This is a genomic window from Lacibacter sediminis (genome assembly GCF_014168535.1).
Lineage (GTDB): Bacteria > Bacteroidota > Bacteroidia > Chitinophagales > Chitinophagaceae > Lacibacter > Lacibacter sediminis.
Window position 1 is genome coordinate 4,037,009 of record NZ_CP060007.1, and the last position, 57,671, is coordinate 4,094,679.

The following is a 57,671-nucleotide window of genomic DNA, read 5'->3' on the forward strand; positions in this document are numbered from 1 at the left end:
GAATTAGTGCTTAAAAGCAGATGGGTTGTTCCAACAAAAATGCTGCAAGCTGGATTTGTATTTAAGTATCCACACCTGAAGGATGCATTGGAACAGGTAATTGCATCTACTCCTAAAAAACAATACAAGCTTTGGTAAAACTGCAGCGCTTCAATTGATGTAACTTTACAACATGAGCAAAAAAACACTTGTACTCGGCGCCTCTGATAACAGTTCACGGTACAGCTATCTTGCCATACAACGTCTTCGCAATAAAGGCCACGAAGTAGTTGGTATTGGTAAGCATACAGGAACTGTTGATGATGTAACAATTGAAACAACAAAGCAACCTGTTGAAGAGCTCGATACTGTTACGCTCTACCTCAATCCTCTTCATCAAAAAGAATATTACGATTATATTCTTTCGCTCAAACCAAAACGCATCATCTTTAACCCGGGTGCTGAAAATGAAGAGCTGAAACAACTTGCGCTTCAAAATAATATTCAGCCAATGGAAGCCTGTACATTGGTGTTATTAAGTACCGGGCAATATTAAGCGGATTGTAGATTGACGATTGCGGTACCACTTACCAGTTGCCTATTATACATTGTCTGTTTTCTTCTTCGGTTATCCCCAGCTGTTAATAAACACATAACTCAACAATCTTGCAGCAGCCGGAAAGAATTTCGTAAATTAGGGAAACCCTTTTTTATGAAATGGAGAAAATTCAATGGCGAGCATATCCGCATTCCGATCAAGGAAGAGGTACGTGCCGCCATTATAAGAGAAACCGGCAAAGGCTTTCGCCTGAAAGTTTGTGTTGGTACCGACAGCCAGGTAAAAGGAATGGAAACAGAGTTTGCAACGGTCATTGTTTTTCTACGTGAAGGTCATGGCGGCTTCATGTTCATTCACAACGAAAAAACAAGACAGAAGTATTCCATTAAAGAACGTATGCTTGTTGAAGTTGCAAAGAGTATTGAAATTGCTTATGAGCTTTGCGACCTCTTTACAGAGTATGATGTGGATATGGAAGTACATGCCGACATCAACACCAACCCTCACTTCAAAAGCAATGAAGCATTGCGTGAAGCAATGGGTTATATCCTTGGTATGGGCTTTGCCTTTAAAGCCAAACCTGAAGCTTTCGCCAGCAGCAGCTGTGCCAATAAAATTGTGAACTGATCTTTTGCACAGGTTCATCTTTCAACTGTGTGAACCACGGTTAGGTCTTCGTCTCTCCAACCTTAGCTGTTAATTACCTCTCTAAGCTTGAAATATCCAATCGCATATAATAAGAAAACAGTAAAACCTACTTGCTGAATGCTGTTGGTGTTGCCATCCATGTGTCCGCATAATCAGAATCCTGATTGAAGAATTGTTTTGTTAGAGAACTAACAAACAGATACGCCAAGAATAAAAGTGAAAGTGAAATAAACACAATACCGCCAACAGATAAAATATCCCTTTTCATATTCTCATGTTTTAGAAATGAAAGAAAAATTTTGCGGCAGAGATAAATTAATCAATTGTAAGGTCGGCCTATTCTATTTAAAAAGCAACACTTGAGTTTTGCGTTTTCTGCTATTAGGCAATACATAATAATGCAGCAGCAACTACTCCTGCAGTTTCGGTTCTTAATCTCGTTTCACCTAACATAACCGGTTTAAATTCTGCAGCAATTGCCAGATTAATTTCCTCATTGGTGAAATCACCTTCAGGACCGATCAGTATTATACAATTTGACCCTTCGGCTTCGCTCAGGATTTTATTCAATGAATTCCTTTCTGTTTCTTCGCAATGAGCGATCAGTTTCAGTATTCCGTCAGACGAGGGCGTCAGGCGAAGTGCATTTTCAAATTTCATTGGCTCATGCAAAAGAGACAACCATCTTTGCTGGCTTTGTAACATTGCACTTACTACTATTCCTTTCATACGATCATAACGGAAATGTTGTCGTTCCGTGCGTTCGCACAGCAACGGAATAATTTCTGTAACACCGATCTCTGTTGCCTTTTCCAAAAACCATTCAAACCGACTTGCATTCTTAACCAAAGAAACTGCGATAGTTATTTTGCGAGCAGCTTGTGGCTGATAGCTTACAGCCTTTACCTGCACCACGCAATGTTTCTTATGTGCATCGCTGATTGCAGCAGTGAGCATACTTCCTTTCCCATCTGTTAAATTCAATTGCTCACCCACCTGCATACGCAATACCTGCACTACGTGTTTGGAAGTTTCTTCATTCAACGTAATGAGTTGCTGAGTTGCATCAAAAGTTTCAATATAAAAAAATGGTAGAGCCATAAAAAAATTTGTCCCGCTTTAAGCAAGCGGGACAAATCTAAAATCATACATCCGAAATCAGAAATCTAAAACGGCGTTTCCTCATCGAAGTTCATATCATTCATTTTACTGCCTTTCTGAACAAATACTTTCGGACCATCATCACTTGGTACCGGTTTCCAGTTTCCGCCACCGGGCATCATACCTGGTCCGCCAGGTAATGGCCCCTGTGAACCACCAAATCCGCCACCTCCCATATTATCACCAAAATCATCTTCCACAAATTTCTGGATATGAAGTAAAGCTCTCAGCTTGATCGTTTCCAACGAACCGTTCCTGTGCTTCGCAATACGAATATGTGTTTCACCACGATTGCTTTCACCAAATTCGTTCGATGTAATATCATAGTACTCGGGACGATACAGGAACATCACCATATCGGCATCCTGTTCAATGGCACCCGATTCACGGAGATCACTCAACTGTGGCATCTTGTTACCATCTTTACGTTTCTCTACTTCACGACTCAACTGCGAAAGTGCAATGATGGGAATGTTCAATTCCTTGGCGAGTTGTTTCAAGCCCCTTGAAATAGTACTGATCTCCTGTTCACGGTTGGTATTTTTATTACCGGCACTTCCACTCATCAACTGCAAGTAATCGATAATGATTAAACCTACGCCATGTTTGTTTACAAGTCGGCGGGCTTTGGCACGTAATTCAAAAATATTCAGAGCAGCACTGTCATCAATAAAGATGGGCGCTTTCGCTAAACGTTCAATACCTTTTTTGTACAACTGCTGCACTTCATGATCTTCCAGTTTACCACGGGAAATTTTTTCCAGCATGATCTCACTTTCGGCAGAAAGAATACGTTGCACCAACTGTGCAGCACCCATCTCAAGTGAGAAGAAAGCAACAGGTGTTGGTTTACTTGCACTCAATGCAGCATTCCGAAGGAGGTTCAACGCAAACGCTGTTTTACCCACGGCAGGTCGTGCAGCGAGGATCACCAGATCCGATGGTTGCCAACCGTAGATCACTTTATCCATGGTAGCAAAACCGGTTGGTACACCGGTAATGTCTTCCTGCTTATTCCGCATGTCTTCAATCCGCTGAATGGTTTTGATCAACACATTATCAAACGAATCAAAGTTTTTACGGAGATAGTTATTGGTTATTTCAAACAGTTTGCTTTCTGCATCATCCAGCAAATCGAATACGTCGGTACTTTCTTCGTATGCATCACCAATGGTTTCGCCACTGATGCGGATCAATTCACGCTGCAAAAATTTCTGCAGAATGATACGTGCATGCGCTTCAATGTTGGCAGTAGAAACAACGGTATTGGTTAATCGGGTTACATAGTAAGCACCGCCAACCATTTCCAGTTCTTCACGCATTTTTAATTCTTCCACCACTGTAAGCAGATCAATGGGCGAACTCTTAGCAGTAAGCCCCTGCATAGCACGGAAGATGCGTTGGTGTGCATCTACATAAAAACATTCCGGACGTAAGATTTCGCTGATAGCATCGAAAGCACTTTTTTCGAGCATTACGGCACCAAGTACAGCTTCTTCAAGTTCCTTCGCCTGCGGCGGAACTTTGCCATATACCATGGTGGTGAGGTCAAGCGGCGCCTTCCGCTTTGTTTTGCGGTCTTTATTGAGATTAGTAAGATCCATAGTTAAACAGGAAATACAATGGTTGAATTTGGGTTCTTTTCTTTCACAATCGTTTACCCAATTTTCATGTTAAGCAATTGTTACCGGAACAAGGGCGACGAATGTAAATGAGAAAATGATACAAGCAAAAACAAATCCTCGCCTTAATTTCTTCAACTGCAATTCACATTAAATTCACGGTTATCCACCGCTTTTGCTCATTCATTCACATAAATCAAGCCTGTTATCCTCAATTTAAAATATTTTTTCGCCCAAACCTAATGTATTTGCACACCCGCTGTGCAGAAAGATTTTACTGCTTTTTTTTGGCAGACTGATGCGGATTACAATATGGATTTTTACGGTTTTTCCTCCTTTTGCTTTACCTGAAAACCTTTACCCGCTTGCTTTTGGTATCATTAAGGAACGCTAAAAACTGATTATAACGCCGGTCTGCACTTGCGCCTGACTGTTACCTTTTTTAGCTATTGATTTTGCGTGATTCTTCATTGCAGAAAAATGGTTCGGGATATGATTTTTTGATGCTTGATTTCGCCCAAAACTCGTTTACTCCTCAAGCCTTCAATCAATTATCTTTGCAGCTTTCTGAATAAAAGTTGATTAAGTATGACGATCAGTTATAAATGGCTCCATGAATATTTGCCCGTAGCAGTAGAACCCGAGCGTTTGAGCCGCATCCTTACTTCCATTGGTTTAGAAGTGGAAAGTATGGAAGCATATGAAGAAGTGAAAGGTGGGCTGAAAGGCCTCGTGATTGGTGAAGTGCTCACTTGCGAAAAACATCCCGATGCTGATAAACTTTCGCTTACCACAGTGAATGTTGGTTCTGCAGAACCTTTGCAAATCGTTTGTGGTGCACCGAATGTTGCTGTTGGTCAAAAAGTGGTGGTGGCAACAGTTGGTACAACCATTTACCCGTTGACCGGCGAACCAATGACCATGAAAAAAGCAAAGATCCGTGGCGTTGAAAGCCAGGGAATGATCTGTGCCGAAGATGAAATTGGTTTAGGTGCAAGTCATGCAGGCATCATGATCCTGATAGAAGATGCAAGAGTGGGAAGTTTGGCATCGGATTATTTTCAATTATACACCGATTGGATTATTGAAATTGGTTTAACACCCAACCACATGGATGCCATGAGCCATATGGGTGTGGCAAGAGATGTAATTGCTTATCTCAACTTTCATGATAAAAAACAATACACGCTTAAAACGCCGTTCAGCAACGGATTTAAAGTTGATAATAAATCGTTACCAATCACTGTAAAAGTTGAGAACAAAGATGCATGTCAGCGTTATGCAGGTGTAAGCATCAGTAATATAACGGTGAAAGAAAGCCCAACCTGGTTGAAACAACGATTAAAAGCAATTGGTGTCCGTCCTATTAATAATATAGTCGACATCACGAATTACATTCTGCATGAAACCGGTCAGCCATTGCATGCATTTGATGCAGATGCTATCACGGGTAAAGAAGTGATCGTAAAAAATCTTCCTGAAGGAACTCCGTTTCTTACACTCGATGAAAAAGAGCGCAAGCTGAGTGTTGAAGACTTGATGATCTGCAATGCAGAAGAACCCATGTGTATTGCCGGTGTGTTCGGTGGCACAAAAAGTGGTGTGAAAGAAAGCACGAAGAATATCTTTTTAGAAAGTGCATGGTTCAACCCAATTACAACACGTAAAACATCTTTCCGTCATAACCTGCGCACTGATGCTGCTACACGTTTTGAAAAAGGCGTTGATATTAGCAACGCAGTGAACGTATTAAAACGTGCTGCTTTATTGATCAAAGAATTAGGTGGCGGTGAAATTGCAAGCGATGTGGTGGATGTTTATCCAACACCCAAACAAAAAACACAGATCGCTCTCAAGTTTCATTACCTGAAAAAGATCAGTGGTAAAAATTATCACCCGGATACGGTAAAGAAAATATTTGAATCACTCAATTTTGAATTGATCAAAGAATCAATTGATGAAATATGGGTAGCTGCTCCTTTCAGCAAACCTGATATGGAACTGCCTGCTGATCTTGCAGAAGAAGTAATGCGTATTGATGGATTGGATAACGTAGAGATACCAACAAGCATCACTATTTCTCCGTCAACCGAAGCAGATCAAACAAGTTTCGCATATAAAGAAAAGATCAGCAATATACTTGCCGGCCAGGGTTTCAATGAAATCTTCACCAACTCTATTGCCAACAGTGCATGGTACAGTGAAGAAGTATTGTCAACAACTGTAAAGATGTTGAACAACCTGAGTGCTGAATTGAATGTGATGCGTCCGTCAATGCTGGAAACAGGATTGCAATGCGTTTCCTTTAATCTCAACCGCAGGAATAACAATCTGCGCCTGTTTGAATTTGGAAAAACATATACCACTTCAGACGTTGGTAAATATTTTGAAACAGATCATTTAGCGATCTACACAACCGGTAGTACCGAAGCATCATGGAAACAAAAAGCTTCAGCAACGGATGTGTATTTTCTGAAATCGGTGGTCAACAGTATTCTCCAATACGCAGGCTTAACTGCTGAAACTGAAATTGCAGAAGCAGAAAAAGGGTTCAGTGGTTTGATCAACTACAAAGTGAAAAAGCAAGTAATTGCAAAAATTGGCATTGTTGATGCTGCACAATTAAAACAGTTCGATATCAAACAACCGGTTTATTTCGCCGATATTAACTGGAACATCTTAACACAGCTTGCTGCAAAAGCAAAACTGGAGTACAAAGAAATTCCACGTTTCCCGGCGGTTGAGCGTGACCTGGCCATTGTAATTGAAAAAGGCATCAGTTATGCTGAAGTGGAAAAAACGATCAACAATGCAAAAGTGGCTCGCTTGAAAGCTGTTTCATTATTCGATGTGTTTGAAAGTGAAAAGATAGGTGCAGATAAAAAATCGATGGCGCTCAACTTTATCTTCCAAGACGATGAAAAAACATTAGTGGACAAAGAAACGGAGAAGATGATGGATACGCTTATCCAGGCATTGGAAAAACAATTGTCGGCAGAGATCAGAAAATAATATCTTTCAGCAAACAATTCATTGTGACAGCTATTGATCAACATATTCAATCTCTCCAGCAAAAAATGCAGTTGCTCATTAAAAGGCATCAGCAGCTGGAAAAGGAGAATAAAAAGCTGAAAGATGAGTTGAGCAATTTAAAAGAAAAACAGTTCGATAGAAAACAGGAGACAGAAGTATTGGAAATGCAGAATGCGATCCTAAAAGCATCGCAGCAACAACTGGATGACAAAGAGAAGAAAGAACTTGAAAAAAAGCTCAATCTGTTTATTAAGGAGATCGATCGATGTATTGCTTTGCTTACGGAATAGAATTACACACGTTTAATGATGCGCATTTTCATTTCGTCATCACCTTGTTTTAATTCAATGGTGTAAACGCCATACGGCAAGTCATTCAATCCGCTCCAGATAAGTGAATGGTGAGCAGATACTTCTGATTCTAAACGACGGCATACATATCCACTCTCATCTTTCAATACTGCTCTTACGGCATGCTTATCCGGCGAAGAAAGTTCTAACGTAAGTGTATCAATGAACACTTGTGGTTTCACTTTTGCGAACATGTTTCTGAGGTTGGTTTAGAGATAATAAAACGGGAGGTATTTTCTCAGCCGGCAACGGATGGATAAGGAGGCTTTTTTAACGAGTGTCTAATATATAACAACCTTTTTATATTTTAGTATGATGGAATCATTAATTCCGATAAATATTGTTATTGGCGATCGCAGTTACAGGATCAAAGTAAGCCCCGAACATGAGGAGCATGTACGCAAAACTGTAAAGATCATCAATGAAAAGGTCCTCGAATATCGTACCAGTTTTGCCGGAAAGGATATGCAGGACTATATTTCAATGGTGCTCATTTGGTATGCAACAGATGTTACGTCAACTAATACAAAAGGTGCTGACACTACTGATGAATCTGCGGCTGCTGATGCGTTAAAGAAGCTGGAACTTCAGATCGACCAATTATTGCAGCAGGCGTAACAATCAAGGCAAAAAATCTCAGCTTGTTCATTTAGAACAATAATCAATAGCCTACCTATACATGTTAAAGCCTTGATTCTGTTAGTGGCGTCAAGGTTTCCTACCTCTTTTTTCTGTATTTTCGCCACTATTGTCCCGCTATGAACTTATACAACGCCATAGAAAGGAACGATTTGCAGAAAACAAACAACAAACCAGTCAACAACAATGGAACCAGCAATTTTATATGTCATAATAGGTGTGGTCGCACTCATAGCAGGTGTGATTTTGGGCAAGATCATCTTTGCAAAAAACACCCGTAAACAGTTAGAGGAAGCAGATTTACAGGCACAATCAATCATAAAAGAAGCAGGGCTGAGAGCAGAAACCATCCGTAAGGAAAAGGAACTGGAAGCGAAAGAAAAATTCGTACAGCTCAAATCGGATTATGATCGTGAAGTAACGGAACGCAACCGCAAGATCAACGAAAGTGAGAACCGTGCCCGCCAGAAAGAACAATCGATCAACCAGAAAGAAGCCAATCTCGACAAACAGATAAAGGAGAATGAGGCGATCAAGGAAAACCTCAACCGCCAGATCGAGGTAGTAAACCTGAAACGTACCGAACTGGAGAAACACCAGGAAGAGCATATCCGCCGTTTGGAAAAAATTGCCGGTTTAAGTGCCGAAGAAGCCAAGAACCAATTGATCGAAAGTCTGAAGCAGGAAGCACAAACACGTGCTTTGGTATTGCAACAGGAAATTATTGAAGATGCCAAATTAAAGGCTAATAAGGAAGCACGTAAGATCGTGATCCAGTCTATTCAGCGTACAGCTGCTGAACAAACAATTGAAAATACTGTAACCGTTTTCAACCTTGAAAGCGATGAAATAAAAGGCCAGATCATTGGTCGTGAAGGCCGTAACATCCGTGCTATTGAAGCAGCAACAGGTGTTGACCTGATCGTTGATGATACACCCGAAGCCATTCTTCTCTCCTCTTTCGATCCGCTTCGTCGTGAAGTAGCCCGTTTGAGCTTACAACGTTTGGTTGCCGATGGTCGTATTCACCCTGCACGTGTTGAAGAAGTGGTTGAAAAAACCCGTAAGCAACTGGAAGAGCAGGTAATGGAAATTGGCGAGCGTACTGTTATTGAGTTGGGTATTCACGGTATGCACAAAGAATTGATCAGGATGGTGGGACGTATGCGTTTCCGTTCATCTTATGGTCAAAACCTGTTGATGCACAGCCGTGAAACAGCCAACCTCTGCTCAATCATGGCTGCTGAATTAGGCATGAATCCGAAATTGGCAAAACGTGCCGGCCTCTTGCACGATATTGGTAAAGTGCCGGATGAAGAAACTGAATTGAGCCACGCATTGCTTGGTGCCAAGCTTGCTGAAAAATATGGTGAGAACCCGGCAGTAGTAAATGCCATTGGTGCCCACCACGATGAAATGGAAATGCAGTATGTGATCTCGCCAATCGTTCAGGCTTGCGATGCCATCAGTGGTGCAAGACCTGGTGCCCGTCGTGAGATCATGCAACAATACCTCCAGCGTATCAAGGATCTGGAGAACCTGGCAATGGGTTATCCCGGTGTTGAAAAAGCCTATGCCATCCAGGCTGGTCGTGAATTGAGGGTAATTGTGGAAGCTGAGAAAGTAACCGATGCAGAATCAGATAAATTGAGCTTTGAAATGGCACAGAAGATACAAACCGAAATGGTTTATCCCGGCCAGATCAAGGTGACTGTTATTCGTGAAAAAAGAGCTGTAAACGTAGCGAGGTAGTTAGAGAGTAATTGGGAATTAGGGATTAGGAAAGAGTGAATCAACTTTTTTTCCAAATTCCTGCCAACAAATTGCCGATTCCTCCAAAAACCCCCTACCTTTGCCGTCCTAAAAATTAAGAGTTATGAACGCCGCTGTTGCATTTGTACATGAGCAATTGACTGCTAAGAAAGAACAACCAAAGTTCAAAGCAGGTGATAACGTTACTGTGAATTATAAGATCGTTGAGGGTGGTAAAGAGCGTATCCAGGGTTTCCGTGGAGATGTGATCAAACGCCAGGGACAAGGCGCAACTGCAACATTTACAGTGCGTAAGATCTCTGATGGTGTTGGTGTTGAACGTACTTTCCCGGTTAACTCACCAAACGTTGATTCAATTGAACTCAACAAAGTAGGTAAAGTAAGCCGTGCAAAACTCTTCTACCTCCGTGAAAGAAGCGGTAAAAGTGCCCGTATTAAGGAAAAGCGCATGAGATAATCGGCGTTTTGAACATATTTAACAAAGGGGGAAAGAAAACTTTCCCCTTTTATGTTTTAAATAACCGGATTTCATTCTTATATTTAAGCCCCGAATCGTTCAGATTCTCCTAATCCCATACCTTTTGAAGTAATCGTTACTCTATTTATTAACTAAATAAGTCGTCTCGATCATGAAAAAGGTATTAGTAGCCCTCGCTGTAATTACAATGTTTTTAATGTCATGTAACCGTGGTATCACTCCTTACCAGGCTGCAAATGGCAAAGCAGGTAAATGCGGCAGGAATTTTATCCGTTAATCTCTACTGAAATTAAACGCATTGAAACCTTCCGTTACCGGAAGGTTTTTTATTTTTCTTTTCAAGGCGGCGTTACAAATAACTGTAACTTTGTGTTCCTTTAAAATTTATATCATGAATTTTCAACCCATACTTCTCGGCGTTCTCGGTACCCAGGAAATTATCATTATTGCCATTATCATTTTGTTGTTGTTCGGCGGTCGTAAGATCCCTGAGCTGATGAAAGGTTTGGGTAAAGGTATCCGTGAATTCAACGATGCCAAGAACACTGTTCGTAAAGAAATCGAGGAGAGCTCTACTCCTACTGATGCAAATCAGAGCAAACAGTAATTTCTTTAACGCTCATTTTCGTTCTCACTTCAATTTTCTGAAGAGATTCTTCATTGTATCCTTTTGCAACCATAAAAGCATACCAGCAACGTTTGTTTGATGGAAAAACCTCCTGTAAACAGGCGGTTGAATTCTATTTAGCACAAACAAACAAGTATGAACATCTTAATGCGTTGCTGCACACTTTTCCGGAAGAAGCATTACAAAGGGCAACTGAATTAGATGAGCAACGTGCTGCAGGTAAAACAGCCGGCAAACTCCATGGTGTTGTTATTACAGTTAAAGATGTCATTGCCTGGCAGCAACATCCTTTGTCTGCATCATCAAACATTCTCAAAAACTTTCATTCTATTTATAACTCGACAGCTGTACAAAAACTGTTGGCTGAAGATGCGATCATCATCGGTATAAATAACTGTGATGAATTTGCCATGGGCAGCAGCAATGAAAATTCTGCGTTTGGACCAGTAAAAAATATGCTGGATGAGACAAGGGTTCCGGGCGGATCATCAGGTGGTTCAGCAGTTGCTGTACAAGCCAACCTTTGCATGGTGAGTTTAGGTAGCGATACAGGCGGTTCCGTTCGTCAGCCTGCAGATTTCTGTGGTATTGTGGGAGTGAAGCCAACCTATGGACGTGTAAGCAGACATGGGCTGATCGCTTACGGCTCCAGCTTCGACCAGATCGGTGTATTGTCTCATACCGTTGAGGATGCTTCGCTTGTGCTTTCTGTAATTGCAGGAGCTGATGATTTCGATGCCACGGTTTCCACTCTTCCTGTTCCGGATTATACCTCAGCCATTGCTGAAAAAAGATCAACCAAGCCTGTACTTGGCTATTTCAAACAAACCTTGCAACATGCAGGTTTGGATGAAGAGATCAGAACAACGCATACAAACTTCATTAACCAATTGAAAGCAGATGGATATGAAGTGAAAGAACTGGACTTTGATCTGATCGACTATATCGTACCAACCTACTATGTTCTTACCACTGCTGAAGCCAGCAGTAACCTCTCCCGTTTTGATGGGGTGCGTTACGGCTACCAGGCAACACCTGTAAAAGAAGAATTAACAGAATTTTACTCGGCCAACCGTTCGGAAGGTTTTGGTAAAGAAGTGCAGCGCCGCATTATGCTGGGCACATTTGTGTTAAGTGCCGGTTATTACGATGCTTATTATACAAAAGCGCAACAGGTACGTCGCAAATTATATGAACAAACGAAACTGGTTTTCAGCGATATAGACGTATTGCTCATGCCTGTATCTCCTTCCACCGCATTTAAGATCGGCGAAAAGAGCAGCAACCCGATCGAGATGTATTTAGCTGATATCTATACCGTATTTGCCAACCTCGTTGGTATCCCCGGCGTTTCGATTCCGTTGTTTCAGCACAGCAATGGTTTACCGTTTGGACTTCAATTGATGACAAAGCATTTCGATGAAGTATCTTTGCTCGGCCTTGCTGATGCGCTGTTAAAAAATTACAAGGCATCGTAAGGGTTTTGCCGATGCATAAAATTATTCTTTCCATCATATTAATCACTTGTTCTGTGTTTTCATTTGCACAGAAGGATTCTGCTGTTAATAGCAGCGCCGTTGACACCTTAGGAGAAAACAAGCAAGGCGATGTATCGAAATATGGATTCCAGGCACTTTTCGTCAACAAGGAATTTAATTCCTCTACTTCTTACGATGCGCAGATCCATCCGCAGGCTTGGGGATTTATACAAGATTATCTCGACCGTTATGGAAAGAACCTGCAGAAAATGAAAGGTTGGGGAATGCCTTATTTTACCTTGATCGATAATGTGCTTACACAATACGGTCTGCCACATGAATTAAAATATCTCGCCGTTATTGAAAGCGGACTGAACACGAATGCCACCAGTTGGGTTGGTGCACGTGGCCCTTGGCAGTTTATGCCTTACACCGCCAAAGAATATGGTTTGAATGTAAATAACTGGATTGACGAACGTACTGATTATTTCCGCAGCACACATGCCGCAGCAAAATATCTTACTTCTCTTTATAATGATCTAAATGATTGGTTGCTGGTGATCGCTGCTTATAATGGTGGACCAGGACGTGTGTACAGTGCCATCAAGAAAAGTGGCAGTCGTGATTTCTGGAAACTGCAATACTATCTTCCGGCAGAAAGCAGGATGCATGTAAAGAAATTTATTGCCACACATTATATCATGGAAGGAAAAGGTGGCATCACAACTGTAGTGAATGATGGCAAACAACCTGCAGCAATCGAGTTTGCGCCTGAGAAAACAGATCCGAATATTGCTGTGCAGCCGATCGTTGGTAAATTTAGTTCAGTTGTAATGGCAAAGAATCTGGTGATCGATCTTTTATACTTCAATCAACTCAATCCAAACTTTGATGCAGTACTTGCCGGCAACACCATTTTCAATCTTCGTTTGCCGAAAGATAAAATGCAGATCTTTAATTCTAACCGCTATAACATCCTGAATGAAAGTGTGCAATTACTCATGCGCTTTTATGGCGAAGATGGCATGAAAGATATTTATCCCAAAGTATCTGATTTGCCGGAGGTGAAGAAGAAACCGGCGCCTAAGAAAAAAGGATAAATATCCCTGATTATTTTACGGTACACTTCAATTAAGCTACTTCATATTGAAATTAAGGCACTGTACCATGCAATTGAGACAGTGTAACTGCCAATTAATTTACTGTTCACTTCAATTAAGTTTCTGCATCTGTTCATTAAGTTACTGCACGCTGTTATTAAGACACTGTAACATGTAAATAAGACAGTGCACACAATCATTTATAGAATGTAACTACGGTTTTATGAATAGTGACACTTGTTTAAGTTCTTGAAATAGAGGAAAGCAGGCGGGAATACTTGAATGTGGTTGGTCGGGAGACACAACCACGGCATGTTTTTTTGATAAGGACTACGAAGGTTAAAAATTCTTTTCAAAAAATTGTTTGGTTGTACGAATATTAAAAACCAGAATCACTATGCCCGAACTAATAAAAACAGACCACATTGTGAACATTAGCCATGAATTTTCCCAAGGCAGAATCAACATAATTGGAACGAAAAAATAAACATAAATATGAAAAAACAGTACCCTTCTTTTTATCTTGAAAAAAGAGTAAAAATAAAAACCGCTAACAAAAAGAAATAAAGATATCGGAATTATCAAGTTAGGAACAAGTGTTTCCGGATATAAACTATGAAATATATTGAAATATGTAATTGTCAGTACATATATCAACACGCCGTAACATAAAAATCCTATAATCGTATGCCAATAGAACAGTTTTGTCCCGTTTCGCTTTGTTCTATTCATGTTAATGACACCTATTGTGGTTTAAGTTTTTACTGTTCGCCATTATTGGTCGCCTAACCAACATTGGATTCGAAATATCGAATCACACTTGAATATAAGAGTAAAATAAGGATTTTTGAGTGGTTGGTCGGGAGACGCAACCAAGGCGTGTTTTTTTTCGATACTACCATCGTGGGCATCTAAATAAATATTAATTAGAGATGATGTAATTAAGTATTTTTTCAACCTCAATATTTTTAGCAACTACATTTGCCCGGTCATCGATCAGTAATGAACTGGGATAACGGTCTAAAATAATATGTTTCTTTAACTGTTGTCCGTCTTCGTCCCAATAATTTTCCCACGTAACTCCATGTTTCTTTAACGTTGCCTTATTTTCATTAATAAATTTCAAAGAGTCAACACTTACATGCACTATTTTGATTCTACTGCTAAACTCCGGATCCTTGTTTAATTGTACAAGTTGTTTCATTTCACGAATACATGGCAAACAATCATTAAACCAAATTACAAGTAATGTATACTTCCCGCTGCTACTTAAATCTATTCTGATTTTCTTTTTTACATCATTTGTCACTTCGATAGAAGGCAGATTCAGCTGCTTCAAATATCTGTTTTCAAAGTATTGATATTCCTTCGTCTTAGTGATACTACTATCAAAAAGTGTTTTGACAACATTAAACTCATTTGAAAAATCATGCATGAAAGACTGGTCGATCAATTTAAATAATCCAATATAAGAAGAAGGATTTTTTTTAATATAGCTGACAAGCACTTCAGGTTCAAGAATGCTGTCAATATTTTCCGAATTGACAAAATGTAAAAATGATTGAAACTCGTTTTCAATTTTTGTAGCTGGTCTCTTGGCTATATACAGCCCCTTTTCTCCGTTCTTGATAACTATTTCCTGACTGCCGGGTTCAATAAAGAAAAATTGATTAAACCGTTCATATCTTTTATCACCTGAAAAATAGATCCTAACTGCAGTAGGGTGTTCTATTGTGCCCACAAAGTGAAACATGTTATTTTTACAGGCCACAGAATTGGATTTCACTTTCATTCCAAATTCTTGCTGAAAATATGACTCACCAATTGTTAAGGTTGAATTAGTATTAGCCGAATCAATAACTGTAAAACTAAAATGTTGCTGTGAATAGCTGTAAGTACAAGAAAAAAGGGATAAAAAAAAGTAAAGCATTTTTTTTCGCATAGCAAAAAAGGTTAGTTTATTCAATATATTTTCAGGCTGAAAAATTGAACTTAATAAGATTCGAAAATTAATATAAGAATTTAAATTAACCTTTTATTTAAGAAATTAAATATTTCTGGTTGGTCGGGAGACGCAACCAAGGCGTGTTTTTTCGATACTACCATCTTGAACGTTCTCAGGCGATGTGTCAGATGGCATTGTGTGCAAGGGCTGTGGCACTCGCCGAACTACTATACCGATTTCCTTGATGACGGCGAGTCGGCGCTGCCTGACATCGCCTTTGAAGTGCAGAAATTCGAGAGCGAATAAAGACTCGGCAGCGAAAGAAGCTTAAGTCCTAATTATTATTTCGCTCTGTGCAATGAAATTATTCGAGGCATGCAAGGCGGAAAAAATTCAATAATCATGAGCCAAGCAGGACTCTTCATAATCCCAAAGATTTTTTGCTTCGCCATTGTCCAAATAACTTTTAATCTCCTTATAACTTACAAGTTTAGGCACATTTACCGCCACTATCTTTCTTTGCAAAAACAATTCTGATTCACAGCCGAATTCATTCAGTTGTTTACGCACTTCGTCTATTAATCTGGGATCTTCAAAATATAATCGAATTGTGCTATTGCCGGAAACTTCTACAAAAGCATCAAAGTAGTATTCATTTTCTTCTTCATCAAACTCAGCAGTAATTGTATCCCCCAAAGCAATGTTCTTAACAACAAATGGAATATTATCTACAATGTAAATATTGTCTCTTACAGGAGTACACCAAAGTCTTTCAACTTCAAAATCTCCTTCACCATACTTATGAACAAATAAAATCTTCATGATACTCGATAATTATCTCAATGTCTTTGTTGGTCGCCCGACCAACAAATAATTCAACTGGTAATTTAAGAATTTTAAATATCTGCGGTTGGTCGGGAGACACAACCACGGCGTGTTTTTTTCGACAAGACCGACGAAGGCTAAGGATAGCAGGGTTTGTCAATATATTTTCCAATACTCTGAGTTTGGGTTGAGCGCTGAACTTATTAATTTTTCCCTTTCAACATCAAATTCAATACCTCCTATATTAGAAAAGTAATAAGCTTTTTCCTTGTAGCACTGGTAAATTGTATTAACAAATGTGTTTAGTGAATCATACATTGTTATGATAATATCAAAATCAATATTGCCGATTGAATGATGAAATATCATACCGTAGTTTACTGAAGATTTATTACAGTCAATCAAATAAAATTCACCGCCTCCGCTTGCGAATAATGGGAACATTCCTTCATCCCACTTAGTTAGATTGTTAATCCCTTCTTTGTAATAGGTAAGAGCTTGTTCAATTGGTAGAAAAACTCCAAAATTGAATAACCACAATTTACCTAGACTAGTATCTTCAGTAAGCTTTGTGCCGTTACGCCATCTATAAAGGAGTTTAACCTCGATGGGTAGTTGTTCTAGAATACTGTCTTCAACAAATAGTTCGGTTCCTTCTTGTAAGTAGTTTAAAATCGGAGCCTCAATTTCATTTAAGTAATTCTCTAATTTCAAAAGCAATTCCTCAAAATTTTTCATTTGTTGTTTTGGTCTATTATTGATATCGAACATTGCACAACCCAACTAACCCAACACCTTCCTTATCGCATCTGCCTTCAACAAACATTCCTCATATTCTTTTTCTGCATCACTGTAAAAGGTAATACCACTGTCCACCATGTAAGACAGATAATTACTGGAAGCATTATAAAAAATACTCCGGATCACTACATTGAAATCAAAATCGCCATTGGGAGAAATATAGCCAACTGCACCGGAGAACAAAAGACTTTCTAATTTTAAAAACCCAACATACTTGCGCCTTAAGGAATCGTGTTAAGTAAAAATTTAAAAGTCCTTTAGAGCAATTGTTAAATATATGGGATACCATACAACCAAAGCAATAATAAAAATAAGTCCTATTTTTTTTTGATTCTTTTTTCCTAAAAAAAGAACCAGCAATGAAAAAAATAAAATTAAAAGAGGACTGTATATAAAACAAAAATCATGCAAGAAAGGATAGTCTCCAAAAACATTAATTGGCACTTTTAAAATGAAGCTAATAAAAAACAAGAACAATGGCAAGGATGATAAAAAAAGTAGAAGTATAAAAAAAGTACAAAATTTTGATTTCATAATTTGTTATTTAAAAAACTAATGCATATGTAATTTAAGAATTTTAAATATCTACGGTTGGTCAGGAGACGCAACCACGGCGTGTTTTTTTTCGATACTACCACGATGGGCAAAAAAATCAGTTTGGCTTTAAAAATAAATGGTTGGGAAATTGATTCACTTTTACATTCATTTCTGTATTTATGAGCTCTAAAAAATTATAAATGGCTTTAGAGTCTGCATCTACATACCTATAATATGAAGGCTCCAAATATCTATAAAGCCGGTATGAATTAGTTTGTGCTATTTCAAATTCAACATAAGAAGAATGAGTAAGTGAACCCAATTTTTCTTTATGTATTTTTCCATTATCCAAAAAAGGGATCTGATATTCTTCCATTCTCTTAAAAAAAGTATCCCACCCCGATTTTGGGTTTAAATTTTGCCATTCCCGCTGAATATGAATATAGTTATGGGCGCTATCTCTATTTTCAGTCAGGAACTCTATAATTTGACAATGGTTACCTATATTATCTTTTTCAATATTAATTACATAACTCTCATCAAACCCCCATATCCATATACGTATACATGTACCTTTTGTACCAGTATTTATGGCTGGTAGTTCCAGAAGCCTTCCAATATTTGTGACCAACCGCTCATGTTCTCCCAAATATGTGACACTCGAATCTTCAGCATATAAAATGTCTTTTTTAGTCCTAGTGTTACAAGAAAAAAAAGTTAAAATAATTGCACAGCATAATAGTAATATTTTATTCATATAATAAAATTACATTTTAAATACTACCGCCTCCGCCGTTGTTGATTGCCTAACTAACAAACAATTTCTTCAGGATAACACTCTTCTTATCGCATCTGCCTTCAACAAACATTCCTCATATTCTTTTTCTGCATCGCTGTAAAAGGTAATACCACTGCCCACCATGTAAGAAAGATAATTAGTGGAAGCGTTATAAAAAATACTCCGGATCACTACATTAAAATCAAAATCGCCATTGGGAGCAATATAACCAACTGCACCGGAGAACAATCCTCTTCTTGATTGTTCGTATTGTTCAATTAACTGCATCACTTTTCGTTTGGGTGCACCGGTCATACTACCCATCGGGAATGTGGCACGCAGAATATCAGTAAAGGTTAAACCTTCATTTACTTCGCCACTGACGGTGGAGATCATCTGGTATAATTGTGGAAAAGAATAAATGCCAAACAACTCATCAACCTGCACCGTTCCTTCTTTGCATACACGGCTGAGATCATTGCGCACCAGATCAACTACCATTACATTTTCGCTCTGGTCTTTTTTGCTGTTACGCAATTGTGCTTTCAATTCAGCATCCGTAACAGCATCAGTTGTATTACGCTTGAGGGTTCCTTTGATGGGTTGTGAAATAAGTGTTGCGCCCTGCTTGCGTAAAAAACGTTCCGGGCTTGCGCAAAGCAGGTAACTGTTGTTCACTTTATAAAAAGCTGAAAACGGGTTGGGTGAAATAGTTGTAAGCGCTGCATAGCTATGCAATGGATCGATGACAGCATCTTCAGCAAAAAATTCCATGCAGTAATTCAATTCATAACAATCACCACGAAGTATATGCCTGCGTACAGCTTCAATTGTTTCAATATAGTTTTCTTTTGAAACACGTTCTTTGATCTGCAATTCATTTGCAGCAACCGTTGAATTTATTTCTACTGCATTGATCTCATTCCATATCGTTTCATGATCATCTGTTAATGATCCTATCCGCAGTTCCTGTTCATTGAGTTGAAAAACATATTGCGGCACAAAGAACAGCAGATCAGTAAAACCAATTTTATCAATATGCGTTGAAGGAAGTTGCTCTGTTTCGTCTTTAAGATTATACGCTAAATGACCAAAGCACCAGTTGCCTTGTTGAAGATGGAGCCATTGCTGCAGTTGTTGTAAGGCTGTGCCTGCATTGGCAGTTACGGATGATTCAACACCGCACCCGATCAAACATTCATAACTATGGCCGGGTAAGCGGTAATGATGGTTATCCAAAAAAGAACAAATGTTGAACCGGTTACACCAGCTCAACATTTGACGTTTTGTTACAGAAAAATCTGCTATTAAAAAAGACCGGAAGTTATGCTTCACAAATTGAATTAAAAATCATCGTCGTCGTCATCAAAATCATCTGCGCCGCCACCCATCATATCAAACTCTTTAAAGTCGTCGTCCACTTTAAAATCATCCTCTTCTTCAGCGCCTTTCTTCTTGCCTGCAGCTTTGCCTTTTGATTTTGGAATATCAAACTCTTCAAAGTCGGGATCGTAATCATCATCTTCTTCGCCTTTGTTCCAATCATCATCCTCTTCATCCACTTCGTCTTCATCTTCATCATCATCTTTACCTTTCGATTTTGATGCAGATGCTTTTGCACCCTTTTTCACAACGGGTTCATCATCCTCCAGTTCTAAATCATCATCTTCGTCTTCATCATCTTCATGATTTTTTTTTGGCTTGGTATCAGCCTTCTTTGTATTCTCCGGTTTTGGAGTAGATGCGTCGCCTGTTTTCTTTATTGACTTTGCCATTTGTAACAACGATTATGCTGTAAAATTTCAACGGGTTTTTGAATTAGCCAAACTTTTTTTTAAAATTATTTTTGTAAGGCTTTTATACTATAAAGTTACAATCTGATCTCTGCCGGGTCCATTGGAAACATATTTCACTTCCACACCAAGGTACTCATTAATAAATGCAAGGTAAGTATTCATTTGTTCAGGAAAATCTGCAGCTTCTCTGCAATCTGCTGCAGGTTTGCTCCAGCCTTTGAACGCTTTGTAAACAGGATCAATTTTTACTTTACTGATCTCAAACGGAATTTCCAGTGTTTCCTTTCCGTTTACATTGTAAGATGTGCACACCTGAAGTTCCGCAAAACTATCAAGCACGTCTGATTTGGTCATTACAATTTGTGTAATGCCGTTGATCATGCAGGCAAATTTCAATGCCACCAGGTCGATCCAGCCGCAGCGGCGGGGACGGCCGGTTGTTGCACCAAACTCGTTACCGATCTTACGGAGCTCATCTCCGGTAGCATCAAACAACTCCGTTGGGAAAGGTCCGCTGCCTACTCTTGTGCAATATGCTTTTGTAATACCGATAACTTCCCTGATCTTATTTGGAGCCACACCAAGTCCTGTGCTTACACCAGCCGAAATAGTATTTGAAGAAGTCACAAAAGGAAAAGTTCCGAAGTCAACATCGAGCATGCTGCCTTGTGCACCTTCGGCCAATACTTTTTTGCCTTCGGCGATTTTTGCGTTGATGAAATATTCACCATTTACAATATTCAATGTTTTCAGGAATTCAACCGCTTCAAAGAATTCGGCTTCCCACGCACTGATATCTTCGGTGAAATTGTAATTGCCGAGTAACTGCTGATGTTTTGCTTTCAACTTATTGTACAGTTGATTAAACTCAGGATCGAGCAAATCGCCAACACGTAATGCATTGCGTCCTGTTTTATCCATATAGGCAGGGCCAATACCTTTTAAGGTTGATCCGATCTTCTCATCGCCTTTTGCCAGTTCAGCCGCTTTATCTAAAGCTCTGTGTGTAGGGATGATGATATTGGTACGTTGCGCAATGAAAAGATTCTCTTTTACATTAACACCCATGGAGGCTACTTTTTCACACTCTCTTTTTAATGTAACCGGGTCGAGCACCACACCGTTGCCAATAAGGTTCACGATGCCTTTATGAAAAATACCGCTGGGGATTTGATGAAGCACTACTTTTTCACCATTCACATACAGTGTGTGTCCTGCGTTTGGACCACCCTGGAAACGGGCAATCACATCATAATTGGGTGCAAAAAAATCAACGATCTTTCCTTTTCCTTCGTCGCCCCATTGGAGGCCCAGAATTACATCAACCATAAAATAATTTGAGTGGATAATTTGAAGCCGCAAAAATAAGTGAATCGAAAGGGGAAGAAGAAATAAAAATGCAGTTGGGGAAAGAAAATTATTGTTCGGTATCGTAACGTTCAACATTCTGAATGCCCGTTAGTTTATACAGGCGTGAAACCAGTTCGTCAAGTTCGTCTTTATCGTGTACAAATATCTTGATGTTGCCCTCAAACACACCTTCTTTAGCTTCAATGGTTATGGCACTGATGTTAAGACGCATTTCACCACTGATAAGATTGGTGATCTTACTCACCACGCCCACATCATCCACCCCAATGATCTTGATACCGGTGAGGAAAGAGATCTCTTTGTTCTTGGCCCATTTTGTTTTCACTACACGATGACCAAAATTTGCAAGTAATCTTGATGCATTAGGACAAGTAGTGCGATGAATGATCAACCCCTTGCCGGTTGATACAAACCCGAACACATCATCACCGGGAATGGGTTTGCAACAATTGGCCAAAGTGTACACAATCCGATCACTGCTTTCGCCAAAAATGATGAGTTCAGAATCTTTGTGCGATCCGGTACGGTTAGGATCATACTCCGGCTTGGGTTCCATGGCCGGCTTTACCGGTTTCGGAAGTTCCAGTTTATCGCCATGAATATGCAGCTCCTTTATTTCTTTAAGATCAATGGCCTTGGTAGCAATTTTATAAAAGAGTTCAAGCTGCGAAGGGAGTTTATAAAATAATGTGAGGGTTTCTACATTGTTCACATCAAAGCTGGCGCCCATCTGCTCCAGTTTGCGTTGCAGCACATACTTACCTTCATCGGCCACTTTACGTTTTTCTTCTTTCAGCGCATCTTTGATCTTACTTTTCGCTTTGGCGGTTACAACAAAATTCAGCCAGTCTTCACTTGGTTTTTGTTTGCTGCTGGTGATGATCTCGATCTGGTCGCCACTACGCAACTTATGCGCAATAGGCACCAGCTTATGATTCACTTTTGCACCAATACATCGGCTGCCCACGTCACTATGCACACTAAATGCAAAGTCTAAGGCTGTTGCACCAACCGGAAGCATTTTTACATCACCTTTTGGTGTGTACACATAAATTTCTTCTGCAAGAAAAGAGCTTTTAAAATCCTGTAGAAAATCAAGTGAACTGCTGTCCTGGTTACTTAATGCTTCACGAATATTATGGAACCATTTATCAAACCTGTCTTCGTCACCACTGCCCTCTTTGTATTTCCAATGCGCAGCCAAACCTTTCTCTGCAATTTCATTCATACGTTTGGTACGTATCTGCACTTCCACCCATTTACCTTGCGGCCCCATCACCGTTGTGTGCAACGCTTCATAACCATTGCTCTTGGGATTACTTAACCAGTCACGCAAACGTTCAGGCGATGGCGTGTACATATCTGTAACAATGGAATAAGCTTTCCAACAATCTTCTTTCTCCCGTTCACTCGGCGAATCGATGATGATACGGATCGCAAACAGATCATACACTTCTTCAAAACTCACTCCTTTCTTTTTGATCTTGTTGGAAATGGAGTGGATGGATTTTGGACGGCCATATAATTCATAATTTGTAAAACCGGCACGCTCTAATTTTTCCTTGATTGGTTTTACAAACTCGTTGATATACCTGCTGCGTTCCCGTTTTGTTTCTGATAATTTGCGGGCAATTTCTTTGTACACATCCGGCTCCAGGTATTTCATGGAGAGATCTTCCATCTCCGTTTTGATATTGTACAACCCAAGACGATGTGCCAGCGGTGCATATACATATACCGTTTCACTGGAGATCTTTAATTGTTTCTCACGCTTCATGCTATCCAGCGTGCGCATATTGTGTAAGCGATCGGCCAGTTTAATCAGGATCACACGTGGATCATCCGTAAGCGTAAGTAATATTTTTTTGAAATTCTCTGCCTGTTGGGTGGAATTGGCATCAACCACCGTTGAGATCTTGGTGAGCCCATCAATGATCCGTGCAATTTCATTTCCAAATTCACGGGCCACATCTTCCAGCGTTACATCGGTATCTTCTACTGTGTCATGCAACAAAGCACAAATGGTAGAACGTACACCGAGGCCAATCTCTTCCACACAGATCTGGGCAACGGCTAATGGATGCAAAATATAAGGCTCCCCACTTTTACGACGCATGGTCTTGTGTGCATCGGCCGCCATTTCAAAGGCAGTACGCACCAATTCCTTATCGCCTTTTTTGAGTTTTGTCTTGAGCGAACGCAACAAACTACGGTAATGACGAAGGATTTCCTTTTTCTCCTGATCGGGGGTAAGGGTATAGGCCGGTATAGTGGTAATTGTTTCCAGTAAGGGCGAATTTACGAAAAAACGAGTCCTTAAAAATAAAGGCTTACCGATTCAATTACAGAACATTAAAAACAATCAACAGAAGTAACAATGAAACAACGGCGTAAACTGCAAACAATGGTCCATTTCCCTTCTTTGCCTTTATGCGCAATACAACATACATCGTTAGTAAAGCCAATAAGAGTAATAAATAAATCTTCTCATTTCCCCCTTTGGCCCATTCAAGCTTATGGCTGATGAATACTAAGAATATCAAGAGTATCGGATAAAATCTAAGCAGGTAATTCATTTGTTGTCAGAATTTAAGGTGTTTAATTAGTGCCCGCAGTATAAAAATAACAGAGGATGATTAAATTCCATAATGTAAAATATGACCCGATTTTTCTCCCTGAGTAGCCTTCGACAAAACAAGCCTGAAAACTCTTTTGCAACAAAGCTGAAACCCCCTACCTTTGCAGCCCGTTTTTAAACAAAGTTCTTCCGGATGTGGTGAAATTGGTAGACACGTCAGACTTAGGATCTGATGCCGTAAGGTGTGGGGGTTCGAGTCCCTCCATCCGGACATTTCAACTGGTTTAAGGTTTCATGTTTAACGTTTTAACGTTCTGCTTCACAACCTTAAACCTTCAACCTTTAAACGTTCAACGTTATTATGGCAACAGTAACAAGAGAAAACATTGGTTTGTTAACCGACAAACTAACTGTTAAGATCACCAAGGAAGATTATTTCCCTGCGTTTGAAAAAACCTTGAAAACGTACAGCAAGCAGGCGAATATTCCCGGTTTCCGTAAAGGCATGGTGCCTGCAGGAATGGTGAAGAAGATGTACGGTCCCGGCATTTTTACTGAAGAAGTGATCCGCAACATTGAAAAAGGATTGAATGATTACCTGGTGAATGAGAAGCTGGACATTTTTGCTCAGCCTCTTCCGCTCAGCAATCTCGATTTCAAACCAAATATGGAGCAACCTGCTGATTACAGCTTTGATTTTGAAATAGGGTTGAAGCCTCCGTTTGAGCTTAACCTCGGCAGCGTAAAAGCCCCTTACTATAAAGTGAAGGCAACTGCTGAAATGGTGAATGAAGAAATTGAGCGTCTGCAAACACGTTTAGGTAAAATGACCGAGCCTGAAACTGTAAACAGCGATGACAATGTACTGAACCTTACATTCGAAGAAAGCGATGCAGCTGGTAATGTAGTTGAAGGCGGCATTAAAAAAGATAATTCTTTACTGGTTAAATATTTTACGCCTGCGTACCGCACACAGTTGCAAGGCAAAAAGAATAACGATACCATCGTTATCACCCTGCAGGATGCTTTTGAAGAAAAAGAACGCAACTGGGTGATCAGTGATCTTGGTTTGAAAGATGCTGCCGAAGCAGAAGGAAAGAATTTCAAACTTACTATTACGAAAGTTGGCTTTATTGAAAAGCGTGAGTTAAACGAAGAATTCTTTAAAGAAGCTTTGCCCGGCAAAGACATTGCTACTGAAGCTGATTTCCGTGCTGCTATTGAAGCCGATATTCAGACATACTGGGATAAGCAAAGCAGCAACCAGCTCCAGCACCATCTTTATCATGTGTTGCTTGATGATACCAAAATGGAATTGCCTGAAAGCTTCCTGAAAAAATGGTTGGCTACGTCTGGTGAAAATCCAAAATCACCTGAGCAGGTTGAAGAGGAATACCCAACATTCAACAATCAATTACGTTGGACCTTGATCACCGACAAAGTGATCACTGAAAATAAATTAGACGTTACACAGGAAGAATTAAAAGAAAGCATGCGTCAGCAGGTCATGGGCTACTTTGGGAGCATGAACCTTGGTGGTGGTAATCTTGAGTGGTTAGATCAATACGTTGATGGTTTATTGAAAGACGAACAACAGGTTGATCAAACTTACCGTCGGTTGGTAACTGAGAAGGTGTTTATCTGGGCTGAAGGCCAGGTGCAAAAAGAAGAGAAAGAAGTAAGTGCAGAAGAGTTTGCAAAGATGAATGAAGAGCACCAGCACCATCATCACTAAGATTTCTGATTTACGATTTTAGATTTCAGATTTATACAAAACCCCGATGCAGCAATTCATCGGGGTTTCTTTTTATAGCACTCGGTTCAACAATCTAAAATCGCCAATCTGTGTTCTGAAATCTGCAACAAACCCAGCCATTATAACCGACCTTAAACAACTTTCCACTTCCCACTTTCCACTTTCGACTTGCCTTCTGCCTTAATGTCCTGATTTTCTGCCTCGCATGGTATTTGAAAACATTTTATTCCAAACGATTTCCCTTAACTTCAAACCGGAAAAAAAACGATTATGGATTTGAATAAAGAATTTGAAAAATACGCCGTGAAACATCGTGGTATCTCCGGCGCCACACTGCATAATTATCAATCAGCATTAAATAACCCAACTAATCTTACGCCATACATTATTGAAGAGCGTCCGTTGAACGTAGCCAGCATGGATGTGTTCTCACGCCTTATGATGGATCGTATTATTTTCCTGGGTGAGCCGATCAATGATTATGTTGCCAACATTGTAACAGCACAAATGTTGTTTTTAGAGAGTACAGATCGTACACGTGATATACAGATGTACATCAACAGTCCGGGTGGCAGCATTTATGCTGGTCTTGGTATTTACGATACCATGCAATACATCACGCCTGATGTGAGCACCATTACCATTGGTATTGCTGCAAGTATGGGTGCCGTGTTGATGTGTGCAGGTACAAAAGGAAAACGTACTGCGTTGAAACATTCACGCATTATGTTACACCAACCTTATGGCGGCGCAGGTGGGCAGGCTACCGATATCCAGATCATGGTGAATGAAGTAAAGAAACTCAAAGATGAACTCTATGAGATCATTGCTTATCACAGCGGTCAAACAATTGAAAAAGTAAAAGAAGACAGCGACCGTGATTTCTGGATGAAAGCAAGCGAAGCAAAAGACTATGGACTGGTGGATGAAGTATTAGTGATGAATCCCCGTAAATCAAAAGAAAGCTAAACCTCAAAAATCAAGTAAACTATGTATCAGCATAATTTAAAATTTCCAGTTCGTTTTGAAGACGAAGAAGAAGATGAACCAAAAGAAAATCCGTTAGAGAATTTTACTGCTGCGGCATTTGGTCCTTACAATAAAAAATTCTTAGAGCAACGTAAGATATTTTTCTGGGGTGTAGTGCACGATAACTCTGCAAAAGAGATCGTCAATAAATTATTGTACCTCGATGCAGTAAAGCCCGGAGAAGAAATTAAACTCTATATCAACAGCCCCGGTGGTGTTGTAACAAGTGGTATGGTCATTTATGATACCATGAAATTGATCAGCTCACCTGTAAGTACAATTTGTATGGGTATGGCTGCTTCAATGGGTTCTATCCTGTTGAGCGGTGGCATAAAAGGCAAGCGTTATATTTTCCCAAGTGGTGAAGTAATGATTCATCAGCCAAGTATTGGTGGTGCACAGGGTACAAGTGCTGATCTTGAGATCATTGCTACCCAAATTGCCAAAACAAAGGAAATGGGCGCTAAAATACTGGCAGAAAACTGTGGCAAAACAGTTGAACAGGTGTTGAAGGACTTTGACCGTGATTACTGGATGGATGCCAAAGAAGCCGTTCAATATGGCATTGTGGATGGTATTCTTGACAAGCTCTGATCATTCATTTACAGCATACAAAGGGATGGAATCTGTAGTATTCCATCCCTTTTTTATCATTATACTAGCGTAATTAAAAAGCATTATTATCTTTGAGTTGGTTTTGTATTATCAAACCAACCTGAAAAATCCATTTCAAATGGCGAAAAACAACATGTTGCACTGTTCATTTTGCGGCAGAAGCAGAGACGAAGTAAAGATTTTAATTGCAGGACAGGAAGGACATATTTGCGAAAACTGTGTAGAACACGCCCAGGAAATCATTGCACAGGAGTTATTACTCCGCAATGAAGCAACTACCTCCAACTTTAAACTGAACGTAAAAAAACCGGTTGAGATTAAACGGTTTTTAGATGAATACATTATTGGGCAGGATGAGGCCAAAAAAGTATTGGCTGTTGCTGTTTACAATCACTACAAACGTTTAAAGCAAAAAGCAGAAAGCGAAATTGAAATTGAAAAGAGCAATATTGTAATGGTGGGCGAAACCGGTACCGGTAAAACCTTACTTGCAAAAACCATTGCTCGTTTACTGAATGTTCCGTTTGCTATTGTTGATGCAACTGTATTTACAGAAGCCGGTTATGTAGGTGAAGATGTGGAAAGCATTCTTACACGCCTGTTACAGGTTTGTAACTATGATGTGGCGGCGGCTGAAAAAGGCATTGTCTATATTGATGAGATCGATAAAATTGCACGTAAAGGCGACAATCCATCCATCACCCGTGATGTAAGTGGTGAAGGTGTGCAGCAAGGTATGTTGAAGTTGCTTGAAGGAACAGAAGTATTGGTTCCACCACAAGGCGGACGTAAACATCCTGAACAAAAACTCATCAAGATCAACACACAAAATATCCTCTTTATTTGCGGTGGTGCATTTGATGGAATTGACAGAGTGATTGCCCGCAGGGTAAACACCAATGCAATTGGTTTCAACGTAAACAAAGAAGAACAGGAAAACATGAAGAAGAATCTGTTGCAATATGTAAATGCACAGGATCTGAAATCGTTTGGTTTAATTCCTGAATTACTCGGACGTTTACCAATTGTTACTTATCTCAATCCATTGGATGCAGAAACACTCCGTGAAATTCTGGTAACACCAAAGAACGCACTCATCAAACAATATCATAAGTTATTTGAGCTTGAAGGCATTGAACTCATCATTGATAATGATGTGTATGATTTCATGGTGAGCAAAGCAATGGAGTATAAACTTGGTGCGAGAGGTTTACGCAGCATCTGCGAAAGCATTTTAACTGATGCCATGTTTGATCTGCCCGGTAGTGATGAAAAACAATTTCATCTTACACTCGACTATGCAATGCACAAGTTTGATAAGAGCAAACTTGGATTGCTGAAAGTGGCATAAAGAAGTACGAGATACGAAGTAAGAAGTACGAATGTGAACTATATTGAAACCTGCTGAAAAATTTCAGCAGGTTTTTTGTTTGAAGAAGATGGAGTCGCAGATAACACGGATGATTCGGATGAACATAGATTTAAAATCCATTTACAAAATCTATGTCATCCTTGTTCCAGTCCAACATTCAACCTTTAACTTTAAACTTTAAACAAGCAACTATGCAAGACCTCATCAACCGTTTAATGGCCGAAGGATTAACTGAACAGCAAGCCTATAAATCAATAGAAGTGATCAAGAATTTTGCAAAAGAGAAGTTTCCCATCTTCGGCGGAGCCATCGATAAATTGTTTGATAAGTATGGACCGAAAGACGAAGATGATTTTCTTGATTAAATAACGAAGCCGCTCCTTTCGGAGCGGCCGCTTTCTCTCATGCTTGATTACTTATTTTAATTGCTCACGGGCAATAACGATCTTTTGTATTTCACTGGTTCCTTCTCCAATTGTACACAACTTCGAATCTCGATAATATTTTTCAACCGGAAAGTCTTTTGTATAACCGTAACCGCCAAAAATCTGAACCGCATCATTACTAACTCTAACAGCAACCTCACTTGCATAATATTTGGCCATCGCACCGGCCTCAGTCACTTTTTCACCACGGTTCTTGAGATCAGCAGCTTTCATGATAAGCAATTCAGCAGCGGCGATCTCTGTTGCCATATCTGCTAATTTAAAAGAAATTCCCTGAAAATTTGCAATTGGCTGATCAAATTGATGGCGTTCCTGAGAATATTTTAATGCAGCCTCAAACGCACCTTTTGCAATACCCAACGATAATGCTGCAATAGAGATACGACCACCGTCTAATATTTTCAAAGCCTGGCGAAAACCATCTCCAACTTTACCAATTCTGTTTGCATCTGGTATGCGGCAATTATCAAAGATCATTTCAGACGTTTCGCTGGCACGCATTCCTAACTTATTTTCTTTTTTACCAGCTTTAAAACCGGGGGTTCCCCTTTCAACAATAAATGCTGTGGAGTTACCACTCACTCTTGGCTCACCCGTACGGGCAATAACAACTGCAACTTCTGCACTAATTCCATGTGTGATCCAGCATTTGGTACCATTTAACACCCAATCATCCCCATCTTTCACCGCTGTTGTTTGCATATTACCTGCATCGCTTCCGGTGTTTGGTTCTGTTAAACCCCAGGCGCCGATCCATTCACCACTTGCAAGCTTTGGCAAATATTTTTTCTTCTGATCCTCGTTCGCACAATACAAAATATGACCGGTACAAAGTGAGTTATGAGCTGCAAGGCTTAACCCAACTGAACCACAAACTTTCGCTGTTTCTACAATGGCCGCCACATATTCGTAGTAGTTAAATCCGCTTCCACCATACTCTTCAGGAACAAACATGCCCATCAATCCTAGCTTACCCATTTCCTGCAACACATCTTTTGGGAAATGCTGGGTTTCATCCCACTCCATCACATGCGGTTTAATGTGTTTGTGTGCAAAATCCTTTGCCACCTGCGCTACCTGCTGAGTTATTTCGTTTTGTTTAAAATCCATCGTCTGTTTATTTATTCCCGATCTGCCATTAAAATAAGTTGAGCCATGAACTGACTCTCAAACCAGCACCATGACTCAACTGTTTTACATGTAGCAATCAATCGAAACGGCACTGCAAATATAGGCGAACACTAACATATGTTAGCAAAAAATAGGGAAGAAAATTTTCCCCTTACTTTACTGTAAGATAAGGACTGATTTTCCGATAAAGTGCTTCATCGATGGCACCGATTTTTTGCAGATCGGTAATTGTGGAGAAATTACCATGCTGGCTCCTGTATTGCACAATGGAATTGGCCACGGAAAAACCTATGTACGGATGTGCTTTTAACTGTTCAACTGTGGAATTGTTCACATCAATTTGGTTGATGGATGAGCTGCCAAGTCGTAATTGCTGTTTCACTTTCTGGAAAACAGAATCGGGCAAACCATAAGTTTCCCCAACCTGTTCTATGGAAACAAACCCACCAAGTTTCGTACGAAAGTTAACGATGCGCCTTGCGTAAGCTGAGCCAATTCCTTTCAGCTGTTTCCAGGTTGTTGTGTCTGCATGATTAATATCAACAACAGCTGCATTGTATTCCTTTCGATCGGTTTTAATTTCATTCGAAACGATTGCCGGCTCCCTGACAGGTTTTGCTATTGTTTCAATTTGAATATAGGGCGCCAACCTTTTATACTCATCCGAATGCAAACCATAAATCCGTTGCAGGTCTGCAGCTTTATAAAACTTCCCACCCTTAGTTCTGTATTTAAGGATCGTTTGAATGGTTTTATCCCGCAAACCTAAACGCTTCCATTCTTCGGCAGTTGCTGCGTTGGGATCAAATGCAAACAACTCACCTGCTGTTTTTTCCCGCCTGTATTTTTCAAATCTTGATTCCTTTGGTTGATAAAGATCAGCATCGGAATAAGAAGCAGTGGATTGTTCATTTTTATCAGGCAATATTTCAAGTGCGGTCAGCTCACGTTGTGCGGCAGTATCAACTACCAATTCAATATCACTTTTTACAAGAAACGGGAAAAGAGTAGGCAAAAGGGAGAACAGCAACGCCAATGATCCTAAGATGATGATGGCATTACGTTCTTTTTTTGTGAAGGAGAAGTATTCCTTCACCCATTTGGTTTGGGTAAACTGCATACCTCTAAAATAGCAGTTGAGCAAGGAAAATGAAATACTACAAAGCGGGTAGTTTCTTATAAATTCAGCACTAATCCATCATAACCCAGATGGATACCTGAGGGTAATTCTTTAGTAATTGCTGCGTGTAAACCTAACTGATGACTGATATGTGTGAAATATGCTTCCGGAATTTCCAATTCCTGCACAAGTTCAACAGCTTCTTCAAGATTGTAATGTGAAATATGTTTTTCTTTTCGAAGTGCATTCAACACCATTGCCTTACTGCCTTTGATCTTTTGCTTTTCGTTTTCTTCAATATAATTCGCATCGGTGATATAGGTAAACGGTCCGAAACGAAATCCATAGACCGGCATTTTCATATGCCAAACCAAAACAGGTTGAATGTTAAGATCATTGATTGTAAACGGTTCTTCTGTGATCGTATGAAGATCGATCTCAGGAACACCCGGGTAACGGGTATCTGAAAACGCATAATAAAAATCACGACGCAGTGCTTCTTCTGTGAGGTAATTGCAGTACACCTTCATTGGTTTTTGACTGATGTAATTAAATGCACGTACATCATCTAAACCTGCAATATGATCTCTGTGTGGGTGTGTAAAAATGATGGCATCAACTTTTTTTATTCCAAGCCGAAGCATCTGATAACGGAAATCAGGAGTGGTATCAACAATAATGGTTGTTTCTGCTGTTTCAACCATAATGCTGCTGCGAAGACGGTTATCCTTTGGATCAGTTGACGTACATACTTCACAATCGCAACCGATCATTGGCACACCACTGCTGGTGCCTGTTCCTAAAAAAGTGATTTTGATGGGAGGATAACTCACCGGGTAAATTTATAAATGAAAAATTGAAAATGAGAAATGAAAAAGTACCGTTCATAGTGATTTATCTTCTTCATTTTTAATTTCTCATTCTTCATTTATGATTCGTCATTTGTAGCATTTGCTTTTGCTTCAGCCAATGCCATTACTTCTTCATAAAGCTTTTGTGAACCGGCTGTGAGCGCATCGAAGTTGATGTTCACTTGTGGAATAAGTTCGAGCAAGGTGTTGATACGGCTTTCCTGCATCAGGAATTTATTGAGCACCACTACCTTCTTCTGCTCAAGAATACAATAACCACTCTGGAAAGTACCACGTTCGTAACGCACAACGTAGCCGCTTTCTTCAAGCACATCTTCTAATTTATCTAATGTTGTTTGATTCAGTTTCATGCCCAATCCCCGAAGGGATCTTTAGTTCGTTGCAAATTTACCGTTACTGCTGCTCATAACCTGTTTCACCGGAAAGGACTTTTCCACAGTCGGGCTTTCGTACTTTTTAATTCGTATTTTCTGTTATTTGCTCGTCATCCTCACCACCGGAATGATCATTTCTTCCAAACTCACGCCGCCATGCTGAAACGTATTACGGTAATAGTTCACATAATAGTTGTAATTATTCGGATAACAGAGATACATATCTTCTCTTGCAAAAATGAACGACGAATTCACATTGGGCATGGGCAAACCGGCTTCAGCAGGATCACGAAAAGCCAATACTTCTTTTGGTTCGAAGTTGAGATTGCGGCCGTGCTTATAACGAATGTTGGTAGTTGTTTCTTTGTCGCCGATCACTTTCGATGGTTTCTGTACACGGATACTTCCATGATCAGTCGCCATAACAATATTGATCTTCTTATCAGCGATCTTTTTCAACGCCTGGTTAAGCGGCGAATGTTCGAACCAACTGGTGGTAATGCTGCGGTAACTTTTTTCATCATTTGCCAGTTCTTTCAACACTTCCATTTCGGTGCGTGCGTGACTGAGCATATCCACAAAATTGTAAACTATCACATTGATATCATTCTGCAACAGGTTATGAATATTATTCACCAATTCCTGGCCTGCATGATGGTTCAATACTTTGGTAAAGGAAACTTTCAAATCACCCTTTCCCAATCGCTTTAACTGCTCTCTGAAAAATTCTTCTTCATGCAGGTTCTTTCCGCCTTCATCATTATCATTCTTCCATTGTTTGGGGAATTTCTTTTCAATATCAACAGGCAATAAACCACTGAAAATAGCATTGCGACTGTATTGTGTTGCTGTTGGGAGAATTGCATAGAATGATTCTTCTTCTGCTATGCGGAAGTTCTCAGCAAAAATTGGTTGAATAGCTTTCCATTGATCGAAACGAAGGTTGTCGATAAGGATAAAAAACAACGGCACTCCTTTCTCAGCGTGAGGCAACACCTTAAACTGAAATAAGGTATGGCTCATAATGGGCGCTTCCGCCGATTTTGGTTTCAACCAACTTGCATAATGCCTTGAAATGTATTTGAAGTACTCATTGTTGGCTTCGCTTTTTTGCTGCTGCAATACTTCACTCATTTCCGGGCTATCGGCCTTGCTCATCTCCAGTTCCCAATACACAAGTTTTTTATAAATATCCATCCACTCATTGTAATTGGGATTGCTGTTGAGTGCCATGAACAAATTCCGGAATTGTTGCTGGTAGGCAGATGTTGTTTTTTCGCTCACCAATCTTTTGTTATCAATGATCTTTTTTAAACTCAGCAATACCTGGTTTGGATTAACCGGTTTGATAAGATAATCACTGATTTGTGAACCAATGGCATCGTCCATCAGGTTCTCCGTTTCATTTTTGGTGATGAGTACAACAGGTATTGATTGATTGACTTCTTTGATCTTCGTCAATGTTTCCAAACCGGTTATGCCTGGCATAGTTTCATCCATCAACACCACATCAACAAAGTTTTCTTTTACATAGTCAATGGCATCAAACCCATTGGTGAGTGTATGTACTTCGTAGCCTTTATTTTCGAGGAAGAGTTTCTGTGATTGCAGACTTTCAATTTCATCATCAACCCAAAGAATTTTTGCTAATGCCATGCTTATTGGTTTAAAACAAAAGTTAAGTGCTCAAGGTACAAGTTTCAGACCACAAGCCATTACCTTTGCACACTTGCTGCCTTGATATTTAACAGATTAACAATGAAATTCAGGAAAATAGTAAATGATCCGGTTTATGGTTTTATCACGTTTGATGATGAGCTGATCTATAAAATACTCTCCCATCCTTTTTACCAGCGTTTACGCCGTATTCATCAAATGGCAATGGCACATTTAGTTTACCCCGGTGCGGTACATACAAGATTGCATCACAGCATGGGTGCTTACCATCTTATGTGCCAGGCGTTAACAGAATTAAGAAACAAGGGTGTAGAAATAACAGCAGAAGAAGAGCAGGCAGCAAAACTGGCAATATTACTGCATGATGTAGGCCATGGTCCCTTCAGTCATGCATTGGAACATGTGTTGATCGAAGATGTGCATCACGAAGAAATCTCCTTACTCATTTTTGAACATCTCAATAAAGAATTTAACGGGGCACTTGACTTGGCTATCTCCATTTTTAAAGGCACATATCACAAACTTTTTTTGCATCAGCTCATCAGCAGTCAGTTAGATGTTGACCGAATGGATTACCTCACCCGTGATAGTTTTTATAGCGGGGTGAGCGAAGGCGTAATTGGTTACGACCGTATCATAAAAATGATGGTTGTGCATAATAACGAATTGATGGTGGAAGAAAAAGCAGTGTACAGTATTGAAAAATTTCTTGTTGCCCGCAGATTGATGTATTGGCAGGCTTACCTCCACAAAACAGTATTGAGCGCAGAAAATATGCTTGTGAAGATACTTGACCGTGCAAGGGTATTGGCAAAAGAGGAAACGGGGGCGTTTTCATCCAATCCTATTTTGGATGAATTTCTTCGTACGACACAATCCGCCACGTTTATCCGAAATAACCTGGCTAAATTTTGCGAACTGGATGATTATGATGTATTGGCATCGATCAAAAAATGGATGCACCACCCTGATAAAGTATTAAGCACGCTCAGCCAGTGGTTGTTAAACCGTAATATGCTTAAAACAAAACTGCAGATGCAGCCGTTTAACGAAAAAGAAATTGAAGCCGTGCAGCGAAAGGCAATGGAACAATTGTCGTTAAACAGCGAAGAAGTTGGATATTTTGTGTTTAACGGCATTGCCGAAAACAGGATGTACAACCCCGGCAACGAGCATATCAATATTCTTTATAAAGACGGAACGGTTAAAGATATATCAGAAATAGAGTATGGTTTGATCCATAAAGCTATCGCCAGCCCCGTTCGTAAGTTCTATCTTTGTCGGCCTGCACTTCAGTAAAAAGTGCACAAATGGCAAAGTAAAAGATTGTTTCGCATCGTTTTTGAAAGTAACTTTAAAACATTAAGACAGGATACATGGAGTTTTCGGCTTCGCAAATTGCGCTCATCATTAAAGGTTCGGTAGAGGGAAATCCTAACGCAACAGTAAATTCTTTCAATAAAATTGAAGAAGCAGTTGCCGGTCAACTCGCCTTTTTAGCCAATCCCAAATACGAAGATTATTTATACAGCACCGGTGCATCAGTAATTATCATTAATGAAGCACTGGAGCTGAGAGAGCCTGTTGCAGCTACATTAATTCGTGTGCCTGATGCTTATAGTGCCTTTGCTACTTTGCTGCAGGCTTACGAACAGATCATGGAACAAAAAATGGTGGGCATTCAGGAACCATCATTTGTAGCCAAATCGGCCAGTATTGGTGAAAATGTTTTTGTGGGCGCTTTCACTTATATCGGGGAAAATGTAAAGCTGGGGAAGAATGTAAAAGTGCACCCGCACTGTTTTCTGGGTAATAACGTAGTGATTGGCGATAACAGCATTCTCCACCCTGGTGTTAAGATTTACCATGATTGCGTTGTTGGAAAGAAAGTGATCATTCACGCCGGCACCGTACTTGGTGGCGATGGGTTTGGATTTGCTCCACAGCCCGACGGCACCTATAAAAAGGTTCCGCAGATCGGTAATGTGCTGGTTGAAGATGAGGTAGAGATTGGTTCAAATTGCACCATCGACAGGGCCACCATGGGGTCAACCATTATTCATCACGGGGCCAAACTCGATAATCTCATTCAGATTGCTCATAATGTAGAAATAGGCACTTACACCGTTATTGCTGCCCAAACGGGCATCAGCGGTAGTACCAAGATCGGTAACCGTGTAATGATTGGGGGACAGGCAGGTATTGTTGGTCATATCACTATTGCTGACGGCAGTCGCATAAATGCCCAAAGTGGTGTGAGCAAATCAATGAAGCAGCCAAACAGCGTGGTAACTGGGTCACCGGCCTTCGATTATACCAGTACGCTGCGTAGCCAAGCCATTTTCCGTAACCTTCCCGATCTTGAAAAGCGCATTGCTGAACTGGAATTGCTCATCAAACAATTGATGACTGAAAAAGAAAGTATTTAGGCAGTTGCACGCTTACGGTCGTTTCACCTCTTTTTTATTACTTTCGTGCCCATGAATCAGAGTAACGGCAACGGGCATACCAACCAACATACACTGGCTGAGTCAATTACCATATCCGGAGTGGGCATCCACACGGGGGCTCCGGTAAATATGACCCTCGAACCGGCCGAACCAAATACAGGCATTATTTTTCAGCGTATCGATCTTCCTGAACAGCCAACAGTAAAGGCTGATGTGGATTTTGTAATAGAAACAAACCGCAGCACCACCCTTTCAAATAATGGAGCTTCTGTTAGTACAGTAGAGCACCTGCTTGCTGCATTTGCCGGCTGCGAAGTGGATAATGTGCTGATAAAAATAGATGGACCGGAAACCCCGATTCTTGATGGCAGTTCTCAACCTTTTGTGGAGGCACTGCAAAAAGTTGGACGAAAAAAGCAGGATGCCATCAAAACATGGTACACGATCGATCATAATATTTATTTTCTTGATGAGAATAAGAAAGTGGAAATGGTTGCCATGCCGGCAGATACTTTCCGCATCAATACCTTGATTGATTTCAACTCTCCTGTGCTTGGTACACAGCATGCACAAATGAGTAATCTCGGTGAGTTTAACGACGAAATTGCGTCGTGCAGAACCTTTTCGTTTTTCCACGAACTGGAGTTTCTCTTAAAAAATAATCTCATCAAAGGCGGCGATCTCAACAATGCTATTGTTGTGGTTGATAAGCCCGTGAGTGATGAGCAATTAGAAACACTGTCAAAAGCATTCGGCAAAGAAAAGTTTGCGGTTACCAGCGAAGGTTATCTTAACAACCTGCAGTTACGTTTCCCAAATGAACCTGCACGTCATAAACTGCTGGATCTTGTAGGTGACCTTGCATTAGTTGGTATGCCTTTCAAAGCACATATCATTGCCAACCGTCCAGGCCATGCAAGTAATGTGGAGTTTGCCCGTAAGATCAAGGAGCACATCAAAAAGAACCGGTTCAAAGTAAATGTTCCAGTTTATCACCCTGATAAACCACCGGTGCATGATGTAACAGCGATTGAAAAAATCCTTCCGCACCGGTACCCGTTCTTATTGGTTGACAAGATTATTGAGTTGACCGATACCTATATTGTGGGCGTAAAGAACGTAACTTACAATGAGCCCTATTTTCAGGGACATTTTCCAGGCAACTATGTAATGCCTGGTGTGTTACAAGTGGAGGCTTTGGCACAATGTGGTGGTTTACTGGCAATACCAAAAGATACAGAAGACAAATACGATACTTATTTTCTGAAAGTTGATAATTGTAAATTCAAACAGAAAGTTGTACCCGGCGATACCTTAATTTTAAAAATGGAATTAAAAAATCCAATCAGAAGGGGGATCGTTGAAATGAGGGGAACCATTTTTGTGGGCAGCAAAGTGGTATGTGAGGGAGATCTTACTGCTCAAATCGTAAAACGAACAAAGAATGATTAGTAATCTTGCTCATATACACCCCAACGCTCAGATCGGTAACAATGTTACGATTGACCCCTTTACCGTTATTCATGATGATGTAATAATTGGAGATGGGACTCATGTTATGAGCAACGTCACCATTTTTTCTGCTTCACGCATTGGAAAGAATTGCAGCATTTTTCCTGGTGCAGTGATTGGTGCTGTTCCACAGGATTTGAAATATCGTGGAGAATATACATTGGCTGAAATTGGTGATAACACCAGCATTCGTGAATGTGTAACCATTCACCGTGGTACAACCGATAAGAACACAACAAAAGTTGGTAGCAATTGCCTCATCATGGCTTATGCCCATGTTGCACATGACTGTATTGTTGGCAACAATGTTATTCTTGCCAACTCAGTACAATTAGCAGGGCATGTTACGATTGATGATTATGCTATTATCGGGGGCATGAGCGCAGCTCACCAGTTTACACATGTTGGTAAACACTCCTACATTGCAGGAATGAGTGCCATCCGAAAAGATGTTCCACCTTATGTAAAAGCAGCACGTGAGCCATTGAGCTATGTAGGCATTAACAACGTAGGCTTAAGCCGCAGAGGTTACAGCAAAGAAACGATTGAAGAAATTTTCAAGATCTATCATATTCTTTTTGTGGAGAAACATATTGTATCAAAAGCAGTTGAGCTGATTGAACAAATGTTGCCAATTACGGACACAAGAGATGAAATTCTCGGATTTATTAAGAAATCGGAGATCGGTGTTATCAAACGTAAATCACAAACCGGCGGCGATGAAGATATTGCTTTCTGATGCCGGTAAGCGATATAACAGGGAATGGATCTTTCGAGGCCTTACTTACGAATTTACAGATGCTGATGCATATGCCATAACCGGCAACAACGGTTCAGGCAAATCAACTTTACTACAGGTCATTGCAGGTGCAGTACAGCATTCAGAAGGAAAAGTTGATTTTATGAATGCAGACAAAAACATTGCTGCAGAACATCATCATCAACACATAGGCATTGCGGCTCCTTATCTTGAACTGCCCGAAGAAATGACCTTGATCGAGTTCCTTGAATTTCATCAGTCGTTCAAATCTTTTCTTTCTTCGTTTACACCAAAGAGTATTATCCAATTACTTGGCCTGGAAAAAGCTAGCAACAAACAACTCCGTAACTTCAGCAGTGGCATGAAACAACGTGTTAAACTGGCGCAAGCCATTTTAAGTTATGTGCCTGTTGTGTTATTAGATGAACCTTGTACTAATTTAGATGCAGATGGCATTTCCTTATACCATCGTTTGATCAATGATCATTGTGCTAACCGTTTGGTTATCGTAAGCAGTAACGATGAAGTGGAATATAAGTTCTGCAATCACAAGCTCAACATCATGGATTATAAATAATCAACTCATGTACTTCCATCATCTCAATTCGATTTCATCGAAAGAAATGTTTCCGGGTTATAACGGGAAATTCATTCATACCGGCACATCTACTATTGCATTCTGGGATATTACTGCCAACTCTCCTATTCCCGAACATTCGCATGTTCATGAGCAAATCATGCATGTTGTGGAGGGCGAATTTGAATTAACAGTTGATGGAAAAAAAGAAGTGCTGACTGCAGGCGCAGTGGTAACTATTCCCGGCAATATCAAGCATGGCGGCAAGGCACTCAGCAATTGTAAAGTGATTGATGTGTTTATGCCGGAGAGAGAAGATTATAAATAAAATTGTGACCGTTCACAATTTTCAAATTGAGTTACCCCCTGCTCGCAATCAACAAATTCAGATCGGTATACTTGAGATCAAATCGTTGACTGAGATAAAAATTAGTAAGCGATCCTTTGAAGAGATAAATACCATTCCGGATATTCAGTTTATGCCAGAGTAATTTTTCCAATCCGCCTTCATCTGCAATTTCGAGCAACAATGGCATCAACACGTTGCTGATGGCTGTGGAAGCTGTACGTGCAAAACCACTGGGGATATTCGGAACGCAATAATGAATAACACCGTGTTTAATGAAGATGGGACTTTCATGACTGGTGACCTCACTCGTTTCAAAACAACCACCCCGATCGATACTAACGTCAACGATCACACTACCCGGTCGCATAGCTGCCACCATTTCTTCACTCACAACAATGGCGCTTCTTGCACCACCAATCGATGACAACGCACCAACTGCTACATCGCAGGTCTTCAACTGCTTTGCTAAAATTTTCGGTTCAACAACGGAGGTCCACATACGATGACCAATCGCCGTTTGCATCCGCTTCAGCTTATAAATATTATTGTCAAACACTTTTACACTGCCGCCCATGGCCAATGCTGTACGTGCTGCATATTCACCCACAATACCGGCACCAATGATAATTACTTTTGTTGGAGGAATACCACTGATACCCCCCAGCAACACACCTTTGCCGCTATTGAAACTGCTGAGATACTGACCTGCTATCAACATCACAGCACTACCGGCAATTTCACTCATACTGCGAACAATGGGATTGTGTCCTGAATCATCTTTCAGATTTTCGAACGAGAGAGCAGTGATCTTTTTCTCCATCATCCCTTCGAGTATCTCCGGCTTCATCACCGCAAGATGGATAGGTGAGATAATCGTTTGGCCCGGTTTAAGGAGTTCAAGTTCCTGTTCACTTACGGGAGCCGATTTGATCAATATATCACATTGGTAAACTTCTTTGCGGTCGTAGGCAATTTTAGCACCTGCTTCGCTGTAATCTTTATCGCTGAAATGCGATCCTTCACCTGCAAGGTATTCGATCATCACCCTGTGACCGTTACTCACCAACACACTTACTGCTTCCGGTGTAAGGGCAATACGATTTTCCTGGAACATTTGTTCACGGGGAATACCGATGAACAACTGAGCACCTTTTGCTTTAATATCTAATTTTTCTTCTAATGTCTCGTAACTGAACGATGCACTCACTATTGGTTTTGATAACGCCATACAATCGCTGCCTGTTGGTTTTTTAGAAAGTACCCAAATTACAAAACTACTTTGGAACTTTAGCAGTTATTCTCCTTGTGTTTGCATCAATCACCTCAATTGAGAGATAGACAGTATCATCAGGAAACAGATCGGCTGCTTTGCCAGGCCATTCGACCAAACAAAGATCACCACTGTACAGCACATCTTCCACTCCTGCCTCGATGGCCTCTTCCTCATCTTTCATACGATACAGATCGAGATGACAGATCATTTTCCCATCAGACGATTGATATTGATTGATGATGGAGAAAGTGGGACTGCCAACAGCATCACGCACACCCAACACATCACACAAAGCATGAATAAAGGTTGTTTTTCCGCTACCCATGGGTGCTTCAAATGCCCACACTTTATACTGCTGCAATTGCTGCCACACTTGCGCCGCAGCCTCCCGTATGTTTTGTAATGAGAACGTTAGTTGCACTGTTAAAATGAATAGTGGTTGCAAAGATATTGATTGACGGGCTTTCGCTCCTGCCGTAACTTTGCAGTAGGAAATATTGATAAAAAATTATCAAGCTATTTTACCCAAAAGGACGATCATTTTTTATTGATTTAGTGCGTGACCAAAGGCTATTAAAAATGAACATATGGAAACAATGAATTGGAAAGTAGATGGAATGACCTGTGCCAATTGCGCCCTTACGATCAGCAAATATCTTGAGAAAGAAGGTTTGAAGAATGTGAAGGCTAATCCGGCAAGCGGCGAAGTATTGTTTGACCTTGTTGAAAATACAGATACAGCCAAACTCGAAGAAGGACTTGAATCATTAGGCTATCAAGTGGCAGAACGCAATGGTGTTTCTGCAAAACCTGTAGAAAAGAAAAAGATGAACAGGTTTCTTCGTTATGTACTACTCTGTGCTCCTTTTACATTGGTGTTAATGCTGCACATGTTTGAGAAAATAATCCACATTCATTGGTTGATGAATCCATGGGTACAGTTAGGTTTATGTATTCCGGTATATGTTATTGGTATGAGTTTCTTTGGCCGCAGTGCTTGGAAAAGTATCCGCAATGGTATGCCAAACATGAATGTATTGGTAGCAGTGGGTGCCACAGCAGCGTTTGTATATAGTTTGTATGGTACATTAACCGGTCAGGCAGAGCAATATTTGTTTTATGAAACTGCGGCTACCATCATTACGCTTGTGTTTCTCGGCAATTATTTAGAAGATGCTTCCGTTGAACAGACGCAACGTGCATTGAACAGTTTGGCAAAGAGCCAAAAAGTAATGGCGAATATGATCGCTTTTGATGATCAGCATCATGAGCAGATATTTCCTGTTGAAAACACAGTGCTGCATACTGGTGATCTTATTCTCATTAAAAGCGGCGAACAGATTCCAGCAGATTGTAAAATACTTTGGGGCGAAGCAACGGTGAATGAAGCCATCATTACAGGTGAAAGTTTACCGCTCACCAAAAAACAAAAAGATCAATTAATTGGTGGAAGTATTCTGGTTGATGGCACAGTAAAAGCGCAGGTTACTGCCACAGCAAAAGATTCTGTACTCTCAAATATTGTGAATCTTGTTAAACAGGCGCAGGGCGAAAAACCACCTGTACAACAATTGGCCGATAAGATCAGTGCCATCTTTGTTCCAATTGTGTTGGGTATTGCACTTGTAACACTCGCTGTTAACTGGATCGTTATAAAAGAATTTACACCTGCACTAATGCGCAGCATTGCAGTATTAGTGATCGCCTGTCCCTGTGCAATGGGTTTGGCAACGCCTGCAGCTATTGCAGTAGGTCTAGGTCGTGCGGCAAAGAATGGAGTGTTATTTCGTAATGCAAAAAGCCTGGAGTTGTTTAAAAACATTACGCAGGTTGTATTTGATAAAACAGGTACTTTAACTACTGGTAATTTTGTGTTGGCAGACTGGAAGATGGTCAATGATGAATGGTCAAAGGTGAATACGCAACATTCAGCTGTTAATGGTCAATTGGCAAATAGCTATGCTACTCATGGTGAGAGACTGCAAACGGCAGAGTCACTTACTCACCATTCATCACTCTCCATTGACGACACAGAATTCAAACGTATCGTTTACTCGCTTGAAAAATATTCGAATCATCCTATTGCAGCTTGCATTGCATCCTCATGGAAAACAAACAAAGATGAACGATGGGCTTCTATTGAAGAGATCAAAGGCTTTGGTATGAAAGCAGTGACAAAAGAAGGTGTTGAATGGATAGCTGGATCTTACAAAGCTGCAGCAGCTGAAACAAAAGATGAAACACATAATGTGTATGTGTTGAGAAATGGAAAATTAGTTGGATGGGTTGATGTAAAAGATGAAGTACGTGCAGAAGCAAAATCAATTGTGCAGTATCTCAAGAGCAAAAACATTAAAACTATTTTGCTCAGTGGCGATCGTCAAGCAAAGAGTGAGGCGATTGCAAAACAACTCGGCATTGATGAAGTAATTGCCGAACAGACACCCGAACAGAAATTAGAAGTAATTGAGCGGTTGAATAAAATAACTCCTACTGCCATGGTGGGCGATGGTATTAATGATGCACCGGCGTTGGCAAAGGCAACCATTGGTATTTCATTAAGCGAAGCATCACAGGTTGCCATGCAAACAGCCGATGTAGTTTTGATGAACCATGGATTAAAAAATCTGCCTTTATCTCTCGGGTTAGGTAAGCATACATTCATCACCATCAAACAGAATTTATTCTGGGCATTCTGTTATAACATCGTTGCCATTCCGGTTGCAGCATTCGGTTTATTAACTCCAACTTTCGGAGCATTGGTAATGGGGTTGAGCGATGTGGTGCTGGCGATCAACAGTGTGAGGTTGTTTGTGAAAAGAGTCGTGTAACTTCACTGCATTGATGCAAAATCTCTCTTCCATACTTCAACAATACTGGGGTTACTCTTCCTTTCGTCCGCTTCAACAGGAAATAATTGAATCGGTGTTAAGTGGAAAAGATACCCTTGCCTTATTACCAACCGGTGGCGGCAAAAGTATTTGTTACCAGGTACCTGCACTTGCAAAAGATGGATTATGCATTGTTATATCGCCGCTCATTGCATTAATGAAAGACCAGGTGGAAGCGCTTCATCGAAAAGATATCAGGGCCGCAGCGATCTATACCGGCATGCCTTTCCCGCAAGTGAAAGATATATTACAAATGGCAGTGAATGAGAAACTTAAATTTCTGTATGTATCCCCTGAGCGTTTAGAAACAAATCTCTTTCTTGAATATTTACCGGGAATGAATATTCAACTCATTGCAGTTGATGAAGCGCATTGTATTTCGCAATGGGGATATGATTTTCGTCCGTCGTATTTGAAGATTGTCAATTTTCGAAAAGAATTACCCGGTGTTCCTTTGCTTGCCGTAACAGCGTCAGCAACACCACACGTGCAGGATGATATCTGCAACAAATTACAATTCCGCAATCATCATATTTATAAAGGCTCCTTTCTTCGACCGAATGTTTCATTCAGTGTGTTTCGTGTTGAAAGCAGAATCAATAAAATATTGCAGATTCTGAATAATGTGCAGGGCTGTGCCATTGTTTATTGTAAGAGCAGGAAGATGACACAGGAAACAGCACAACTGCTACAACTGCATCATATTTCAGCAGACTATTATCATGCCGGCTTATCGAATGATGAACGCAGTAAACGACAGGAAGCATGGTTGAAGAATGAAACAAGAGTAATTGTATGCACCAATGCATTCGGGATGGGTATTGACAAACCTGATGTGCGTGTGGTAATCCATCATGATATGCCTGATTGTTTAGAGAACTATTACCAGGAAGCTGGCCGTGCAGGAAGGGATGGACAAAAATCATACGCTGTACTGTTGCATGAAGAAAAAGATCTCCATGAATTAAAAGGTTTATCGGCAATTCGCTTTCCTCCCGTTTCAGAAGTAAAAAGAGTGTACCAATGTTTGGTAAACTATTTACAATTGCCAAGTGGCAGTGGCGAATTACAATGGATAGAATTTGATCTGAATGATTTTATCAAAACATTCAAGCTGAATGTTTATACAGCCGTGTACGCATTAAAAACATTAGAACACGAAGGCTGGATCAATTATGCCGAACAGATTTTTCTACCTGCAAAAGTTGTCTTCACAGCAAGTAAACAGCGCCTGGCTGAGTTTGAACAACAGCATCCACAACTGGAGCCTGTTATGAAAGGCCTGTTACGTACTTACGGCGGCATCTTTGATATGGAATCATTCATATCAGAAAAACAATTAGTAACAATCCTGAAAACCGATCTCGATGCGACCAAACAGTCATTGTATCAGTTACATCAACATGGTATTATCAATTACAGTCCGCAGAAAGAGAAACCACAGTTACAGTTCTTAGAAAACCGTCCGGCAGTTGAAGACCTGTTCATTAACCCTGCACACCTCTTGCAAAGGAAAGAGCAGTTTGAACTTCGTGTCAACAAAATGCTGGACTATATAACAGATAGCAATACTTGCAGAAGTAAAATGATCGGCACTTATTTTGGCGACGCTGCCATTGGTAATTGCGGAGTGTGTGATACTTGTTTGCAGAAAAAAGGAAACGATCTTTCACCGGATGAATTTGAAAGCATCCGTTCTTTTTTAAAAGATAGAGCAGGCAATAACGGTTTAGTTGTAAAAGAACTCCTGACGAAAATGGGCAGTAAACAAAAAGATCGTGTGTGGAAAGTAATTGATCATTTGATAGCAGAAGAAAAAATAACTCTAACAAAAGAAGGATTAATGAAGTTCATATAAAAAACACGCTGCATGGCAGCGTGTTTTTATAATATCATCGATAATATCTAATTAACCACCTGTATAAATATCCCAGTTAAGATCAGCCTGTGGTTTAGGGAATTGCTTGAAGACAGCTCCTTGATCTGCCGCAACAGGAATTTCATTCATCCTGTCGTAACGGCGTGTATCTATCCAGCGATGACCCCAGGGTTCTGCCCAAAGTGAATAACGGCGTTGATACAGAATTTCAGTAATTAAAGCCGGCTGCGTTTGTGCGCCACCGTAGTTACCAATATTGGCTGCCGTGCGAATGATATTTATGGCATTCACTGCATCAGTAAACTGGTTTAGCTGTGCATGTGCTTCTGCTTTGATCAATATCAATTCCTCATTTTTAATAAACGGAATTGCTGTTGTGTTTGTTGACCAACGACGATCCTGGTGTGTGCCGAATAATGTACCTGCATCTGTTGATACACTTGCAGCAGTTGTACGTTGGAAAAACTTCGCAGCCACACGTGCATCATTAGCTGTGGCATCAGCAAGCATCGAAGGATGAACAACAATGATCGTGCTGATACTTGCATCCAATACATAAAACAAGGGATTGAAAATATCAGGAGCAGCACCATATGTATGTGCAGGACCGGCGCTTAAACTTCCGGTTAAGTTCATAAAAGATGCATTGGCTGCATCTAAAGCACCTTGCCAATCTTTCCGATAAATTGCAAGGCGTGCAGCGATTGCACGATTCACTTTTTTAATACCGTCAATATTGTTATAGCCACTCCATCCGGCAGTAAGACTAAACGGAAATGCAGTACCTGCTGCATTCAGATCAGCATAACCTTCATCAAGAACGGCTTTAATAGCTGTAAGTGCTTCCTGGTAAGGAACAAAATCACCAGGGTTTAATGGATCTTCAATATCAACACGAATACCATTATCATACAAAAAATTAGCAGGGATCATAAATTGATAACCCATGATGGTTTTTGCAAAGCCGGTTACAGCTTTCTTTTCCTGATCTGATAATGCGCCTGTATTCATTGCAGCATTGCGTAATACAATTGCCTGGCGAATGGCTTGATACGGAGTTGCGTAAGCTGCACCACCAGTTGCACCAAAACCAAAATAAGCAGCATCTGGTCGCCGTCCAGTCTGTCCTAACCAATCTGTTTGAAAACGTGGATCTGATGCATTGAAATACCAGATCTCCCTCCCAAAAGTTCCGAAGGCAGCCGTTACAGTAAACAAATAATCACGATGGCGTGATTCCAATCCTGTAATTAAAAACTGGATCTGCGCACGGGAAGCATTATTTGAAACGCTACCTACAGAAGGATTGTTGGGGTCTGCCACTTCATCAAGCTTCAACGGGTTACATCCAACCATTGAAAGAAGTGCAAGACCTCCAAGGAATGATTTTATGAATTTATATTTCATACGAATAGTTTAAAATTTTAGAAATCAAGATTTATGTGGAAGAAGATACGACGTGTTGTAGGATATGGAGCCACATCTACGTTACCGGCAATTGATTGTGCACCAAAGGTTGACGTTTCAGGATCGTAACCTTCATACTTTGTAAATAACAGAACATTATTTCCTGACGCACCAATCTTGATACGATCTACAAAACCATTGAACCATTTGTTTACATTCTTTTGCGGAACATTATAATACAATCCGATCTCTCTCATTTTAAAGAACGTTGCATCTTGTACCCAACGACCAGCATTGTTATAAGGAGCTGGTGGGCGCTGGCGTCCATTTGGTATACCATCTTTATCATCATCATCAAACCAACCTTCTGTTGTACCACCTGAATCAGTAAGGAAACTTGTAAGGTTAATATTATCACCACCATTTCTCCACTCCCACATCATACTGAAATCAAAATTTTTCAGGAAGGTTACCGTATTGAACCATGACATCGTGAACTTAGGTTGATTGTTTCCCCAAACTGTAAATACACCTGGTGTAATAGCAGGAGAACCCACAATCGTTAAAGGACTAACTCCTTCCTGTATCAGGAAGGTTCCCAAACCCGTTCCGAATGCTCCGGTTAAATAAGATGGGATGCCAAGTTTTTTTACAAGAACATCATTCTTCCACCACATTACACGTGAGAACCAACGAACATTTGATTTTTGAATAACTGTACCTGCCAATGCAAGCTCAATACCTTTGTTCTCTAATTCAGCCTCGTTACTTGGAGTTGTGTTTACACCAACTGCAGGAGAAAGATTCAGGTTCTGAATATTATTTGCAGTTGTTTTGATATAATACGTTGCTTCTAGTGAAACCCGGTTTTTAAACAACCCTGCATCAATACCAAATTCAATTTCACGTGCTGTTTCAGGACGAATACCTGTATTGCCAATTTGTGTTGATACTACCGAACCAAGTAACCCGCCAATATTTGTACCGTTCAATGGTGTAAATATTGAACCGAAGGCAACTGGTCCTGCTGTTTCACCATACGCAATACGTGGTTTCAATTGATTAATAAAACCAACATTCCAGAAATCAAAATTGGTAAGATTAATGGCGAGTGATGCTTTTGGAAATGCATACATTTTATTGATATCGCCATTAAGAGTTGACTTATCAAAACGAACTCCGGCTGTTGCAATGATCTTATCATCCCAGTTTACTTCTTCCTGTGCAAAAATGCCAGCTTCCTGAACACGGCTGTCGAATTGTTGATCGATCTGTTGAACGGTTGCCTGCTGCACATTTGTTTGCTTTGGTGCTAAGCCACGCCCACGAATAAAGAAAGAGTTGTAATCAAACTCAAGACGTACCAACCCAGCCTGTGTTGTAAAGCCAAACTTATTTACATTCACATTATGCACCAATGCAGCCTGGAAGTTTTTATTAAAACTTTCCTGGCGGCCATGCAACACATCACCGGGATTAGCTTGTGATCGTTGATATTGCAAGTCTTCAGGCAAATGGATCATTGTCTTGTTTTGTACAAAATCAATACCGCCTGTTACTTGTAATTTTAAACCGGAGTTTGCACGGTCAATAATTTCCCAGTTTAAAGTTCCGGATTGAATAAACCTGTTCACCAAAGAGTTATTGGTTGCCTTGTCTGTAACAGCTAAAGGATTTTCTCTTGGACCACCATAATCAACATCAGGATAAATACCTGCGGCGTTTGGACGCAGATCAAAGTAATTCGGAATGTAAGAAATATTATAACCGATAGATGCACCGGTATTATTTTGGTTTCCTGTAAAACCACGATCAGTATTTGATCTTACATAATTTGAATTAATAGAAAAATTTAATCGATTACTGATCTTGTGCTCAATATTAGCCCGTATAGAATACCGTTCGAAACCAGTTCTTCTTACTGTACCTTCTTCATTGGTGATAACACCTCCAACATAAAACTTTGTTTTATCGGTACCACCAGTTACAGTTAAGCGGGTGTTTGATAATGTTGCGGTATTGGCATAAAATATCTCTTCATAATCAAAAAACTGACCCGTGCTTTGCGCTTGCTGAAAGCGGGCCAATTCAGTTGCACGCTTTGTAGGATTTGTAAAGAAGAAATTAATTTTCGCAACACTCCAGTCGTCAGTTCCAACCAAACGTAAAGGACGTCCAAAGCCAATATCCTGACCAAAGCTGATGGCTGTTTTACCGCTTGATCCTTTTTTGGTTGTGATAATGATTACACCGGCATTGGCACGTGTGCCATAAATCGCTGCTGCCGAAGGTCCTTTCAATACTTCGATGTTCTGAATATCGGCAGGATTAATATCAGCTAAACGATTTGCTCCATCATCCTGTGCAGGTGCACCAGCTCCGGCTGCTGCCCCGGTTACAGTAGCACGACCTGTACGCTGAAATGAGTTGTTGATGTACACACCATCAAGAATGATCAATGGTTGTGATGCACCTACCAGTGAAGAAACACCACGTAGCTGTATAGATAATCCACCACCGGGAGCACCTCCATTCAGGCGAATGTTTGCACCCGGTACTTTACTGTACAATGCACCATCTGTTGTTTGGATCTGAGTTGTACCGGTTAACTCTTTTGAATTTATAGATGTAACCGCATTGGCGAGGTTACTCCGTTTTACTGATGTTGCCAAACCAGTTACAACTACTTCTTCAAGATTGAGTACATCTGTTTTTAATGCTACATCAAGTGCGGCACTTGTACTGGAGACATTGACAGATTGTGACATAAACCCAACCAATGAAATTACCAGCGTAACAGATTTGTTATCCGGGACTGCTAAACTGAAAGTGCCGTCTGTTCCAGTTACTGTACCAATCTTTGTTCCTTTGATTTGAACGCTTACGTTAGGTAAAGGTTCGTTCCGGGCCTCGTCAGTAATTTTTCCCTTAACAGTGTACTGGCTGAAGCCGGCAGTAGAGAATAGCAGGAACAGCAGCAGCTGTCCGAGCCTTTGCACAGATTTTCTCATGCGTAATTTGTTTTGATTTTAAAAAATAAAACCAACAACCGGATCAGCCGATAGATAAATAGCAAGCAATCGTTCCTCTGTCCACTGACCACAGGTTGTCAGTTTTCATTACAGAAAAATAGTAATTCCCACTTTACTCTAAAAACATTTTGCTTGTTTTTTTGAGAGGGAACTACCAATTTTATGGCTAAGACACAAGGCTTCTGAAAGTCGCTGCATGTACCTGAAGTGAGAAATGTAAACCAGCCGACAAACGCTGTAATTCTGTTTAAGAAAAGGTGTTTTTAGTAAGTAATATTTAAAACCAACCCGTCTTCTTTCTCCTCGTTGTTCTTCCGCCCAAACCCAATGCCCCCAATAAACTTCTTGTAATAATACTGGCAGCGGTACGGCCTACCTGTTTTACGGTTGGGTTATCAAAAAACGTTTCTTCTTTTTTAGCAGGCCGTTTCTTTTCTTCTTTTTCTTCAGCCCTTGCTTCTTCGGCTGCTTTTGTTTTTTCCGCTGCTTCTTCCAGTTTAGCCGTAATTATTTCATGTGCGCTTTCACTGTCTATGTTTTCTGCGTATTTCTTCACCAGTTTACTTTTGGTAACAAGTGAATCAACTTCGTTATCACTCAACACATCCATGCGACTGCGAGGTGCTACCAGCATAGTATGTACCAATGGTGTGGGAATACCTTTTTCATTCAACAGTGTAATAAACGCCTCGCCTATACCTAACTGTGTGAGTAATTCGTCTACATCATAATATTCTGTTTCGGGGTAATTCTCTGCGGCCTGTTTAATTACTTTTCTGTCGGCAGCTGTAAAGGCACGCAGCGCATGCTGCACTTTCAATCCTAACTGCGCCAATACACTTGCGGGTACATCCTGCGGATTTTGTGTGCAAAAGAAAATACCTACGCCTTTTGAACGAATAAGTTTGATTACTGTTTCGATCTGCTGCAACAATGCTTCATTTGCTTCCTGGAAAACAAGATGCGCTTCATCAATAAACAAAACAAGTTTGGGCTTATCCATGTCACCTTCTTCGGGCAGAGTTGCATATAACTCAGCTAATAAACTCAACATAAAGGTTGAGAAGAGTTTTGGCCTGTCCTGTAATTCCATTAAACGTAATATGCTGATCATACCTCTGCCATCATCACTGATACGCATCAGATCATCTACTTCAAAACTTGGTTCACCAAAAAATGCATCCGCACCCTGTTGCTGCAGTTCAATTACCTTCCGCAGAATGGTTCCCGTTGATGAAGTGGATATTTTACCATAATTTTTTTCAATGGTTGATTTCCCTTCATCACTGATATATTGAATGATCTTGATAAAATCTTTCAGATCAAGCAAAGGCATTTTGTTATCATCGCAAAACTTAAAGATCATCGCTACAATTCCCTGCTGCGTATCATTCAGTCCTAAAATCTTTGATAGCAAGATGGGGCCAAATTCACTCACGGTAGCCCGTAGCCGCACACCTTTCTTATCGTCACTCAATGTCATTAACTCAACAGGAAATGCAGATGCTTTATATTCTCCACCCATCAATTGAATCCGTTCCTCGATCTTTGGATTACTTGCACCTGCAGCAGCAATACCACTCAGATCACCTTTAATGTCCATCAATACTACAGGTATACTTGCATCACTCAATCCCTCTGCAATTACCTGCAATGTTTTCGTTTTACCGGTACCTGTTGCCCCTGCAATTAATCCATGACGGTTCATTGTTTTCAACGGAAGCAAAACCTCTGCTCCTTTTACTACTTCTTTATCATACATACCAACTCCTAAACGAAATGATTCACCTTTAAATGTATAGCCCTGTTGTGCCGCCTGTATGAATTGTTCTGTAGTTGCCATAATAAAAACTTTACGGAAAGATAAGCTATAGAATGAGATTGTATTACAACAAGATTACCTGTTTGTGGTATTGACAATCACTTTTGTAACTGATAGTTTTACGTCATCAATTTTCTCAGCAATCGTAAACGACGCTGCATTTATATGCGGCGTTTTTTATACCACTTACAGGTGGGTACCTTAAAGTGGTATTGTAAAAATAAAAATATGAAAATAGCTTTGCTTCACATTAATCATTAAACCTCAAATCACAAATCATGAACAAGTTTTTAATTGCAGTTATTGCAAGCAGTTTCATTTTTATTTCATGCAAAAAAGAAAGTTCTCCTGAAAAACCTTCAATTGTTGGCTTTTGGAAAGGCAAGTGGGGAAGTAGTGACGCTTATCCTACCTATGGCTATGCCGCACTATTTCGTTCAAACGGAACTGTTCGCATTTTCGACGGAGCGGATACCTCAACAGCTGCTAAAGCAGAAGGTATATATACAGTTTCCGGAACAACAGTAACAGCAACCTATACCTATGCTGGTTCGTCAAACTTATTGGCTGTTTCTGCAACGGTTGATTCAAAATTCACTTTTCTTGAAGGTAGTTGGGGTAATAGTCCAAGCAATACCAATGGAGGAAAATGGTTCCTGAATAAAAAATAATCTCTGGTTTCGATAGTAGTTATACGGCATCCTGTTTTTACAGGATGCTTTTTTAGTTATAACTCTTCCTCACGTTCCAGCATAAGAATAGCACTTTGCGGAACAATGAAATAGCGGTCGCCTTCATACATTACCTCCGTAGCGCCACTTAACAGAAAAATTGCCAGGTCGCCTTCCCTTGCCTGCAACGGAACATACTTCACCTGCTCGTCTTCATTTTTCCAGGGCTCATCATCAACCGGCATGGGAATAGCATAACCCGGCCCGGTTTTAATCACATATCCCTGTTGTACTTTCTCTTTTTCCTGCACACCGGGTGGTAAATACAAGCCGCTGGCTGTGCGTTCTTCCGGTGTAGTTGGCTTTATCAGAATTCGATCGCCAATGACGATCAGCTTTTTGAACCGGTTATCGGATGTAATGCGCATATGCTTTTTTTGAGGAGCAAAAATAATGATGATATGAATGACAAAACTTTAAAGGCTGCCCGGGCGAAACGATACCCCGCAGCAAACGCAACGAAGTGAAGTGAGCGAGGAGTATAAGTGAAGCACCGGAACCACTGTCCGGAGTAAGCTAAACGGAGACAGCCCCTCTATTTCTTTAACAAAATATTGAGGGCATTACTGCACAACTACCAAAAGCATTAACTTTATTTGATAATAAATTTTATACGATGGAAGAAGCTAAATCAAAAGTATTATTAGTTGAAGACGACAGCAGTTTTGGAAATGTACTGAAGAATTACCTGGAGTTGAACGATTTTGATGTAACACTGGAGCGTGATGGACGTTTGGGTCTTGCTGCTTTTCAACGTGAGAAGTACGATATCTGTTTACTGGATGTAATGATGCCGCATGTAGATGGCTTTACATTGGCTGAAGATATACGTGATATTGATCCGGATGTACCACTGTTCTTTCTGAGTGCAAAAACAATGAAAGATGATATTTTAACCGGTTATAAACTGGGTGCTGATGATTACATCACCAAACCTTTCGACAGTGAAGTGTTGCTGATGAAGATCAAAGCCATTCTGAAGCGTAACGAAGAGACCAAACACGAAACTGAAAATAAAGAGTTTGATCTTGGTATCTATCACTTCAACCCCAAGTTGCGTGAACTTACAGTTGAAGGAAAAACAAATACCCTTTCGCCAAAAGAAAGTGAATTGCTCCGCATGTTGTGCGAATACAAGAATGATCTTTTACCAAGAGAAACAGCATTGAAACGCATTTGGGGCAGTGATACTTATTTCAACGGTCGCAGTATGGATGTTTACATTGCCAAACTCCGTAAATACCTGAAAGAAGATCCCAAAGTTGAGATCGTAAATATTCATGGTAATGGTTTCAGATTGGTAGTAAGCGAATAAATAAATTCAAACAAATAATAAAGCGGCCGTTCAATTTGAACGGCCGCTTTATTTAGCGGGTAATTTCTTTTGCTATTACAGCTTGGGCTGCTGCTTCCTTGTTGCACTCTTCAATGAATTGTAAAATTTCTTTCCGCCCTCTGAATTTTACTGCTGAGCTCACAAAACTTTGCGGGAGAAATTGCCAGCTCTTTCCCAATGCAGTTAAAAATGATTTTACGTGCGCAGCCACTTCTTTCTGCGTGGTTTTATCGGCTTTGGTGAAAACGATGGTGAAAGGAATCTTCCACTCGCCCAGTTGGTTGATAAACTCCAGGTCGATCTCCTGCGGCTTGTGCCTGCTATCCACCAATACAAATAAATTCAGCAGGTTTTCCCGTTTGCGGATGTAATTCTCGATCATCTTGATCCACTGTTTGCGTTTCCCCTGTGCTACTTTGGCGTAGCCATAGCCCGGCAGATCAACCAGGTACCAATCGGTTTTCTTATTGTTCTTCTCATCAAGGCTTTCAATGAGAAAATGATTGATCATCTGTGTTTTTCCCGGTGAGCCACTTGTCTTTGCCAGTTTCTGGTTGTTGCAGATCATATTGATGAGCGAAGATTTGCCCACGTTACTACGACCAATAAATGCATATTCCGGCTTATCGGGCTTGGGACAATCCTCTACTTTGGGACTGCTGATGACATATGTTGCTGAATGAATGTTCACGGCTGCAAGATACTTGAAGAAAGTGGATAGCCGATAGTAATTAGTCGGTAGCAATAATCCGGATGCTAACCTGGACTACAAACTATCCTCTATCGGCTATCGGCTTACTTCCTACCTCGTACTTGCCTGTTCCCTCCTTACCTTTGCGCACCATGAGCGAACAATACGCACACGATAAAGTTGTACCCGACAAAGCATCGGAGCAAAGTAAGAAAAAGCAGGTAGCAGAAATGTTTGATGACATTGCTCCCCGCTACGATTTCCTCAACCGTTTTCTCTCAGCCGGCATCGATACGGGCTGGCGAAAAAAAGCATTGGCCAAATTAAAAGACCTTCAACCGAAACTGATGCTGGATGTAGCAACAGGTACAGGTGATGTGGCCATTATGGCTGCAAAACAGCTGCAGCCCGAGAAGATCATTGGTATTGATATCAGTGAAGGAATGCTGGAAGGCGGTCGTGTAAAGGTGAAAGCCAAGGGTTTAGAGACTATTATTGAGCTGAAAAGCGGTGACAGCGAAACAATAAATTTTCCCGATAACACGTTTGATGCAGTAACTGTGGCGTTTGGCGTGCGAAATTTCGAAAACCTTGAAAAAGGGATCAGCGAAATTTACCGTGTGTTGAAACCAGGTGGCCGACTGGTAGTGCTGGAATTTTCGAAACCAAAACTACCCGGCGTGTTACAGGCATACAATCTTTATATGGGATTGGTTGCCCCACAGGTGGCAGGCGCTTTCAGTAAAAACAAAAAAGCCTATCAATATCTTAACAACAGCATCAAAGCATTTCCTGAAGGACAAAACTTTGTGGCTGTATTGAACAAAACCGGATTTAAAGACACTTCATGCAAACCTCTTACGCTCGGCATATGCAGTATTTATTGCGGCGACAAATAATCGTTACCCTTCTACTTATTACCTGTGTATTTACATCATTTGCACAACGAGAAACAAACCTGCCCAACCATGAGCAGAAGGCTTATTACTTTGGTATTACGCTAAGCGGTAACAGTGCTTATTTTCATATGAACCATCATCCGAAATTTTTGCAGGATGACAGTGTTGCAACAGTTGGTTCTACCAGCAGTGCAGGTTTTGGATTGGGTTTGCTCGGTACTTTACGTTTGGTAGACCATTTAGAAGTAAGAACCAACCCTCAACTCATTTTTGCTTCACGTGGCATTAATTATTATCTCTCATACCCGCTTACAGGTGATAAGAACTGGCAACAAAAAACTGTTGAAAGTATTTACATCAGTGTGCCTTTGCAATTAAAATTCAGCAGCGACAGGATCGATAATTTCCGTGTGTATATGCTGGGTGGTGGTAAGTTCGATTATGATCTTGCCAGTAACAGCCAGGCACGCCGTGCAGAAGACCTTGTAAAACTCAATAAGTCTGCATTGGGTTATGAAGTGGGTCTTGGTTTTCATTTCTACTTTCCAACCTTTATCATGAGCCCTGAAATAAAATTCAGTAACAGCTTTCAAAGTGTTCATGCAAGAGATCAATACCTCATCTATTCAAATGTGATCGATAAAATGCAGGCGAGAATGATTGTGTTTAGTATACACTTAGAAGGATAATGACATTAAAAATCCATCACCTTGTTCTGTTATTTTCTTTATTTGCAATTCTGTCATGCAAGAATTACTACAACAATACAATTCATTGGATTGATTCAATACCCCAAGGCGCACACATTGACTCAGTAAAGCAAAGCCAACCATCGTTTATTGAAATTGATTGGGAACATCCGCAATACTTTGATTCATCAAAGAGTTACAATGTAAAAAAAATCAAAAACTGTTATGATGTATTAAAAATGTCTCACCGACTTGTTTTTGTAAATGACAAATTTATAATGCGCATTTCCAAAAAGTAAATTGGAATGAATATCTCTTCAATCAATAGTCATATTCCCTGAACCACAAATTCATCCGCACTCCTAACCCAAGCATGGTTGTATTTTGTGAAGCGTCATTTCCCTTCTTAAATCGGCGAAGCAACAGGTTGGCATCAATAAAAATATTTTCATACACTTCATAGCTCGCAAGGAATAATGCGTTGATCCCTTTACTCGCTACACCGTTGGTTGTGGTGTAACCATAGTTGCTTGTGCGTCCATCTGTATTCAAACGGAAAATATCGCTGCCTGCATTGCGGCCACTTGCGCTGTCCAATCCCTGTTTCCAATAGATCAGTCTGCCTGTTAAATTCAATTTGCCTGTTGGCTGATAACGTAACACCGCAATCACTTCATTGAAATTTGCTCCAAGCGGATGTGCCAATGGTTGATTGTAATGTGTATAGCTCGATACAGAATCAAAATGCGAGTAAGTGAACGGACGAACAGTGTTCCACTCCAACTGCAGATCAAGATTATTGACATTCGCCACATCAATGTATTTCAAACCAAGCTGACTCCCGGTTTTGTTGCCCCACCAGCTGCGGTCGTTACGTAATTCTGAAAAATTAAATTCATCAA

55 protein-coding genes and 1 tRNA gene (2 of these 56 running past the window's edge) are annotated in these 57,671 nt (G+C 40.3%); 30 read left to right on the forward strand and 26 right to left on the reverse strand.

Annotated elements, in window-relative coordinates:
* From H4075_RS17130 to H4075_RS17140, 3 genes are all read left to right on the forward strand, one after another.
* Positions 1-138 carry the end of a TIGR01777 family oxidoreductase gene (locus H4075_RS17130; RefSeq protein WP_182802047.1) on the forward strand. Its footprint begins 846 nt before the window's first position, so 138 of the gene's 984 nt are visible here — the last part of the coding sequence; its start codon lies beyond the left edge, outside the window; the stop codon is at positions 136-138.
* A gap of 34 nt (positions 139-172) precedes the next feature.
* Positions 173-535, forward strand: coding sequence for a CoA-binding protein (locus H4075_RS17135; protein WP_182802048.1), 363 nt, complete (start codon positions 173-175; stop codon positions 533-535).
* 156 nt (positions 536-691) lie between these two features.
* Positions 692-1,165, forward strand: a complete 474-nt coding sequence (locus H4075_RS17140; RefSeq protein ID WP_182802049.1) for a ribonuclease H-like YkuK family protein — start codon at positions 692-694, stop codon at positions 1,163-1,165.
* Between the two features lie 127 nt (positions 1,166-1,292).
* Here the strand turns inward: H4075_RS17140 and H4075_RS17145 are convergent, their stop codons facing one another.
* From H4075_RS17145 to dnaB, 3 genes are all read right to left on the reverse strand, one after another.
* Positions 1,293-1,454 carry a hypothetical protein gene (locus H4075_RS17145; protein ID WP_182802050.1) on the reverse strand — a complete coding sequence of 54 codons (162 nt, stop codon included), beginning with the start codon at positions 1,452-1,454 and terminating at the stop codon, positions 1,293-1,295.
* A 113-nt stretch (positions 1,455-1,567) separates the two neighbouring features.
* Positions 1,568-2,287, reverse strand: a complete 720-nt coding sequence (locus tag H4075_RS17150) for an RsmE family RNA methyltransferase (RefSeq protein WP_182802051.1) — start codon at positions 2,285-2,287, stop codon at positions 1,568-1,570.
* 65 nt (positions 2,288-2,352) lie between these two features.
* The gene (gene dnaB / locus H4075_RS17155) at positions 2,353-3,951 is read right to left on the reverse strand and encodes a replicative DNA helicase (RefSeq protein WP_182802052.1); all 1,599 of its coding nucleotides are present in this window, start codon (positions 3,949-3,951) and stop codon (positions 2,353-2,355) included.
* A gap of 606 nt (positions 3,952-4,557) precedes the next feature.
* Between dnaB and pheT the strand changes: the two genes are divergently transcribed.
* Positions 4,558-6,981, forward strand: coding sequence for a phenylalanine--tRNA ligase subunit beta (pheT, locus tag H4075_RS17160; RefSeq protein ID WP_182802053.1), 2,424 nt, complete (start codon positions 4,558-4,560; stop codon positions 6,979-6,981).
* A gap of 23 nt (positions 6,982-7,004) precedes the next feature.
* Positions 7,005-7,292 carry a hypothetical protein gene (locus tag H4075_RS17165; RefSeq protein ID WP_182802054.1) on the forward strand — a complete coding sequence of 96 codons (288 nt, stop codon included), beginning with the start codon at positions 7,005-7,007 and terminating at the stop codon, positions 7,290-7,292.
* Positions 7,293-7,294: 2 nt separating this feature from the next.
* Here H4075_RS17165 and H4075_RS17170 read toward each other — a convergent pair whose 3' ends face one another.
* A complete protein-coding gene (locus tag H4075_RS17170) occupies positions 7,295-7,546 on the reverse strand; it encodes a hypothetical protein (RefSeq protein ID WP_182802055.1) in 252 nt (83 codons plus the stop codon).
* A 118-nt stretch (positions 7,547-7,664) separates the two neighbouring features.
* Between H4075_RS17170 and H4075_RS17175 the strand changes: the two genes are divergently transcribed.
* The 7 genes from H4075_RS17175 (at position 7,665) to H4075_RS17200 (ending at position 13,448) form a co-directional block, all read left to right on the forward strand.
* Complete coding sequence (locus H4075_RS17175) at positions 7,665-7,970, forward strand: cell division protein ZapA (protein ID WP_182802056.1); 306 nt, start codon at positions 7,665-7,667, stop codon at positions 7,968-7,970.
* 207 nt (positions 7,971-8,177) lie between these two features.
* Positions 8,178-9,743, forward strand: coding sequence for a ribonuclease Y (rny, locus tag H4075_RS17180; protein WP_182802057.1), 1,566 nt, complete (start codon positions 8,178-8,180; stop codon positions 9,741-9,743).
* Positions 9,744-9,867: 124 nt separating this feature from the next.
* On the forward strand, positions 9,868-10,221 hold the full coding sequence (gene rplS, locus H4075_RS17185) for a 50S ribosomal protein L19 (protein ID WP_182802058.1): 354 nt from the start codon (positions 9,868-9,870) through the stop codon (positions 10,219-10,221).
* 172 nt (positions 10,222-10,393) lie between these two features.
* Positions 10,394-10,519 (forward strand): hypothetical protein, encoded by a 126-nt coding sequence (locus tag H4075_RS21700; RefSeq protein ID WP_255460217.1) that lies wholly within the window; start codon positions 10,394-10,396, stop codon positions 10,517-10,519.
* Between the two features lie 114 nt (positions 10,520-10,633).
* Positions 10,634-10,849 carry a Sec-independent protein translocase subunit TatA/TatB gene (locus tag H4075_RS17190; protein WP_182802059.1) on the forward strand — a complete coding sequence of 72 codons (216 nt, stop codon included), beginning with the start codon at positions 10,634-10,636 and terminating at the stop codon, positions 10,847-10,849.
* A 53-nt stretch (positions 10,850-10,902) separates the two neighbouring features.
* On the forward strand, positions 10,903-12,348 hold the full coding sequence (gene gatA, locus H4075_RS17195; RefSeq protein ID WP_182802060.1) for an Asp-tRNA(Asn)/Glu-tRNA(Gln) amidotransferase subunit GatA: 1,446 nt from the start codon (positions 10,903-10,905) through the stop codon (positions 12,346-12,348).
* 53 nt (positions 12,349-12,401) lie between these two features.
* The gene (locus H4075_RS17200; RefSeq protein ID WP_182802061.1) at positions 12,402-13,448 is read left to right on the forward strand and encodes a lytic transglycosylase domain-containing protein; all 1,047 of its coding nucleotides are present in this window, start codon (positions 12,402-12,404) and stop codon (positions 13,446-13,448) included.
* A 922-nt stretch (positions 13,449-14,370) separates the two neighbouring features.
* Here the strand turns inward: H4075_RS17200 and H4075_RS17205 are convergent.
* From H4075_RS17205 to H4075_RS17245, 9 genes are all read right to left on the reverse strand, one after another.
* Positions 14,371-15,390, reverse strand: coding sequence for a TlpA disulfide reductase family protein (locus H4075_RS17205; RefSeq protein ID WP_182802062.1), 1,020 nt, complete (start codon positions 15,388-15,390; stop codon positions 14,371-14,373).
* Positions 15,391-15,786: 396 nt separating this feature from the next.
* Positions 15,787-16,215, reverse strand: coding sequence for a DUF4265 domain-containing protein (locus H4075_RS17210; RefSeq protein WP_182802063.1), 429 nt, complete (start codon positions 16,213-16,215; stop codon positions 15,787-15,789).
* Between the two features lie 159 nt (positions 16,216-16,374).
* Positions 16,375-16,956 carry an SMI1/KNR4 family protein gene (locus tag H4075_RS17215; RefSeq protein WP_182802064.1) on the reverse strand — a complete coding sequence of 194 codons (582 nt, stop codon included), beginning with the start codon at positions 16,954-16,956 and terminating at the stop codon, positions 16,375-16,377.
* Positions 16,957-17,001: 45 nt separating this feature from the next.
* Complete coding sequence (locus H4075_RS17220) at positions 17,002-17,202, reverse strand: chorismate-binding protein (protein ID WP_182802065.1); 201 nt, start codon at positions 17,200-17,202, stop codon at positions 17,002-17,004.
* A gap of 469 nt (positions 17,203-17,671) precedes the next feature.
* Positions 17,672-18,313, reverse strand: a complete 642-nt coding sequence (locus H4075_RS17225; RefSeq protein WP_182802066.1) for a hypothetical protein — start codon at positions 18,311-18,313, stop codon at positions 17,672-17,674.
* Positions 18,314-18,382: 69 nt separating this feature from the next.
* Complete coding sequence (locus H4075_RS17230; protein ID WP_255460218.1) at positions 18,383-19,573, reverse strand: anthranilate synthase component I family protein; 1,191 nt, start codon at positions 19,571-19,573, stop codon at positions 18,383-18,385.
* A gap of 104 nt (positions 19,574-19,677) precedes the next feature.
* Entirely contained in the window at positions 19,678-20,109 is a 432-nt protein-coding gene (locus H4075_RS17235; protein WP_182802067.1) for a hypothetical protein, read from the reverse strand.
* 87 nt (positions 20,110-20,196) lie between these two features.
* On the reverse strand, positions 20,197-21,459 hold the full coding sequence (locus H4075_RS17240) for an adenylosuccinate synthase (RefSeq protein WP_182802068.1): 1,263 nt from the start codon (positions 21,457-21,459) through the stop codon (positions 20,197-20,199).
* Between the two features lie 88 nt (positions 21,460-21,547).
* Complete coding sequence (locus tag H4075_RS17245) at positions 21,548-23,704, reverse strand: RelA/SpoT family protein (RefSeq protein ID WP_255460219.1); 2,157 nt, start codon at positions 23,702-23,704, stop codon at positions 21,548-21,550.
* Between the two features lie 564 nt (positions 23,705-24,268).
* Here H4075_RS17245 and H4075_RS17250 point away from each other — a divergent pair.
* From H4075_RS17250 to H4075_RS17275, 6 genes are all read left to right on the forward strand, one after another.
* Positions 24,269-24,350: transfer RNA gene (locus H4075_RS17250), tRNA-Leu, on the forward strand.
* 90 nt (positions 24,351-24,440) lie between these two features.
* On the forward strand, positions 24,441-25,814 hold the full coding sequence (gene tig / locus H4075_RS17255; RefSeq protein ID WP_182802069.1) for a trigger factor: 1,374 nt from the start codon (positions 24,441-24,443) through the stop codon (positions 25,812-25,814).
* 291 nt (positions 25,815-26,105) lie between these two features.
* Positions 26,106-26,804 (forward strand): ClpP family protease, encoded by a 699-nt coding sequence (locus H4075_RS17260; protein WP_182802070.1) that lies wholly within the window; start codon positions 26,106-26,108, stop codon positions 26,802-26,804.
* Between the two features lie 21 nt (positions 26,805-26,825).
* The gene (locus H4075_RS17265; RefSeq protein WP_182802071.1) at positions 26,826-27,458 is read left to right on the forward strand and encodes a ClpP family protease; all 633 of its coding nucleotides are present in this window, start codon (positions 26,826-26,828) and stop codon (positions 27,456-27,458) included.
* A 139-nt stretch (positions 27,459-27,597) separates the two neighbouring features.
* Positions 27,598-28,830: an ATP-dependent Clp protease ATP-binding subunit ClpX gene (gene clpX, locus H4075_RS17270; RefSeq protein WP_182802072.1), complete on the forward strand. Its 1,233-nt coding sequence runs from the start codon at positions 27,598-27,600 to the stop codon at positions 28,828-28,830.
* Between the two features lie 212 nt (positions 28,831-29,042).
* Entirely contained in the window at positions 29,043-29,216 is a 174-nt protein-coding gene (locus H4075_RS17275; protein ID WP_182802073.1) for a hypothetical protein, read from the forward strand.
* 51 nt (positions 29,217-29,267) lie between these two features.
* On the opposite strand, the gene H4075_RS17280 is transcribed toward H4075_RS17275, so the two are convergent.
* From H4075_RS17280 to porX, 5 genes are all read right to left on the reverse strand, one after another.
* Positions 29,268-30,407, reverse strand: a complete 1,140-nt coding sequence (locus H4075_RS17280) for an acyl-CoA dehydrogenase family protein (RefSeq protein WP_182802074.1) — start codon at positions 30,405-30,407, stop codon at positions 29,268-29,270.
* A 172-nt stretch (positions 30,408-30,579) separates the two neighbouring features.
* Positions 30,580-31,548 carry a ComEA family DNA-binding protein gene (locus H4075_RS17285; protein ID WP_182802075.1) on the reverse strand — a complete coding sequence of 323 codons (969 nt, stop codon included), beginning with the start codon at positions 31,546-31,548 and terminating at the stop codon, positions 30,580-30,582.
* A gap of 56 nt (positions 31,549-31,604) precedes the next feature.
* A complete protein-coding gene (locus H4075_RS17290; RefSeq protein ID WP_220494782.1) occupies positions 31,605-32,381 on the reverse strand; it encodes an MBL fold metallo-hydrolase in 777 nt (258 codons plus the stop codon).
* Positions 32,382-32,476: 95 nt separating this feature from the next.
* Complete coding sequence (locus H4075_RS17295) at positions 32,477-32,770, reverse strand: hypothetical protein (protein ID WP_182802076.1); 294 nt, start codon at positions 32,768-32,770, stop codon at positions 32,477-32,479.
* A 123-nt stretch (positions 32,771-32,893) separates the two neighbouring features.
* The gene (porX, locus tag H4075_RS17300; protein ID WP_182802077.1) at positions 32,894-34,450 is read right to left on the reverse strand and encodes a T9SS response regulator signal transducer PorX; all 1,557 of its coding nucleotides are present in this window, start codon (positions 34,448-34,450) and stop codon (positions 32,894-32,896) included.
* Between the two features lie 102 nt (positions 34,451-34,552).
* Here porX and H4075_RS17305 point away from each other — a divergent pair, with 102 nt between their 5' ends.
* From H4075_RS17305 to H4075_RS17330, 6 genes are all read left to right on the forward strand, one after another.
* Positions 34,553-35,770 (forward strand): HD domain-containing protein, encoded by a 1,218-nt coding sequence (locus tag H4075_RS17305; protein ID WP_182802078.1) that lies wholly within the window; start codon positions 34,553-34,555, stop codon positions 35,768-35,770.
* Positions 35,771-35,847: 77 nt separating this feature from the next.
* The gene (gene lpxD, locus H4075_RS17310; protein ID WP_182802079.1) at positions 35,848-36,900 is read left to right on the forward strand and encodes a UDP-3-O-(3-hydroxymyristoyl)glucosamine N-acyltransferase; all 1,053 of its coding nucleotides are present in this window, start codon (positions 35,848-35,850) and stop codon (positions 36,898-36,900) included.
* Between the two features lie 51 nt (positions 36,901-36,951).
* Positions 36,952-38,373: a bifunctional UDP-3-O-[3-hydroxymyristoyl] N-acetylglucosamine deacetylase/3-hydroxyacyl-ACP dehydratase gene (locus H4075_RS17315; protein WP_182802080.1), complete on the forward strand. Its 1,422-nt coding sequence runs from the start codon at positions 36,952-36,954 to the stop codon at positions 38,371-38,373.
* Positions 38,366-39,172 carry an acyl-ACP--UDP-N-acetylglucosamine O-acyltransferase gene (lpxA, locus tag H4075_RS17320; protein WP_182802081.1) on the forward strand — a complete coding sequence of 269 codons (807 nt, stop codon included), beginning with the start codon at positions 38,366-38,368 and terminating at the stop codon, positions 39,170-39,172. The genes H4075_RS17315 and lpxA overlap by 8 nt, the downstream gene beginning before the upstream one ends.
* Positions 39,153-39,770: an ABC transporter ATP-binding protein gene (locus H4075_RS17325; protein WP_182802082.1), complete on the forward strand. Its 618-nt coding sequence runs from the start codon at positions 39,153-39,155 to the stop codon at positions 39,768-39,770. Before lpxA ends, H4075_RS17325 begins: the two co-directional genes overlap by 20 nt.
* 7 nt (positions 39,771-39,777) lie before the next feature.
* Positions 39,778-40,098 (forward strand): cupin domain-containing protein, encoded by a 321-nt coding sequence (locus H4075_RS17330; RefSeq protein WP_182802083.1) that lies wholly within the window; start codon positions 39,778-39,780, stop codon positions 40,096-40,098.
* A 31-nt stretch (positions 40,099-40,129) separates the two neighbouring features.
* On the opposite strand, the gene H4075_RS17335 is transcribed toward H4075_RS17330, so the two are convergent.
* Positions 40,130-41,347 carry an alanine dehydrogenase gene (locus tag H4075_RS17335; RefSeq protein WP_182802084.1) on the reverse strand — a complete coding sequence of 406 codons (1,218 nt, stop codon included), beginning with the start codon at positions 41,345-41,347 and terminating at the stop codon, positions 40,130-40,132.
* Positions 41,348-41,393: 46 nt separating this feature from the next.
* Positions 41,394-41,837: a tRNA (adenosine(37)-N6)-threonylcarbamoyltransferase complex ATPase subunit type 1 TsaE gene (tsaE, locus tag H4075_RS17340; protein ID WP_255460220.1), complete on the reverse strand. Its 444-nt coding sequence runs from the start codon at positions 41,835-41,837 to the stop codon at positions 41,394-41,396.
* Between the two features lie 142 nt (positions 41,838-41,979).
* Here tsaE and H4075_RS17345 point away from each other — a divergent pair, with 142 nt between their 5' ends.
* Together H4075_RS17345 and H4075_RS17350 are read left to right on the forward strand one after the other, a co-directional pair.
* Positions 41,980-44,223 (forward strand): heavy metal translocating P-type ATPase, encoded by a 2,244-nt coding sequence (locus H4075_RS17345; protein WP_182802085.1) that lies wholly within the window; start codon positions 41,980-41,982, stop codon positions 44,221-44,223.
* Positions 44,224-44,236: 13 nt separating this feature from the next.
* On the forward strand, positions 44,237-46,141 hold the full coding sequence (locus tag H4075_RS17350; RefSeq protein ID WP_182802086.1) for a RecQ family ATP-dependent DNA helicase: 1,905 nt from the start codon (positions 44,237-44,239) through the stop codon (positions 46,139-46,141).
* Positions 46,142-46,192: 51 nt separating this feature from the next.
* On the opposite strand, the gene H4075_RS17355 is transcribed toward H4075_RS17350, so the two are convergent.
* From H4075_RS17355 to H4075_RS17365, 3 genes are all read right to left on the reverse strand, one after another.
* A complete protein-coding gene (locus H4075_RS17355; protein ID WP_182802087.1) occupies positions 46,193-47,569 on the reverse strand; it encodes a RagB/SusD family nutrient uptake outer membrane protein in 1,377 nt (458 codons plus the stop codon).
* Between the two features lie 17 nt (positions 47,570-47,586).
* Positions 47,587-50,580, reverse strand: coding sequence for a SusC/RagA family TonB-linked outer membrane protein (locus tag H4075_RS17360; RefSeq protein WP_182802088.1), 2,994 nt, complete (start codon positions 50,578-50,580; stop codon positions 47,587-47,589).
* A 298-nt stretch (positions 50,581-50,878) separates the two neighbouring features.
* A complete protein-coding gene (locus H4075_RS17365) occupies positions 50,879-52,444 on the reverse strand; it encodes a helicase HerA-like domain-containing protein (RefSeq protein WP_182802089.1) in 1,566 nt (521 codons plus the stop codon).
* Between the two features lie 257 nt (positions 52,445-52,701).
* On the opposite strand from H4075_RS17365, the gene H4075_RS17370 reads away from it, so the two are divergent.
* On the forward strand, positions 52,702-53,094 hold the full coding sequence (locus H4075_RS17370) for a hypothetical protein (protein ID WP_182802090.1): 393 nt from the start codon (positions 52,702-52,704) through the stop codon (positions 53,092-53,094).
* A 56-nt stretch (positions 53,095-53,150) separates the two neighbouring features.
* Here the strand turns inward: H4075_RS17370 and H4075_RS17375 are convergent, their stop codons facing one another.
* Complete coding sequence (locus H4075_RS17375) at positions 53,151-53,522, reverse strand: co-chaperone GroES (protein ID WP_182802091.1); 372 nt, start codon at positions 53,520-53,522, stop codon at positions 53,151-53,153.
* 248 nt (positions 53,523-53,770) lie between these two features.
* Between H4075_RS17375 and H4075_RS17380 the strand changes: the two genes are divergently transcribed.
* On the forward strand, positions 53,771-54,469 hold the full coding sequence (locus H4075_RS17380) for a response regulator transcription factor (RefSeq protein WP_182802092.1): 699 nt from the start codon (positions 53,771-53,773) through the stop codon (positions 54,467-54,469).
* A 52-nt stretch (positions 54,470-54,521) separates the two neighbouring features.
* On the opposite strand, the gene yihA is transcribed toward H4075_RS17380, so the two are convergent.
* Complete coding sequence (gene yihA, locus H4075_RS17385) at positions 54,522-55,181, reverse strand: ribosome biogenesis GTP-binding protein YihA/YsxC (RefSeq protein WP_182802093.1); 660 nt, start codon at positions 55,179-55,181, stop codon at positions 54,522-54,524.
* Positions 55,182-55,333: 152 nt separating this feature from the next.
* Between yihA and ubiE the strand changes: the two genes are divergently transcribed.
* Both ubiE and porT read left to right on the forward strand, forming a co-directional pair.
* On the forward strand, positions 55,334-56,080 hold the full coding sequence (gene ubiE / locus H4075_RS17390; protein ID WP_182802094.1) for a bifunctional demethylmenaquinone methyltransferase/2-methoxy-6-polyprenyl-1,4-benzoquinol methylase UbiE: 747 nt from the start codon (positions 55,334-55,336) through the stop codon (positions 56,078-56,080).
* Positions 56,053-56,769 carry a type IX secretion/gliding motility protein PorT/SprT gene (gene porT / locus H4075_RS17395; protein ID WP_182802095.1) on the forward strand — a complete coding sequence of 239 codons (717 nt, stop codon included), beginning with the start codon at positions 56,053-56,055 and terminating at the stop codon, positions 56,767-56,769. The genes ubiE and porT overlap by 28 nt, the downstream gene beginning before the upstream one ends.
* A gap of 321 nt (positions 56,770-57,090) precedes the next feature.
* Here porT and H4075_RS17400 read toward each other — a convergent pair whose 3' ends face one another.
* Positions 57,091-57,671 carry the 3' end of a capsule assembly Wzi family protein gene (locus H4075_RS17400; protein WP_182802096.1) on the reverse strand. Its footprint extends 1,135 nt past the window's final position, so 581 of the gene's 1,716 nt are visible here — the last part of the coding sequence; the start codon falls outside the window, past its right edge; its stop codon occupies positions 57,091-57,093.

Excerpts from the sequence above, each read along its gene's own strand:
- rny (WP_182802057.1), top strand. The coding sequence starts at position 8,178 with ATGGAACCAGCAATTTTATATGTCATAATAGGTGTGGTCGCACTCATA.
- tig (WP_182802069.1), top strand. The coding sequence starts at position 24,441 with ATGGCAACAGTAACAAGAGAAAACATTGGTTTGTTAACCGACAAACTA.
- H4075_RS17355 (WP_182802087.1), bottom strand. The coding sequence starts at position 47,569 with ATGAAATATAAATTCATAAAATCATTCCTTGGAGGTCTTGCACTTCTT.
- H4075_RS17170 (WP_182802055.1), bottom strand. The coding sequence starts at position 7,546 with ATGTTCGCAAAAGTGAAACCACAAGTGTTCATTGATACACTTACGTTA.
- rplS (WP_182802058.1), top strand. The coding sequence starts at position 9,868 with ATGAACGCCGCTGTTGCATTTGTACATGAGCAATTGACTGCTAAGAAA.
- H4075_RS17285 (WP_182802075.1), bottom strand. The coding sequence starts at position 31,548 with ATGCAGTTTACCCAAACCAAATGGGTGAAGGAATACTTCTCCTTCACA.
- H4075_RS17345 (WP_182802085.1), top strand. The coding sequence starts at position 41,980 with ATGGAAACAATGAATTGGAAAGTAGATGGAATGACCTGTGCCAATTGC.
- pheT (WP_182802053.1), top strand. The coding sequence starts at position 4,558 with ATGACGATCAGTTATAAATGGCTCCATGAATATTTGCCCGTAGCAGTA.
- H4075_RS17135 (WP_182802048.1), top strand. The coding sequence starts at position 173 with ATGAGCAAAAAAACACTTGTACTCGGCGCCTCTGATAACAGTTCACGG.
- H4075_RS17365 (WP_182802089.1), bottom strand. The coding sequence starts at position 52,444 with ATGGCAACTACAGAACAATTCATACAGGCGGCACAACAGGGCTATACA.
- H4075_RS17380 (WP_182802092.1), top strand. The coding sequence starts at position 53,771 with ATGGAAGAAGCTAAATCAAAAGTATTATTAGTTGAAGACGACAGCAGT.
- porX (WP_182802077.1), bottom strand. The coding sequence starts at position 34,450 with ATGGCATTAGCAAAAATTCTTTGGGTTGATGATGAAATTGAAAGTCTG.
- H4075_RS17215 (WP_182802064.1), bottom strand. The coding sequence starts at position 16,956 with ATGAAAAATTTTGAGGAATTGCTTTTGAAATTAGAGAATTACTTAAAT.
- H4075_RS17275 (WP_182802073.1), top strand. The coding sequence starts at position 29,043 with ATGCAAGACCTCATCAACCGTTTAATGGCCGAAGGATTAACTGAACAG.
- H4075_RS17225 (WP_182802066.1), bottom strand. The coding sequence starts at position 18,313 with ATGAATAAAATATTACTATTATGCTGTGCAATTATTTTAACTTTTTTT.
- ubiE (WP_182802094.1), top strand. The coding sequence starts at position 55,334 with ATGAGCGAACAATACGCACACGATAAAGTTGTACCCGACAAAGCATCG.
- H4075_RS17335 (WP_182802084.1), bottom strand. The coding sequence starts at position 41,347 with ATGGCGTTATCAAAACCAATAGTGAGTGCATCGTTCAGTTACGAGACA.
- lpxA (WP_182802081.1), top strand. The coding sequence starts at position 38,366 with ATGATTAGTAATCTTGCTCATATACACCCCAACGCTCAGATCGGTAAC.
- H4075_RS17370 (WP_182802090.1), top strand. The coding sequence starts at position 52,702 with ATGAACAAGTTTTTAATTGCAGTTATTGCAAGCAGTTTCATTTTTATT.
- H4075_RS21700 (WP_255460217.1), top strand. The coding sequence starts at position 10,394 with ATGAAAAAGGTATTAGTAGCCCTCGCTGTAATTACAATGTTTTTAATG.
- H4075_RS17210 (WP_182802063.1), bottom strand. The coding sequence starts at position 16,215 with ATGAAGATTTTATTTGTTCATAAGTATGGTGAAGGAGATTTTGAAGTT.
- H4075_RS17295 (WP_182802076.1), bottom strand. The coding sequence starts at position 32,770 with ATGAAACTGAATCAAACAACATTAGATAAATTAGAAGATGTGCTTGAA.
- H4075_RS17265 (WP_182802071.1), top strand. The coding sequence starts at position 26,826 with ATGTATCAGCATAATTTAAAATTTCCAGTTCGTTTTGAAGACGAAGAA.
- H4075_RS17330 (WP_182802083.1), top strand. The coding sequence starts at position 39,778 with ATGTACTTCCATCATCTCAATTCGATTTCATCGAAAGAAATGTTTCCG.
- clpX (WP_182802072.1), top strand. The coding sequence starts at position 27,598 with ATGGCGAAAAACAACATGTTGCACTGTTCATTTTGCGGCAGAAGCAGA.
- H4075_RS17175 (WP_182802056.1), top strand. The coding sequence starts at position 7,665 with ATGATGGAATCATTAATTCCGATAAATATTGTTATTGGCGATCGCAGT.
- H4075_RS17350 (WP_182802086.1), top strand. The coding sequence starts at position 44,237 with ATGCAAAATCTCTCTTCCATACTTCAACAATACTGGGGTTACTCTTCC.
- H4075_RS17140 (WP_182802049.1), top strand. The coding sequence starts at position 692 with ATGAAATGGAGAAAATTCAATGGCGAGCATATCCGCATTCCGATCAAG.
- H4075_RS17260 (WP_182802070.1), top strand. The coding sequence starts at position 26,106 with ATGGATTTGAATAAAGAATTTGAAAAATACGCCGTGAAACATCGTGGT.
- H4075_RS17240 (WP_182802068.1), bottom strand. The coding sequence starts at position 21,459 with ATGGTTGATGTAATTCTGGGCCTCCAATGGGGCGACGAAGGAAAAGGA.
- porT (WP_182802095.1), top strand. The coding sequence starts at position 56,053 with ATGCAGTATTTATTGCGGCGACAAATAATCGTTACCCTTCTACTTATT.
- H4075_RS17325 (WP_182802082.1), top strand. The coding sequence starts at position 39,153 with ATGAAGATATTGCTTTCTGATGCCGGTAAGCGATATAACAGGGAATGG.
- H4075_RS17280 (WP_182802074.1), bottom strand. The coding sequence starts at position 30,407 with ATGGATTTTAAACAAAACGAAATAACTCAGCAGGTAGCGCAGGTGGCA.
- H4075_RS17150 (WP_182802051.1), bottom strand. The coding sequence starts at position 2,287 with ATGGCTCTACCATTTTTTTATATTGAAACTTTTGATGCAACTCAGCAA.
- H4075_RS17145 (WP_182802050.1), bottom strand. The coding sequence starts at position 1,454 with ATGAAAAGGGATATTTTATCTGTTGGCGGTATTGTGTTTATTTCACTT.
- lpxD (WP_182802079.1), top strand. The coding sequence starts at position 35,848 with ATGGAGTTTTCGGCTTCGCAAATTGCGCTCATCATTAAAGGTTCGGTA.
- H4075_RS17235 (WP_182802067.1), bottom strand. The coding sequence starts at position 20,109 with ATGGCAAAGTCAATAAAGAAAACAGGCGACGCATCTACTCCAAAACCG.
- H4075_RS17205 (WP_182802062.1), bottom strand. The coding sequence starts at position 15,390 with ATGCGAAAAAAAATGCTTTACTTTTTTTTATCCCTTTTTTCTTGTACT.
- dnaB (WP_182802052.1), bottom strand. The coding sequence starts at position 3,951 with ATGGATCTTACTAATCTCAATAAAGACCGCAAAACAAAGCGGAAGGCG.
- H4075_RS17315 (WP_182802080.1), top strand. The coding sequence starts at position 36,952 with ATGAATCAGAGTAACGGCAACGGGCATACCAACCAACATACACTGGCT.
- H4075_RS17190 (WP_182802059.1), top strand. The coding sequence starts at position 10,634 with ATGAATTTTCAACCCATACTTCTCGGCGTTCTCGGTACCCAGGAAATT.
- H4075_RS17305 (WP_182802078.1), top strand. The coding sequence starts at position 34,553 with ATGAAATTCAGGAAAATAGTAAATGATCCGGTTTATGGTTTTATCACG.
- H4075_RS17360 (WP_182802088.1), bottom strand. The coding sequence starts at position 50,580 with ATGAGAAAATCTGTGCAAAGGCTCGGACAGCTGCTGCTGTTCCTGCTA.
- H4075_RS17375 (WP_182802091.1), bottom strand. The coding sequence starts at position 53,522 with ATGCGCATTACATCCGATAACCGGTTCAAAAAGCTGATCGTCATTGGC.